The following is a 57,671-nucleotide window of genomic DNA, read 5'->3' as shown; positions in this document are numbered from 1 at the left end:
CTCCGCGAGGACATCACCGGGCACGACCCGCGCGGCGCGGTCGGCGCGGTCTCGACCGGCAGCTGGTCGACGGGCGAGCAGCTCCCGGTCGCCGGCCTCCACGCCCCCGACGCCGCCCTCCTCTGGCAGATCGAGCACAACGGCGCCTGGCGCTGGGAGGTCGGCGAGGACATCGACGGCGGCTCGATCGCCCTCTCCGGCCCCACCGATCTCGACCACGGCTGGCTCTGCGTGCTCGAGCCGGGCGAGGAGTTCCGCTCCGTCCCCGTCACGGTCGCCGTCGGCGCCGACACCACGGCCGCCGCGGACGCGCTCACCCTCAGCCGCCGGGCCCGGCGCCGCGCGCACCCGGACAACACGGCGATGCCCGTGGTCTTCAACGACTACATGAACACCCTCGACGGCGATCCGACCACAGAGAAGCTGCTGCCGCTCATCGACGCGGCGGCCGCGGCGGGCGCCGAGATCTTCTGCATCGACGCCGGCTGGTACGACGACAGCGGGGTCGCCGGCGGCTGGTGGAGCAGCGTCGGCGCCTGGCAGCCGTCCACGGTCCGCTTCCCGGACGGCCTCTGCGAGGTGATCGAGCGGATCCGCGCCCGCGGCCTGGTCCCGGGGCTGTGGCTCGAGCCCGAGGTCATCGGCGTGGACAGCCCCCTCGCCGGCGAGCTGCCGGACGACGCGTTCCTGCAGCGGGCCGGCGCGCGGATCGAGGAGCACGAGCGGTTCCACCTCGACCTGCGCCACCCCGCGGCGCGCGCGCACCTCGACGCGACGGTCGACCGCCTGATCGCCGACTTCGGCATCGGCTTCTTCAAGCTCGACTACAACATCGACGCCGGCCCCGGCACCGACCGCGACGCCGACTCGATCGGCGCGGGCCTGCTCGGCCACAACCGCGCCTACCTCGCCTGGCTCGACGGCGTGCTCGACCGGCACCCGACCCTGGTGATCGAGAGCTGCTCCTCGGGCGCGATGCGGCAGGACTGGGCCGTGATGTCCCGCCTGCAGATGCAGTCGACCTCCGACCAGCAGGACTTCCGCCGCTACCCGCCGATCGCGGCCGCCGCGCCGATGATGCTCCTCCCGGAGCAGGCCGCCAGCTGGGCGTACCCGCAGGCCGACATGGACGACGAGGAGATCGCGTTCTGCCTGGTCACCGGGCTCCTCGGCCGGTTCTACCTCTCGGGCTACCTCAACCGGATGTCCGACCCGCAGCTCGCCCTGGTGCACGAGGCCGTCGCCGCGGCGAAGCGGCTCCGCGGGCCGATCGCCTCCTCCTCGCCGCGCTGGCCGCTCGGGCTGCCGGGCTGGACGGACGACGCGGTCGCCCTGGCGCTGCGGACCGAGGACGAGCACCTGGTCTCGGTCTGGCGCCGCAGCGGCAGCGACGACGTCGTGCTGCACGTCCCGGAGCTGCGCGGGCAGGACGTCGACGTCTCGGTCGTGTTCCCGGTCGCACTGACGGCGTGGCCCGTCGAGTGGGAGCCCAGCACTGCCCGCCTCACCGTCCGGCCCACCGGCTCCGGTCCCTCCGCCCGCACCTTCCGCCTGTCCCTCCGCACCACCTGACCCCTGCCGGATCCACCCGTCCCGGCACACCCTCTCCCCTCACAGAAAGCTCGAGTATTTCGATGAAGAAGTCACTCCTCAGCGCGGCCGTCCTCACGGCGGCCTCCGCCCTGCTCCTCGCCGGTTGCAGCGACCCCGGGGCCGGCGGCGGCACCGCGGGCGGCGACGCCGCACCCGCCTCCTGGCCCGCTCAGGACGCCGACCTGTCCGGCACCGACCTCACCATCTGGGCCGCGCAGAACTCCAACACCGTCCCGGAGTCGGTGATCGAGGGCTTCGAGGAGCTCACCGGCGCCAGCGTCGACGTCGAAACGATCCCGGACCCCTACGAGCAGGGCGTGCAGACCAAGGTCGCGACCGGCGACAAGCCCGATCTCGCCTTCTGGCAGCCCACCGCCTCGCAGCTCACCGCGCTCAACGCCTCGACGAACCTGCAGAGCCTCGACGGAGCGCCCTGGCTCGAGGACGTCGATCCCTCGCTGAAGGACATCACCGGCCTGCTCGACGACACCCGCTACGCCGCGCTGGTCACCACCCCCGCGGTCGAGGGCGTCTACTACAACAAGAAGGTCTTCGAGGCGAACGGGATCACCGAGACGCCGACCGACTGGGACTCGTTCGTCGAGCTCGGCCGGCAGCTGAAGGACAAGGGCGTCACCCCGTTCTTCGAGATGGGCGCCGACCGCTGGGCCACCCAGTGGTGGGTGCAGGTGCAGCTCGCCGACGCCGCGAAGGACGGCCTCTGGGACCGCGTGAACTCGGGCGAGGAGAAGTTCACCGACCCGACGATCCAGGGCACGATCGACACCTACAAGGGACTGATCGACGAGGGCCTGTTCAACGAGGACATCAAGACCGCCACCTTCGAGGACCAGGGCGCGGCCCTCCTCGCCGGCGACGCGGCGATGGTCGTCCAGGTCAACTCGTTCTTCGGCCAGCTGCAGTCGCTGTCCGACACCGCGACGCTGAACGACACCATCGGCTTCTTCCCGATCTCGCCCTCGGGCAACGTCGGCACCTTCATCCCCGACCAGTCGAACGCGCTCGTCGCCTTCAAGACGGGCGACGCCGAGAAGGAGGCGGCCTCGCGCCAGTTCCTCTCCTACTGGCTCGGCGACGGCTACTCGGACTTCGTCACCGCGCAGGACACCATCTCGCTCCAGCCCTCGGTCACCACGCCCGACACCGTGCCCACCGCGCTCGTCTCGGTCAGCGACTCCGTCGGCGACTCGGTCGGCTCGATGCAGGCCCAGGCGATCGCGAACCCCGACCTCTACATCTACCTCGCCGACATGATCCAGGGCACCAAGACCCCGGAGCAGGTCGCGCAAGCCACGCAGGACCAGTTCGCGCAGCTCGCGAAGGCGCAGGGCGCCACCGGCTTCTAGCCGCTCGACACCGGGGCCCGGCCACGACGGCGGGCCCCGGACCCTCCCGCGCACGACCCCCTCTCTCGAAAGGCAGTGCCCCGCGTGTCCACCACCCGAGCAGCCGCGCCACCCCGGGTCCTCGCCCGCGCCGTGAAGACCGGCGGCATGCCGAGCGGACGCCGCTCCGACCACCCGCTGGTCTTCCTCGTGCCGGCCCTCCTGGTCCTGATCGTCTTCTTCTTCGTGCCGACGGTGTTCAACTTCGTCTACGCGTTCACCGACTGGTCCAGCTTCAAGGCCGCCATCGGGTTCGTCGGATTCTCGAACTTCGTCGACCTCTTCCAGAGCGGCACGCTGATTCAGGCGCTGCGGGTGACGCTGGTCTACGCGGTGCTCGTCGCGGTGTTCCAGAACGTCTTCGGCCTGATCCTCGCGCTGCTGCTGGAGAAGGACACCCGGGTCAACCGCTTCGCCCGGGTGATGTTCTTCATCCCGGTGATCATGTCCGCCCTCGCGGTCGGCTACGTCTTCCAGGCGCTGCTCAAGCCCGACGGCGCGCTGAACGGGATCCTCTCCTTCGTCTCCGGGCAGCCGGTCTCGATCGCCTGGCTCGGGGACACCACCTGGACGATCGTCGTCGTCGCGCTGATCCACTCCTGGAAGTGGATGGGCCTGTCGATGCTGATCTACCTGGCGGGGCTCAAGACGATCTCGGGCGACGTGCTCGAGGCCGCGCGCCTGGACGGCTCGTCCTGGTGGCAGACCTTCCGTGACATCCGCTTCCCGCTGATCGCGCCGGCGCTGACCTTCAACGTCGCCACCGCGCTGCTCGGCTCGATGAACGGCTTCGACATCGTCCAGGCCACCACCGAGGGCGGACCCGGCGGCACGACCGAGCTGCTCAACATCTTCATCTTCCGCACCTTCGGCCAGGGCCTGTTCGCCCAGGCGACGACGATGAGCCTGATCCTCTTCGTCACCGTCGCCGTCCTCGCCTTCCCCGTCATCCGCACCCTGCGCCGTCGAGAGGACGTCCTGTGAGCACCATGATCGAGAAACTGGCTCCAGCGCGCACGTCCGCACCGCGCTCGAATACCGGCCCCACACCGAAGAAGCGGGCTGAAGTAGCCCGAATGCTCGCTCGCTTCGCCCAGCCCGCCGCTGCCCTCGCCGCCGTCGCCCTGCTGCTCGGCGTGCCGTTCTGGCTGATCATCAGCACCGCGGGCAAGACCCAGGCGGAGGCGCTGAACCCCAACCTCGCCGCCCCCTCGCAGTGGCAGCTCCTCGAGAACTTCGCGACCGTCTTCACCGACGGGCGGATGGTCCCCGCGTTCCTCGGCAGCGTCCTCGTGATGGTGCCGTCCGTGCTCGGCGTGCTCGTGCTCGGCTCGATGGCCGCCTGGATCCTCGGCCGCCGCACCGGCCGCGGGATGGCCGTCGTCTACGCGCTCGCCATCAGCGGCATCGTCCTGCCGCCCGCGGTCGTCACCGTGGTGCTGCTGCTGCGCCAGCTCGGCCTCGCCGGCACCGCCGTCGGCATGGTCGGCGTGTACATGGGGATGTACCTCTCGACCGTGATCTTCTTCGTCACCGGCTTCGTCCGCACCATCCCCGCGGAGCTGGAGGAGGCGGCCCGCGTCGACGGCGCGCGGCCGATCCGGGTGTTCTTCACGATCATCCTGCCGCTGCTGATGCCAGTGCTCGCGACCGCGACGATCCTGATCTGCCTCTACATCTGGAACGACGTCTTCTACGCGCTGTTCGTGGTCGGCGGCCGGCTCGACACCCTGCCGCTGAACCTCTACCAGGTGGCCAGCGCCGGGCTCTACCTGCAGAACTGGCACCTGATCTTCTCCTATATCATCCTGATGAGCCTGCCCCTGCTCCTGGTGTTCGTCTTCGCGCAGCGCAAGATCATCTCCGGCATCACGAGCGGCGCGGTGAAGTGACCACCGCCGGAGCCCGCGGCACCGAGCCGGTCGCCCTCGCTCCGTCGTGGCTCGCCGGGCACTTGCAGGACGGTCGAGGACGGAAGCGGGACGGCGTGACGCGCGACAAGGCGACGAGGGCCCCGGTCATCGCCGACGTCGCCCGCCTCGCCGGCGTCTCGGTGCCGACCGTGTCGCGGGTGCTGACCGGCGCCGCGCGAGTCGCCCCCGACAAGCGCGAGCGGGTGCTCGCGGCCATCGCGGAGCTCAACTACCGGCCCAGCGCCGTCGCCCGGAACCTCGTGACCCGGCGCTCGCGCACCATCGCCGTCGTCGCCGGCAACACCTCGCAGTACGGCTACGCCGAGGCGATCCGCGGCATCGAGGAGGAGGCGCGCGCCGGCGGCTGGACCGTCACCATCACCGTCGTCGAGTCAGCCGACCCGGAGCACGTCCAGCGGGCGCTCTCCTCGGTGCTCGACCAGAGCCCCGACGGGATCGTGGTCCTCAAGTTCGACCCGCCGGGCGTGGCCGTGCTCGCGGCGATCCCGGAGACCGTGCCGGTCGTCGCGCTCTCGGGGGTCCGCGGGCGGCGGCCGCAGGCGGTGCTCGACGAGCTCCGCGCGGCGCAGTCGCTGACCGAGCACCTGCTCGAGCTGGGGCACTCGACGGTGCACCACATCCGCATCCCGCCGTCGCGGCGCGAGGACGGCCGGACGACCGGCTGGCGCCGCGCGCTGAAGGCCGCGGGAGTGGCGACCGCGCCGACCCCGCTCGAGGCGACCTGGGAGCCGGAGTCCGGGCGACTGCTCGCCGCGCGGCTGGTCGAGGACCCGAGCGTCACCGCCGTCTTCTGCGGCAACGACGAGATCGCGATGGGCGTGATCAAGGGCATCACCGAGGCCGGGCTGCGCGTCCCCGAGGACATCAGCGTCGTCGGCTTCGACGACCACCCGCTCGCCCGGATGTGGACGCCCGCCCTGACGACCGTCCGCCAGGACTTCGCCGGCCTCGGCCGCCGCGGCTTCGGCCTGCTCCTCCCCGCGATGGAGGGCCGCACGGGCGCCGCCTTCTCCTCCGAGCTCCCGGAGCTCGTCCTCCGCGAGAGCGCCGCGGCCCCGCGCCCGCGCGCCTGACCCCAGCCTGCTCGAGGAGAGGCACGCCTCCCGGAGGGGTGGGTCTCGATACGCCGCCTGCGGCGGCTACTCGACCAGCATGCATGGCGGCGCAGACCGTCCCCTCCCCCGTGGATCGGGCAGCCCGAGTCCATGCTGATCGAGCAGCCCGCTCTGCGGGCCCCTGCATGCTGATCGAGTAGCCCGCCCTGCGGGCGTATCGAGATCCACCACCGCCGGAGACGTCGAGCGGCTTGCTCCTGCCGCAGCGTCATGTGGTCTGCTCGAAGCACGTCCCGACCCGACCCGGAAGGCCAACCATGCACCCGTTCCCGACTCCGCCCCGCGAGGTCCTGATCGGCGACGCCGCGGCGTTCGTCGGCGTCACGCCCCGGGCGATCCGCCACTACCACCAGGTCGGCCTGCTCCCCGAGCGCGAGCGGGGCGGCGACGGGCGCCGCCGATACGGCTACGAGGAGATCATCCGGCTGCTCTGGATCCGCCGGACGGCCGAGGTGGGCATCGCCCTCGACGACGTGCGCGACGCCTTCGCCGGCGCCGCGCCGGACAGTGCGGACGGCGCGGACGAGGTCGCCGCCGTCCTCGCCCGGCTGGAGGAGACCCTCGCCGCGCAGGAGGCCGAGCTGCAGCGGCAGCGGGCCTCGGTGGAGCGCATGCGCACGCTCGGCAGCCGGCTGGGCCTGCTCGACGACCTCGTGTCCGGCCGCCTCGAGAGCGCGCCCGAGGGCTCGCTGCGCCAGGACGACCTGGACACCCTGCTGGTGACCGAGCGCGTGTTCGGCCCGCTCGGCGCCGCAATACAGGCCGGCCGCTTCGCCGCTCTCGCCGCGCACCCCGACCTGCGCGCCGCGTCCGACCGCGTCGACGCCGCCGAGGAGGCCCTGGACGATTCCGTCGCCGTCGACGATCCCCGGGTGGCGCAGGTGGCGGCCGAGCGGCACGCCTTCGAGACGGAGCTGCTGCGCGTCTGCATGGAGTCCGGTCAGCTGGAGGAGGACGACGCTCTCTTCGACGCCTGGGACGAGCGGCACGCGCCCGAGGACGCCGAGACGCCCGCCCCCGCGGCCGATCCGCGCGCCAGGAGCGCGGCGGACGTCATCCGGAGCCTGCCCTACGACTTCTCGCCGGCCCGGGTGCGCTGCATGGAGCTGGCCGTGCAGCTCGGCGTGGAGGAGCCGCCGGCGTCCTGACCGCTCGGGTCAGCCCGATGCGGTCGGCGAGGTCCTGCGCGTCCTCGTCGCCCGGGAGGATCTGCACCGAGTCGCCCTCGATCGCCTGCATCACCGCCACGGCCGAGACGACCACGTCGCCGGCCCGCAGCAGCAGCCGCGCGTCCGGGCCGGCGCCGGCCGCCTCCGCCGTCGCGTCCTGGAAGAGCTCGGCGCCGTCCTCGTCGAAGCGCACGTCGACGGTCTGGGCGTCGCCGGTGCCGGACACCTCGACGGACGCGACGCCCGCCCGGGTGAAGGCCGCCGGATCGACGAGCACGTCCTGGCCGCCGACCGCGGTGCACTGCGGATCGGCTCCCACCTCGCAGACCGAGGAGACGGCGATGTCGAGCCCGCCGCCGGCCGCCTCCGGCTCCGGATCCGCGGGCGAGGCGCAGCCGGCGAGCGCGAGCACAAGAATCCCCACGGCTCCTGCGATGGTGTGCTGACGGCCCACGATGCCCCCCTCGGGTCTCGGAGCGCGCCACGATACCGAACACCCGCGGACCCCGCACCCGCCGGCCTCATCGACCCCCTGCCGATCGAGCAGCCCCTTTCCTGCTGATCGAGCAGGCCGCGCAGCGGGCGTATCGAGCGGAGGGGGCGCCTCCGGCACCACCGCAGGCGGGGAAGAAACCGACGTTCATGCGGTGGTGGGTCTCGATACGCCCCTTCGGGGCTACTCGACCAGCATGTCTGCGGGCGTCTCTTCCCAGTAGATCCACCGTCCCCCCTCACGCCGGGTCTCGATACGCCGCCTGCGTCGGCTACTCGACCAGCATGAGGCGGGCAGGCGAGTCGACCCGGAACGGGCTCCGTCCCAGGTGCAGGGCCCGACGCGGGTCTACTCGCGCGAGCCGGCCCCGCCGAGTGGACGCGCGCGGGGGCCCGCTCGGGACTCGAGGCCCGTCGCGGGTCCACTCGAGGATTCCTGCTGATCGAGGAGGCCGCGCAGCGCGGCGCATCGAGATCCGCCCGTCCCCAGCCCGCGGGTCTCGATACGCCGCCGGAGGCGGCTACTCGACCAGCATGTGCCGGGCGCGGGACCTCCCGCGCGGCGGGTCCGGAGCATGCTGATCGGCCAGCCCACGCGGCGGGTCCGCTCCATGCTGATCGAGTAGGCCGCGCAGCGGGCGTATCGAGCGGAGGGGGCGCCTTCGGCGCCAGCGCAGGGCGGGGAAGAGACCGACGTCCTTGGGGTGGTGGGTCTCGATACGCCCCTGCGGGGCTACTCGACCAACATGTCTGCGGGCGTCTCTTGCAAGTAGATCCACCGGAAGACGAGTCTGCAGACCCGCCTTCTGGTGACGGCGGGTCTCGATACGCCCCTGCGGGGCTACTCGACCAGCATGGAGGGTGCACGCCGCCCGAGGCGGCTACTCGACCGACATATTCACTCGAAGAGGGAGAGGGTGAGGGTCGAGGTGTAGTCGCCGGCGTCGACGGTGGTGGGGGTCTTGAGGGTCAGGGCCGCGTTCGCGGTCCAGGAGCCCTCCTCGGCCACTCCGGCGCTGTCGTTGGTGAGGGCGAGCAGCTCCTGGTCGACGAGGCCGACGCCGTCGGGGCCGCCGTCGATGATCGGGTCGACGACGTCGCCCTCGGCGACGAGGCCGGAGTCGCCGCCGTCGATGAGGTTCGGCGCCCAGCCGAGGTTCTCGGCGCCGATGGTGTCGCCCGCCGACGAGACGAAGTCGCTCGCGGTGCCGAGCACGTACCAGCCGGCCTCGGCGGGGATGTCGGCGGCGTCGCGGGTGTCGGTCACGGTGACGGTGGGCAGCGTGCCGGTGAACTGGCGGATCACGCCGGTCGAGCCCGCCTCGGTCAGCGCGGTGGAGTCGCTCGCGACGGTCATCGAGAGGAAGCCCGGCGTCGTGAGCGGCGCGATCTGCACGTTCACGTCGACGTCGTCGTTGCCGAGCTCGACCTCGTCGGCGAACGCGGTGCCGGCGACGCCGAGCAGCAGCAGGCCACCGGCGAGACCGGCGGCGCCGCGGGTGAGAAGGGGGTGGATCCGTGTGGAGCGGGTGGTCATGGCGGGGGTTCTCCATTCTCCGGTCGGCCTCGTCGCCGACTCGTCGTCGCGCGTCCCGTCCCTCCCATTCGATCATTATCGATCATCAAGGAAGAGCGTTCCGCGCTGGCGAGCAGACTATCCCGTGGTCGCTCCAAGAGGAAAGACCCTGCTCGCGAGCCGCTTCGAGCCGTTGCGCCCGGGAAACCGCTCGGATACGGTGACCACAGCGATCGCTCTCCTCATGTTCTGAAATGATCGGAGTTGGCGGATCGCTCATCCCATTCGACTCGACGACGAGGCGCACTCATGCTCAACCGCTCTCCCCGGCACGCTCGAGGCTCGCAGCCCGAGCCCCCCTCGCACAGCAGGCCGCACCGCAGGAAGGAGGGGAGGGGACGGACCCTCGTCGCGGCGACCGCGCTCGGCGCCCTGCTCGCCGCGGGGCTCACCCAGGTGCCGGCCGCCCAGGCCGCGCCCTCCGACGTCCAGGCCGTGACCATCACTGCGGCCGACGTCGCCGCCGCGGCGGAGAGCGTCAACGCGCTGACCTTCAAGGGCTTCGGCATCCTCTCCGCCAACTCCACCAGCGCGCTGCTGCTCGACTACAAGTCCCAGCACCCCGAGAAGTACTGGGAGCTGATCGAGACGCTCTTCGGCGGCGAGCACCCGATCATGACCACCATCAAGATCGAGATGGGCAACGACCGCAACACCTCGACCGGGCCGAACGTCGCGACGATGCGCTCGCGCGACGAGTACCCGAACGTGCAGCGCGAGCCCGGCTTCCAGCTGGCCGCGGACGCGCAGTCGGTCGCCGAGGGCGACGTGCACGTCAGCATCCTGCGCTGGAGCCGCCCGACCTGGGTCACCAGCGACGAGGACCAGTACATCTGGTTCAAGAACACCGTCCTGGCGGCGGAGCGCGAGTACGGGATCATGGTCGACTCGATCAACCCGGACACCAACGAGACCACGAGCCCGAACGCCGCGCTCTACAAGAAGTTCTCGACCTGGCTCCGCACCGACACCAAGGGCTACGAGGGCGCGAGCGCGCAGGACCCGAACAACGGCTTCGCCTCGGCGGACGAGGGGGAGCGCTACCGCGCGATCCGCACGGTCGCGGCGGACACGGTCGGCACTCCCCCGACCTCCTTCGGCGACCAGTTGAACTCGGCCACCGACTCCTCGCTCCGCGACGCCGTCGACGTCGTCGGCTTCCACTACTCCACGGCGGACGACGCGAACGGCAACCTCAAGAAGTTCGCGCAGACCTACGACAAGGAGATCTGGAACTCCGAGGGCCAGGCGACCTTCTCCAACTCCGCCGACCGCCCGAACAACACGAACCCCGACGGCCAGGGCGGCACCGGGACCGAGTTCGGCGGCACCAACAGTGCCCTCGAGATGAGCAACTGGGTCACCTCCGGCTTCGCGAAGTCGCTGCGCACCCTGAACATCTTCCAGCCCGCGATCGGCTCCTTCTACGACGGCTTCCAGTACTCCTCGAAGGAGCTGGTCAGCGCCCGCGACCCGTGGTCGGGCTGGCTGTACTACGACGGCGGCCTGGCCGCGGTCGAGCAGTACACGCAGTTCGCGCAGCTCGGCTGGGAGAACGAGGACAACACCGCGGGCGTCTGGCGCGGCATCCCACAGGCCTCCGGCAGCGCGCTCGGCGGCGGCAACCCGCCCAGCGGCGCGTCGACCGGCGCGGTGTCGTACACGACGCTCGCCGCGCCCGACGGCTCGGACTTCTCCACCGTGATCGTCAACGACAGCCCGTTCGAGAAGACCTACGCGCTCTCGGCGAAGGACCTCGACCTGGGCGCCGACCGCACGATGGAGGTCTGGGAGACCCGCGCGGCCGACGCCGGCGAGGCCTACGACGCGAACTACGTCGCGCCCGTGTCGGAGCTGTCCGCTGTGGACGGCGTCTACACGGTGACGGTGAAGCCCTGGTCGACGGCGACCGCGACCACGCTCGACCACGCGGCGAGCGCCGGCGGTGTCCTCACTCCGCGCGAGGGCTACGGCTCGACCCTGCCGACCTCGCCCGAGTACACCGACGCCGACGGCGGCCGCGACGTGCTCGACACCGACGCGAGCGGCGACGTCAACGGCGTCACCACCGACTCCTTCCTGTACGCGGACGACTTCGACTACGCCGAGGCCGCGGACATCCGCTCCTACGACCCGGCGACCGGCGCGCTGAGCGACTCGGGCGAGTCGTTCCTCGACAGCCGCGGCGCGAAGGCGAAGCCCGCCGGCACCCCCGCGGTGCAGCCGGAGGACGACGGCGCGATCCCGCGCTACACGAACGACACCAACGGCGCCTTCGAGTCGGTGGCCACCGGCGACGCCGCGCGCGACCGCGTGCTGCGCCAGCAGGTCGGCCCGGGCATGAACGGCTCGGCCTGGAACAGCGGCGACCCGAAGACGACGATCGGCGACTACCGCTGGGCGAATTACCGCGCCTCGGTCGACGTGCTCTTCGAGAACGGCGGCACCCCGTACGCGACGATCGGCGCCCGGGAGCAGGGCGGGACGGCCAACGGCCAGAACGTCTCCGCGGCCGAGCTGCGGGTCGACGCGACGGGCGCCTGGAGTCTGCTGCGCTACGGCACCTCCGTCGCGTCCGGCACCGCCTCGGCCACCCCCGGCACGGCGTTCCGCACCGGCACCGGAGTGTGGAACCGGATCGCCGTGCAGGTGGCGGGCGACCGCTACACCGCGTACCTCAACGGCGTGCAGGTCGCCGCGTACACCGACCCGGCGCCGCAGGCCGCGGGGCGCGTGCAGCTCGGCTCGGCGTTCACCTTCACGCAGTTCGACGACCTCGTCGTCGAGCAGGTGCCCGGCTTCACTCCCTACTACTCCACCGTCGTCGACGGCATGCACCAGACCAGCTGGAGCGACAGCTCGACGCCGATCCTCGAGTTCGACGAGCAGTGGACGCACGTCAACGGCCAGGGCATGTTCGAGTGGCAGCGCACGGCGTCGAAGAGCACCGGCAAGGGCGCGGCACTGACCTACTCCTTCACCGGGACCGGACTCGACGTCCTCGGCAGCAACACCGGGGCGGCGACCCTGAACGTCACCGTGGACGGCGTCCGGGTGGCGACGAACGCGCCGACCTGGGCGGCGGGCAGCGAGCGCACGGCGTTCCAGCTCCGCGGACTCGCGGACGGCGCGCACACCGTGGTGCTGGAGACGGCGAACGACGGCGTGCTCAACGTCGACGCGGTCGGCCTGGTCGTCGCGAACGCGGACTCGTCGGCGGTCGACACGACCGCCCTCGCGGCGGCGCTGGCGACGGCCGAGTCCTTCGTCGAGGCGGAGTGGAGCGCCTCCTCCTGGGCCCCGTTCGCGAGCGTCGTGGCTTCCGCGCGATCGGCGCTGGCCGACCCGGCCGGCTACGGCCTCGACGCGGAGGGGACCGCCGCTCTGGTGGCACGCCTCAGCCGGACCGCCGCGGAGCTCGTGCCCGAGGGCGTGAGCACCGACGTCCGCGACCTCGGCCTGATCGCCGGGACCGCCTCCGCCGGACTGCCGAAGACCGTGACCCTCGAGGGCGCCGAGCGCGCCGTGACCTGGGACGCGGGAGCCGCGCAGGCCCTCGCCGGGACGGCCGAGCTCGGCACGGTGCGGCTGACCGGCCGGACTTCCGAGAAGGTCGCCGGCGTCTTCCAGCGCTTCTCGGTGCCGCTGCTCGTGACTCCCGCCGACCTGCGCTACTTCGTCGACTCGGGGTCGAGCGGAGCCGCCGCCGGATCCGCCTACGCGGCCGTGAAGGCGAGCCAGCCGGGCGTCCTCAACGACGCCGCCGACCGGAAGTGGGACGGGGTCACCGCGGGGAGCACCTGGGGCTACTCGACCACGTCGACCGGCGCCGTCGTCCCGGGCAACCCCGCGGACTGGAGCTCCTCGTACGTGCCGGCCGACTTCGGCAAGCCCGTCGTGACGCACCTCACCCTGCCCGCCGGCACCTACGACGTCGTCGCCGTGCAGGCGCCGCGAGCCGGACTGACCACCAACGTCGTCTCGACCGTCACCGCGGCCGGCACGACGAAGCGCGCCACCGCGGTCTCGACCGGGGCGGCCACGCCGGTGCGCCAGCAGGTGACCCTCGCGGCGCCGGGCGTCGTGGACGTGTCCTTCGGGACCGACGGGACGAGCGGCTACAACGCGCGGCTCGCGCTGGTCTACGTCCAGAGCGTCACCCGCGACCTCGGCTACCAGGGCGCGCTCACCGCGAGCGCCGCGCTGCCGACCGCGCTCACGGTCGACGGCGCCTCCGTCGGCGTCACCTGGGACGCGGACTCCGCAGCCCAGACCCGCACCGACTACGCGCCGGTGACCCTGCGCGGGACGCTCGCGAACGGCGCGAAGGTGACCGCGCGCTACGAGATCGTGCCGGAGGGACTTGCCTACTACATCGACTCCGGCACCGCGGCGACCTCCTCGCCGCAGTACGGCGCGGTGCAAGCGGCCGTCCCGTCGCTGCTCAACGCCGTGTCGGACCGGGCCTCGACCGCCGCCGACCAGTGGGGCTTCGCGCCCGAGGGGATGAAGGTGAAGACCGGGACGGACGTCAACGACAAGTTCTCGACCGGTCTCTACCAGGACACGACGCAGCTGATCTACCGACTGCCGCTGGCCGCCGGGACGTACACGCTGACGGGCGGGTTCACCGAGTGGTGGGGCCTCAGCCGGACGATGAACCACACGGTCTCGGCCGGGGGTGCGGAGCTGGCCAAGGGCAACATCCCGCTGTCGGGCACGAACACGCCGCTGACCGGGGCGCTGACCTTCACGCTCGATGCGGCGACCACGGTGGAGTACCGGGTGACGAACGAGGGCGCGGGCGGCGAGAAGCCGGTGATCTCGTGGCTCGGAGTGGCCGCGGTCGCCCCCGCCGCCCCGGCGCTGCCGGACCTGGACGTGACGGTGCAGAGCCGGTGCGTCGCGGGCAAGGTGCAGCTGGGCGTCACCGCGGTCAACACGGCCGACGTGCCGGTGGGGATCACGATGACGACGCCCTACGGCGAGAAGGCGTTCACCGCCGTGGCTCCCGGCAAGAGCGCGTTCCACTCCTTCACCACCCGGGCGAAGGCGGTGCCGGCCGATGCGGTCGACCTGACCGTGACGGGGACCGTCGACGGCGAGGACGTGACGCGGGAGCAGAGCGAGGAGTACCCGGCCGCGAGCTGCTGAGGATCGGTGCGGGAGCCGGCGTCGCCTTCGTGAGGAGGGCGGCGCCGGCTCCGGCGTGTGCGGGGCCTTGCCGCCTGGGGTGCGCCTGTGTGAGTTCTCAGTGTCCACTCCACGGCGCTCGTGCGGGCGACGGTCGCGCCTACGGTCGAGCACGAGCACGACGGCGTGCGGCACTCCCCCTCGAGATCCGCTCCGACCGGAAGGCACGCCATGACCACCACGCTCGACCGCCCGACCACCTCGTCCACGGCCCGCCGCGGCGCGCTGCCGGGGGCCTCCGCCGGACTGCTCGTCCTCCGCCTCGCGCTGGGCGCCGTGTTCCTCGCGCACGGCTGGCAGAAGATCGCCGTCGACGGCCTCGCCGCGACGATCGAGGGCTTCGGAGCGATGGGGATCCCGTTCGCCGCCGTCCTCGCCCCGGTCGCCGCCTTCACCGAGCTGCTCGGAGGCGCCGCGATCATCGTCGGCCTGCTGACCCGGATCGCCGCCGCCGGCCTCGCAGTCACGGCGCTGGTCGCGCTCGTCGTCGTCCACCTGCCGGGCGGCTTCTTCGCGGCCACCGGCGGCATCGAGTTCGTCCTCGTCCTGGCCGCCGGCGCGGTGGCGCTCGCGCTGACCGGCCCCAGCCGCCTCTCGGTCGACGCGCTGCTGCGCCGCCGCCGCTGACCCCGGACCCTGCTGGTCGAGTAGCCCGAAGAGCAGCCCATGCTGGTCGAGTAGCCCGAAGGGCGTATCGAGACCCACCACCGCCGGCACAGTGGTCTGCAGGCTTTCGTCCCGACACTGGTGGATCTCGATACGCCCGCTGCGCGGGCTACTCGATCAGCATGGAGGGGCACAGTCCGCGACCACTGTGCATGACCAACCGCCTCATGCTGGTCGCGCATCCCGCAGGGCGACCCCTGCTGGCCGCACAAGCCGCAGGCGATTCATGCTGGTCGCACAAGCCGCAGGCGATTCATGCTGGTCGAGTAGCCGCCTCCGGCGGCGTATCGAGACCCACCACCGCAGAGACATCCGGGAGCGAGCCTCCTCCACAGCCGTCCACCTGACGGCGCTCTCCCCGACCGACCTGCATCCCCGCTCCGGTGTCGGTGGTCCCTGCTTGAATACGCGTATGACAGAGGACGAGACGGCAGCGGCACTCGCGGAGGTGCGCGACTGCTTCGACGGCGCCGCAGCCGACGAGCGCGCCACCTCCCCGACACGCCTCCGAGCAGCGGAACGCCTGCACCGCGGCTATCGCGTCGCGCTCACCGTTCCGGAGGCCTTCGCCCGCGGCGCGACCCGCAGCGAGACCCGCGACCTCGTCGAGCGCTCCCTCCGCGCCGAACTCGCAGTGGCGTTCGGCCTGTCCGAGCGGGACGTCTCCCGCCGCCTCGAGACCGCGCAGATGCTGATGGAGCACCTCCCCCTCACCCGCGCACTGCTGAGGGACGCGCGGATCCTCTGGGAGGTCGGCGAGGCGATCTGCAAGACCGCGAGCAGCCTCCCCGAGACCTCCCGCTCCGCACTCGACGAGCGCGCCGCCGACGCCGCCCTCACGATGACGACGACGCAGCTGCGCCGAGCCCTCAGCCGCTGGCGGGAGGAGCTGCACGAGCAGCCCCTCGCCCAGCGGCACGCCCGTGCCCGCGAGGACCGGGCCGTCTGGGTCACGCCCGACATCGACGGGATGGCCACGCTCTGCGTCTACGGCCCGGCGCCTGCCGTGATGGGCGCGCACGACCGGCTGCGCCGCATCGCCCGCACCCTTCGCGACGAGGGCGACCCGCGCACCCTGCAGCAGCTCAGCGCCGATGCGGCGGTCGATCTGCTCTGCGACGGCGACATCGTCGGCACGTCGCCGAACGCCGAGCACCGGCCCGACCCGACGTTCGTCCCCGGCATCCGCGCCGAGGTGCGGCTCGCGCTCGCGGCGTCCACGGCCGTCGGCCTCGACGACGCGCCGGCCGACCTCGACGGCTATGGGCCGGTGCCCGCGGAGATCGCGCGCGAGCTGATCCGCACAGCTGCGTCCTTCACACGGGTGCTCACCGACTCCGACACCGGGGCAGTCGTCTCGGTCGGCCGCACCTGGCGCGTCCCACCGCCACAGATGCGCCTGCACCTGCAGCTGCGGGACAGACCTGCCGGTTCCCCGGCTGCACACGCAGTGCATCGAGGGCCGAGGCGGACCACACCCTCGAGTGGCGCAACGGCGGAGAGACCTCCCTCGACAATCTCGTCTCGCTCTGCACGTCCCACCACCACGTGCGGCACGGAGAGCAGTGGAGCTACGACCGGGTCGACGACCACGGGACCCTCGTCTGGACGAGCCCGACCGGCCGGCGGATCAGCAACCGCCCGCCACCCCTGCCCGGGCGGCCGCCCGACCCGCCGCCGGGGCCTCGGTTCGACGATGCTCCCGCACCGTTCTGACGGTGGGTGGATCTCGATACGCCCGCTCCGCGGGCTACTCGATCAACATGGAGTGGGTGCACGGCGCGTCAGCGTGCCCCGACGCATGCTGGTCGAGTAGCGCGCAGCGCGTATCGAGACCCACCGTGACCAGGCATGCCCCCCGAGGCTCTGACGCGGGTGGATCTACAGGGAAGAGACGCCCGCAGAACATGCTGGTCGAGTACCCCCGCAGGGGCGTATCGAGACCCCACCACCGCATGAACGTCGGTCTCTTCCCCGCCCTGCAGCAGTGCGCGCAGACACATCGGCGTGCGCCACGGGCGTGCTGGTCGAGTAGCGCGCAGCGCGTATCGAGCGGCGAAGCCGCTTCGCGTCTCGGTGGTGAGGGAAAGGACGCGGCTGCGCCGCGTCATGGTGGTCGAGTAGCCCCGCAGGGGCGTATCGAGACCCGCCGTCGCCAGCAGGACGGGTCTGCAGACTCAGCGTCCTGACGGTGGTGGATCTCGATACGCCCGCTGCGCGGGCTACTCGATCAGCATGACGGGGCCGCTCTGCGGGCTACTCGATCAGCACGGAGGGCCCGCTCCGCCGCCTGGCCGAACAGCAGGGAGCCGACCGTGGGCAGCGCCCGTGCTGGTCGAGGAGCACGCAGCGCGTATCGAGACCCGGGGGGTCAGGCGCGGGCGGCGGCGAGGAGGGCGCCGAGGCGGGTGAGCTGGGCCGGGTCCTCGAGGGCGGAGCCGACGGCGGCGACGCGGACGCCGGCGTCGAGGAAGTCGGAGACGTTGGCGGCGTCGAGGCCGCCGGTGGCGACGAAGCGGATGCCGGGGAAGGGGCCGCGGATGTGCTTGAACCAGCCCGCACCGAGCCAGGTCGCGGGGAAGGCCTTCAGCCAGGTGAGGCCGAGCGAGGCGGCGAGCTGCACCTCCGAGGGGGTCGCGACTCCGGGCAGCAGCGGGAGGTCGACGGCGCCGGCCGCGGCGAGGATGCGCTGGTCGAGTCCCGGAGAGACGAGGTAGCCGGCGCCGGCCTCGCGGGCGAGGGCGACCTGCTCGGGGCGGACGATCGTGCCCGCTCCGACGGTCTTGCCGCGCTCGGCGCCGAGGCGCGCGACCTCGCGGAGGGCGACCTCGTCCTCCGCGGTCTGCAGCGGCACCTCGACCGAGTCGATGCCGAGGTCCCAGGCGGTGGTCGCTAGGGCGATCGAGCGCTCCACGCCCATTCCGCGCAGGATCGCCATCAGCGGGGCGCCCGCGAAGACCTCGTCGAACGGGCTCGCGGTCGGGGTGGTGGTGGTGGTCGTCGCGGTGGTGAACACAGTCATCGTCGTGCCGTTCTCTCGTCGAGGGAGTCGCCCGCCACGGCGAGGGTGAGGGCGGCGCGGTCGTGGCCGCGGCGCAGGCGCGCTCCGGGGTCCGCGCCCTGGAGCAGGGCGGCCAGGTAGCCACCGGCGAAGGCGTCGCCCGCGCCGACGGCGTCGAGCACCTCGACCTCGTGCGAGGGCTCGAAGACCGGAGCACCGACGTCCGCCGAGAACACCGTCGCGCCGATGTGGCCGTCCTTGACGACGAGCTCGGCGACGTCCGGGAACAGCGCGCGGACGTCCTCGGCGGTGCGGGTGCCCCACAGGGTCTCCGCCTCGTCGCGGCCGACGAAGACCACGTCGGCCAGCCGCACCAGCTCGGCGAGCACCGGCGCGGCATCGGCAATGCTCCAGAGCGCGGCGCGGTAGTTGACGTCGAGACTCACCGGGACGCCGAGCTCGCGGGCGCGCAGGGCGGCGCGACGGAGGAAGCGATCGGCACTCGAGGAGAGCGCCGCGGTGATCCCGGACAAATGCAGCAGCGCCACGTCGTCGAACGGCGCGGTGTCGGCGTCGGCGGTGTCGAGGTACGCGGCGGCCGAGCCCGCCCGGTAGTACGAGACTCCGCGGCCGGGGTCCTTCACGTAGACGCCGGTGGGATGCCCGGGGTCGCGGACGACGCGCGCGACGTCGATCCGCCGCGCCGCGAGCTGCCGGAGCACCCGCTCGCCCAGCGCGTCGGCACCGAGCCGGCTGTGCCAGCGCACCGGGACGCCGAGCGCCGCCGCGTGCGCGAGCACGTTCGACTCCGCACCGCCCGCATCGACGAGGAAGTCGTCCGCGTCGGCGACCGAGCCGCCGCAGGGCACCAGCACGGCCATGGTCTCCCCCATGGCCAGCAGCACCCCCGGACCGCCGGACGTCGGAGGCACCGATCCGGACGTCACGCCAGGTCCTTCACCGGCGCCGCATCCATGTCGTCGAACGCCTGGTTCTCGCCCGCCATCGCCCAGACGAAGGAGTACGCGGCGGTGCCGACGCCGGAGTGCAGCGACCAGCTCGGCGAGAGGATCGCCTGGCGGTCGGCCACGACGAGGTGCCGGGTCTCCTGGCGCTCCCCGAGCAGGTGGATGACTCGCGCGTCCTCGGGCAGGTCGAAGTAGAGGTAGCACTCGGTGCGGCGGTCGTGGGTGTGCGCGGGCATGGTGTTCCACATCGAGCCCTCGTGCAGGGTCGTCACGCCCATCACGATCTGGCAGCTGCGCACGCCGTTCTCGTGGATGTACTGGTTGAGCGTGCGGCGGTTGCTCGTCGCCTGCTCGCCGAGCTCGCGGACGGTGCCCTCGCCGGGCGCGACGAGAACGGAGGGGTAGCTCGTGTGCGCGGGGGCCGAGAAGAGGTAGAACTGCGCGCCGGTCCCGTCCGATCCGTCCTCGAACGCCACCGCCTCGATCCCGCGGCCCAGGTAGAGGCAGGCGCCCGACACCAGCGTGTACGTCTCGCCGTCCGCGGTCACCGTTCCGGTGCCGCCGACGTTGACGATCCCGAGCTCGCGGTGCTCGAGGAAGGTGTCGCTGCGGATCTCCTCGTAGCCGGTCAGCTCGAGGCGCTGCCCCGCGGGGACGGCGCCGCCGAGCACGATGCGGTCGTGGTGCGTGTAGACGAGCGTGATCTCGCCGGCGACGAACACCTCGGGGACGAGGTACTCCCGGCGCAGGTCCTCGGTGCTCATGCCGGGGATCTGCGAGGGGTTGGTGGCGTAGCGCTGCTCCATGTCGGATGCTCCTGTGTCGTCGTGCCGTGTCGTCGGGCGGTGTGAGAAGGGATGGGGGGCGCGGGTCAGCGCACGAGCCAGCCGCCGTCGACGGGGAGGATCGTCCCCGTGACGTAGGCGGCGGCGTCCGAGGCGAGGAACACGAAGGCCCCCTGCAGGTCCGCAGGGGTGCCCCAGCGGCCGGCGGGGATGCGCCCGCGGATGGCGGCCTCGCGGGCCGCGTCGGCGCGGATCGCGGTGGTGTTGTCGGTGGCGAGGTAGCCCGGGGCGATCGCGTTGACCGTCACTCCCGAGGCGGCCCACTCGCTGGCGAGCGCCTTGGTGAGCCCCGCGACAGCGTGCTTCGACGCGGTGTAGCCGGGGACGAGCACGCCGCCCTGGAAGGACAGCATCGACGCGACGGTGATGATGCGGCCCGAGCCCTGCTCGAGCATCCGCCGGCCGGCCGCCTGGCTGAGGTGGAAGACCGAGTCGAGGTTCACCTTCAGCACCTCGTCCCAGTCCGCGGTGCTGTGCTCGGCCGCGGCGGTGCGCTTGATCGTGCCGGCGTTGTTGACCAGCACGTCGATCCGGCCGAACTCGCCGACGACCTCGTCGATCGCGGAGTGCAGCTCGGCGGCGGTCGCGGTGGCGAAGTCGCGGCGGATCAGGAAGGCGCGGCGACCCAGCCCGCGGATCAGCTCGGCCGTCTCGCTCGCATCGCCGCGGTCGATCAGCGCGATGTCGGCGCCGACCTCGGCGAGCGCCAGCGCGGCGCCCCGGCCGATGCCCCGGCTGGTGCCGGTGACGGCGGCGACCCGTCCGTCGAGGCGGAAGGCGTCGAGGGTGAAGGCGTCGGCGGTCATGGTCGTCCCTTTCGGAAGGTCGTGGTGAGGGAGCCGATCCCGTCGACGCGGATCGTCACCGCGTCGCCGTCGGCCAGCGGGCGGTGCGCCGCGAGCGCCTCCGGCAGCTTCTGCGGGCTGCCCGTGGCGATCACGTCGCCCGGCTCGAGGGTCATCCCCTCGCTGAGGTGGTGGACGAGCGCCGCCATGCTGAAGACCAGGTCGGCGGTGCTCTGCGAGACGGTGACGACGCCGTCGCGGACGACCTCGACGCGGAGGTCGCCGGTGTCCGCGATCTCGTCGGGCGTCACGAGCCACGGCCCGAGCGGGGCGAAGCCGTCGGAGCACTTGCCGAGCGTCCACTGGCTGGAGCGGCCCTGCCAGGTGCGCTCGGAGACGTCGTTGATCACGGTGTAGCCGGCGATGTGGCCGGCCGCCTCCTCGAGCGGGATGTCCCGCCCCCCGCGGCCGATGACGAGCGCGATCTCGCCCTCGTAGTCGACGTCGGTCGCCGTCAGCGGCAGCGTCACCGGGTCGCCGGGGGCGCCGAGGGTGTTCGGCGTCTTGACGAACACGTCGGGCGTCGTCGGCACCGGCCGGTCCTCGCCGCCGGCGGGCACGTGCCCGCGGTAGTTGTAGCCGATGCAGAGGATCTTGCCCGGCACGACCGGCGGCAGGAGGCGGAGGGAGTCGAGCGGCACCGTCGCAGTGCCGACCGCCCGGGCCGCGGTCAGCAGCGCGCGGTCGGCGAGCAGCTCCGTGACGGTCGCGGTGCCCAGGTCCAGGACGCGGTCACCGTCGCCGTCGCCGTCGAGCACGACCCCGGTCCGAGCGCCCTCAGCACTCTCGAATCTGACGAGTCTCACCAGTAGGGCCGCCATTCCGGTCGCGAGACGCGCATGAGCGCCTCCAGGTAGAAGTAGTCGCCCCAGAGCGTGCCCTCGTCGACGCCGACGTTCTTCGGCAGGTCGTAGACGCTGTGCAGCAGGACGGTGTCGGCGGCCTCGGGGCTCTCGGGAGCGCACTCCCGGATCAGCGCCGCGAGGATCCGGTGCGCGGCGTCGCGCCAGCGCGCGGCGCACTCGGCGTCGGTCTCGACCAGAGCCAGCTCGAGCAGTCCGCAGACCGCGATCGCCGCCGCCGAGCTGTCGCGCGGAGCGTCGCTGCCCTCGGTGTAGACGAGGTCCCAGTAGGGGACGAGGTCGCGCGGCAGGTGCGCGAGGAAGTACTCGGCGCAGGCCCGCGACGCCTCCAGCAGCGCCTCGTCGCCGAGCACGCGGAAGCCCATCGCGAAGCCGTAGACGCCCCAGGCCTGCCCGCGCGCCCAGCAGGAGTCGTCGAACGCGCCCTGCTCGGTGCCGCCGCGCAGCGGCTCGCCGGTCTCGGCGTCCCAGTAGAAGGTGTGGAAGGTCGACGAGTCGGGGCGGAGGATGTTCACCCGCAGCGCCTCGACGTGCCGCGCGACGGCCTCGGCGTAGCGCGGGTCGCCGGTCTGCTCGCCGGCCCAGGTCAGCAGCGGCATGTTCATCAGCGAGTCGATGATCGTGCGGCCGCGCTGCTTCGGATCGCGCAGATCACCCCAGGCCTGCACGATGCCGGCCGTCGGCAGGAACCGCGTCATCAGGTGCTCGGCGGCCTCGAGCGCCGCGGTGCGGCCGAGCTCGTCGCCGAGCAGCCGGAAGGGCGCGACGCAGGAGAGCGTGTAGAGGAAGCCGAGGTCGTGGGTCTCCAGGTCCTCGCCCTCCCGCACGCGGCGGGCGAAGTCCTGCAGGTGGCCGCGCGCGGCGTCGAGGAAGACGTCCTCGCCGGTCGCCTCCCAGGCGATCCACTGCATCCCCGGCCAGAAGCTCGTCGTCCAGCCGCGGTTGGCGCCGGCGGCGAAGCCCTGCGCCGCGGGGCGGATCGGGTAGCGGCCGTCCGTGGTCGTGTCGTCGGGATACGCGGAGCCGAAGGCCCCGATCATCCGGCGGACGACCTCGAGGGCGTCCGCCACGGCCTGCTCGGTGGTCGTCCTCCCCGTGGTGGGTGGAGTGGTCGTCATGGGGAGAGTCCTTCGTGGGAGGTCAGGCCGCGACCGGCTGGTCGGCGGCGAGCGCGGGGCGGAGGGTGAACCGGGCGTTCGCCCAGACCAGGTAGAGGGCGGGAGCGGCCGAGACGCCGAGGGCGAGCGCGGGCGAGGCGGTGAAGAGGTACGCCTGGAACGCGAGGACCAGCAGCGAGACCACCGACAGGTGCCAGCGGCGGGCGGCGAGGAACACCGCCGCCTTCACGGCCTGGCGCAACGTCGATCCGCCCGCCTCCGCGAGGGCGACGAGCGCCACCGGGACGCAGCCGACCACGAGGAGGGCGATGACCGCGAGGAACGGGATGACGACCACGCCGATCTGCGTCGGCGCGAGGAAGCGCACGTCGACGAGCACCAGCACGACGACCGCGGTGGCGGCGGCCAGCAGCCAGACGGGGCGGCGCCAGCTCGCGCGCCACGCCCGCCAGAACGTCCGCACGACCGCGGTCTCGCCGCGCGAGTGCGCCGCGAAGACCGCGGCGGCGCCCATCAGGGCCGGCGCGCAGAGCGGCAGCGCCACCGCGAGCAGCGGCCAGGAGAGCACCGGATCCGTCGTCACCAGCAGCAGCACGAGCGGCAGGCAGGCGACCAGGAGCAGCACGTTCGTCACCAGGATCAGGTAGGCGACGCCGAAGAGCGAGGCGTAGAGGCCGTTCGGGATGCGGCGCACGATCAGCCCTTCAGTCCGCTGGTCGCGATGCCCTCGACGAAGTACTTCTGGCCGAGGAGGAAGATCACGGCGATCGGGACCACCGAGATGACCAGGCCCGCGAACAGCAGCGCGTAGTTGGCGTCGTAGAGCGTGCTGACGAAGCTCTGCAGCCCCAGCTGGATCGTCCAGAGGTCCGGGTTCCGCAGGTAGATGAGCGGTCCGAGGTAGTCGTTCCAGGTGGCGACGAAGGTGAGCAGGGTGAGGCTCGCGATCGCGGGGATCGACAGCGGCACCATGATCCGCGCCCAGATGCCGTACTCGCTCAGCCCGTCGATCCGCGCGGCCTCGGAGAGCTCCTCGGGGATCGTCTCGTAGAACTGCTTCATCAGGAACACGCCGAAGGCGCCGAAGGCCTGGATCAGGATGATCGCCCAGAGGGTGTTCGAGACCTTGAGGTTCGACAGCAGGATGAACTGCGGGATCATGTACGACTGCCACGGCACCGCGATCGTGCCGATGTAGACCAGGAACAGCACGTCGCGGCCCGGGAAGCGCATCCGCGAGAAGCCGTAGGCCGCGAACGAGCCGGTGACCACCTGCAGGATCGTGACGACGACCGCGAGCAGCAGCGTGTTCCGGATCCAGGTGAGCATGCCCGACTGGGTCCAGATCTGGACGTAGTTGCTCCAGACCCAGGTCTCCGGGAACCACTTCACCGGCACCGAGAAGACCTCGTTCGGCGTCTTCACCGAGCTCGTGATCATCCAGAAGAACGGCAGCAGCAGCGCGGCCGCGGCGATGATCATCACGGCGTAGCCGAGGAGGCGGCCGGCCTTGCGCGCCGGGGAGCGGCCGGCCTCCGTGCGGCGCGGCGGCAGCGGCTCGTTCACGCCGACGACGGTGGGAGCGCCGTCGGGGATGAGAAGTCCGGTCATCGGGACTCGCTCCTTCGGTTGAGGAAGAACTGGGCCAGCGTCACGAGGATGCAGAGCAGGAAGAGCACGACCGAGACCGCCGACGCGTAGCCGAACTGGTTCTCCTGGAAGCCCTTCTGGTAGATGAACTGCGAGAGCACGAGGGTCGCCTGACCCGGGCCGCCCTGCGTCATCACGAGGATCAGGTCGAAGATCTTGAACGAGTTGATGGTGAGCATCACCGTCACGAAGAAGGTGGTCGGCCGCAGGCACGGGATCGTCACGTTGACGAAGCGCTGCCAGACCGAGGCGCCGTCGACGCGGGCGGCCTCGTGCAGCTCCCGCGGCACGGTCTGCAGCCCGGCGAGGAACAGGATCATGTAGTAGCCCATGTCCCGCCAGGTGCTGATGATCACGACGGCGGGCATCGCCCACTCGGACGAGGTCAGCCAGCCGGGCGGGTCGGAGACGCCGATCAGGCCGAGCAGCTGGTTGATCGGGCCGTACTCCGGGCTGAAGAGCAGGTTCCAGACCACGGCGATCGCGACGATCGAGGTGATGTAGGGGAAGAACGCGGCGGTGCGGAAGAACGCGACGCCGCGGAGCTTGTTGTTGAGCAGCAGCGCGAGCCCGAGCGAGACGACGAGCGTCAACGGGATGTGCAGCGCCGCGTAGTAGAGCGTGTTCAGCAGCGCGATGCGGAAGCTCGCGTCGCCGATCAGGCGCTGGAAGTTCGCGATGCCGACCCAGTTCGCCTGACCGAAGACGTTCCAGTCGGTCATCGACATGTAGAAGAGGGTGATCACCGGCACGAGCGTGAGCGCGGCGAAGCCCAGGAAGTTCGGGAGGATGAAGGTCCAGCCGATCAGCATGTTCCGGACGGCGTACGCGGAGCGTCGTCGTCGGGGCGGCAGGGGCGACGGCGTCGGCGGAGTCGACGGGCCGGCGTCCGCGGCGGCGAGGGTCGTCATGAGACCTCCAGGGTCCGAGGGGGGAAGAAGAGGGGGCGGTGGCCGGCCCGCTCGGGGCCGGCCACCGCGGGGAGTCAGTTCGTGCCGACTTCGTTCTTCACGCGGTCCTCGGCGGTCTTCACGGCGTCATCGAGGCTCGTCGAGCCCGACATGACGGCGGTGTGCAGGTCGAGGAGCACGTTCTGGACGGCGGCCGTCTTGGCCGAGGTCGGGTTCTCCGGCTTGGTGTCGTGCGTGGACCAGGCGAACTTCGAGACCTCGTCGGTCGGCGCGCTGTCGACCGCGAAGTAGGTCTCGGCGACCGCGTCGCTGGTCAGCGCGGGCGTGATGCCGAGGGAGGCGACGACCTCCGCGCCCTCCTCGCTCGACGCGAACTCGAGGAACTCCTTGGCCGCGGCCTGCTTGCCCGAGTCGATGCCGGCGTTGATGCCGAAGCCGGTCGGGTCGCCGAAGGTCACGGGGGTCTGGTCCAGGCCGGTGGTCGACTCGTCGAACTGCGGGATCGGCGCGAAGCCCCAGTCGAAGGTGTCGGAGTCGCCGGACGCCTGCTGGGCGATCAGCGACGCGACGAACCAGGTGCCCATCGGCATCATCGCGGCGTTCTGCTTGCCGAACTCGGCCTGGTAGGTGAGCTTGTTCGCGACGATCGTGTTGTACTCCGCCTGCGCACCCGCGTCCTGGAGCGCGAGAACGCGCTCGTAGTAGGGCTCGAGGTAGCCGTAGTCGGCGTCGAGGATGTCGATGTCCGGGGTCTGCGCGCTCGCGAAGCCCTGCACCGTCGACTGCCAGCTGTGCTCGTAGGTACCGGCGGCGCTGCTGCCGGCCGCGGCGAGCGCCGTGGTCAGCTCCTCGGCGGTGGCCTCGTAGTCGTCCCAGGTCCAGGTGCCGTCGGGGTAGGCGACGCCGGCCTGGTCGAAGAGGGCCTTGTTGTAGAAGAGGACCCAGGAGTCCTGGCGGTAGGGCGCGGCCCACTGCTTGTCGTCGACCTGGTAGGCCTCCACGCCGCCGAGGTCGTCGGGCAGCTCGATGTCCGAGACGTCGAGGAGCTGGCCGCCGGCCTGGTAGGTGACGACGTTCTTGACGTTCTTCTGCGTGACGATGTCCGGACCGCTGCCGGCCGCGAGGTCCGCGGTCATCAGGGTGTCGTAGTTGGTCGCGTCGTACTCCTTGACCTCGATCGTGACGTCGGGGTCCTTCTCGTGGAACGCGTCGGCGAGCGCCTGGAACTCCGGCGTCGTGCTCAGGCTCCAGCCGGAGAGGCTGAGCGTGATCGGGCCGTCGGCCGCGGGGGCGTCAGCGCCACCGCCGCCCGAGCAGGCGGTGAGGGACAGGGCGGCGACCAGGGCCACTCCGGCTGCGGTCAGTCTTCTCTTCATGCGTGCTGCTCCTTTGCATCTGCGTCCGGGACTCCACCTCGGGTCCTCGGGTACCGGAGCTGCCGAGCGGCGCGTCCGGAATCTGGGAGTCGGTGCTCGGTGACGAGGCCGTCGGGCCAGGTCGCCGTCACGGACAGGGCGTCGCCGTCAGTGGCGACGTCGACCGACGCGGGGCCCGCGGAGAGGGGCTCCGCTCCGGCCGTCTCTTCGGCGGTGAGGCCGACCAGCGCGACGACGAGGGCGTCGACCTCCGCCGGGAGGGTGAGCGTCGGCACGCCGACCGCGGGGCCGAGCGGGCTCGCGCCGTCGCGGGCGACGACCTCGGGGAGGGCGCGGGGGGTGAGGGCGCTGGGGGTGAGGAGGGTCAGGGTGCTGGTGAGGACCCCCGCGGTTGCTCGGGCCGTCGTGCCGTCCGCGGTCGCGTCGATCCGCTCGCCGGCCGTCGCCCAGCCCCCGATGCGCAGCCGCAGCTGCTCCGGGCGCACTCCCTCAGCGAGCTCATCGACCCGCACGAGGCGCAGCTCCCACGGGCCGCGGACCAGCGAGTGCACGCTGATCCGGCCGGCGACGCGGACGGCGCCGCGCAGGCCCTCGCCGTGGCGGTGGCTGCTGCGCTCCGGAGAGATCCAGTGCGCGTCCCAGCTCGAGCCGGCCACACCGACCCGGCCGTCCGCGTCGAGGCGGACCTCGGTCAGCGTCATGCCGGTGCGGTGGGTCGCGTCGTCCGCGGCGTCGATCAGCGCGACGCTCTGCTCGAGCGCCTCCGCCCAGCCGCGCTCGTCGAGCAGCGGCGCGGTGGCAGTGGAGTAGCCCAGGCGGGCGTAGAGCGGGGAGTCGCCGGTCGTCGCGCCGGGCAGGGCCTTGTCGGTGCCGTGGTTGACGACGCGGACGATGCCGTCGGCGTGCGTGCCGGAGACGATCCAGCCGGGCGAGACGATCGCGCGGAGGTCGTCGCCCTGCTCGATCGGGAGCAGGGCGGCCGGGAGCGGCTCCGTCGGCGCGGACCAGACCGGGTGCTCGGCCGGGAGCAGGATGCCGAGCATGCCCTTGACCGCCCAGTACGGCGAGCCGGGGCCGGAGTAGGACTGCGCGAGCTCGCGCCACGGGTCGTGCCAGCCCATCGAGAGCAGGCCGTCCTCGCCGGGCGCGCCGTTCTCGGCGAAGTGCCCGACGATCGCGCTCGCAGCGCGGCGCAGCCGACCCGGGGAGTGCGAGGGCACCTCGGCGATCACGCCGGCCCAGAACGGCGCGGCGGCGGCGAAGCGGTAGATCAGGCTGCGGCCCTGCAGCAGCGGCGAGCCGTCGCCGCCGACGAGCGCGAGGGCGTCGGAGAGGTAGCGGTCGAGCCGGGCGACGTCGGCGGCCGCGCGTGGGGCGGCCAGCTCGGCCGCGCCGGACATCCGCGCCCAGAGCACCGGGTACACGTGCAGGGCCCAGCCGACGTAGTGGTCGAAGGCGCGCTCGGCGCCGTCGGCGAGCCAGCCGTCCTCGCGGACGAAGGAGTCGTGCCGGGCGAGATCGGCGGTCATGTCCTGCATCGACCACGGGCCGCCGACCGAGCGGAGGAAGGTCTCGACGACCAGGCGGAACCAGACCCAGTTGGTCTGCGGGTACGTGTCGTCGCCGACGACGGGGGCGAGGTAGTCGACGACGCGCTGCTGAGTGCGGGCGTCGAGGCGGTCCCAGATCCAGGGCCGCGTGAGGTCGAGCACCAGCGCGATCGACGCCGCCTCGACCTTGGCCTGGGCGTGCTCGTCGATCCGCACCCAGCGGTCCTCCGCGTCGGGGTCGACGCCGGTCTCGACGCCGCGGCGGTAGAAGTCGATCAGCTCGTCGACGCCCTCGCCGCGCGCTCCGGCGATGCGGAAGCCGGCGAGCAGGAAGGTGCGGGCGAAGCCCTCGAGGCCGTCGACCGCGCGGCCGTAGCCGCCCTCGGCGCCGGGAAGCGTGATCCGGCCGTGGCCGGCGCTGGCGTAGGGAGCCACGGCGGCGAGGAGCGCGTCCGCGACGGCGAGCCAGTGCTCGCGCGTCCAGTCGGCGCGGAGGTTCCCCTCGTCCACGGTGGTTCTCCTTTGAATCGTGACGTCCGCCCCGCCTGAGCGGTGCTGAACAGAACAGGACTATACATACGTAAATCGATCACCTCAAGGATTTGGTTGAAGCAAAATGATTGATTATGATCAGTTGCATGCCCCTGCACCCCGCCCCGGCATCGTCGCCGGGCGTGATCGAGTCCTTCCGCGGCCCGCTCGCGGCCGCGTTCTCGCCCGACCGTCCGCTCTCGGCGCGCGGGCTCCTCCTCTCTCCCGAGCAGTCGCTGCCGGTGCCGACCGCCGCCGACCGGGACGCCTGGGCCGCGGCCGACGCGCCGACCCTGGCCGCGCTCGCCGAGCGCGCCACCGCCGACCTGCTCGTGCCGTGGCCGCAGCCGCTCGCGAGCCAGGCCGTGCGCGTGCACCGCGACGGGAACCGGGACGGCTGGGAGCAGCGCGCGTTCGAGCGGCAGCGTCGCCTGAGCCGCGCAGTGCTGCTGGCTGCGAGCACCGGCGGCGGCACTGCAGACGCCGACTTCTGGCTCGACGAGGTCGCCGACGGCGTGCAGCTGCTCTGCGAGCAGAGCTCCTGGTGCTGGCCGGCCCACGACGACGCGCTCCGCCGGCACGGCTCGGTGCTCGCCGACGTCGCCGACCCCTTCCTCGATCTCGGCGCGGGCGAGGTCGCCGGCCAGCTCGCCTGGCTCGACCACGTCCTCGGCGAGCGCCTCGACGACCGCTACCCGGGGCTGCGCCGCAGGATCCGCCGCGAGACCCGCGAGCGCGTGCTCGCCCCGTTCCTCGCCCGCGACGACTGGCACTGGCTGGGCCTGGACGGCGACGTGCACAACTGGAACCCCTGGATCACCGGCAACGTGCTGGTCGCCGCGCTGCGCCTGCTCGACGCGCCGGGCGAGGAGGAGGAGCGCGCCGCCGTCGTCACCCGCGCCGTCGCCGCACTGGACCGCTACGTCGCGGTGCTCCCGGAGGACGGCGCGATCGACGAGGGCTACGCCTACTGGTGGAACGGCGCCTGCCGCGCCCTCGAGGCGCTCGACGTCCTCGCGCACGCGACCGGCGGCGCCTGGGACGCCTCGGCCGTGCCGGCGCTGCGCGCGACCGTCGCCTTCCCGCACCGCTCGCACCTCGGCGGCGACTGGTACGTCGCGCACGCCGACGGCCAGGCCCTGCAGTCGCGCGACCAGCCCTGGCACGCGGTGCACCGGGCCGGCCGCCGGGTCGGCGACACCGCGGCGATGGCGCACGCCGCCGCGCAGCGCTCCCCCGGCGCACCCGCCGCCTTCGAGAAGGAGGGACTCGGCCGCCTGCTGCGCGGAGCGACCGACCCGCTCTGGACCGCGGCGCCCACGGCGCACCCGCCGCTCCCGCGCGAGGTCTGGCTCGAGTCCGTCCAGGTGCTCCTCGCCCGCACGACCGCAGGGTCGGCGGAAGGTCTGACCCTCGTCGCCAAGGGCGGCCACAACGCCGAGCACCACAACCACAACGACGTCGGCGCGTTCCAGGTGGCGAGCGACGGCGTGCCCGTCGTCGTCGACGCCGGCCGCCCCACCTACACCGCCGCCACCTTCGGCCCGGAGAGGTACGGCATCTGGACGATGCGCAGCGAGTGGCACAACCTGCCCGTCGTCCGCGGCCTCGGTCAGCCGCCCGGGCGGGAGGCGGCCGCGGTGGACGTCTCCGTCGCGCTGAGCGAGTCGTCCGCCGCCTTCTCCGCCGAGCTCGCCGCCGCCTACCCCGGGACGGGCCTGCGCTCCTGGCGCCGCACCGTCTCTCTCGACCGCCCCTCCGCAAGGGTCGTGCTCGAGGACCGCTGGGACCTCGCCCCGTGGGACGATCAGGACGATGAGCCCGGCACCGCGATCCGCCTGCTCCTCGCGGGAGACGTCGTGACCGAGCGCGGAGCCGCCCGGGTCCGCCCGCTCGGTGGCGCGCGGCCGCTCCGGATCGCCTGGGACGCGGCCTGCGAGCACCAGACCGTCGTCCGCGAGCTGGACGATCCGATGCTCTCGAGCGTCTGGGGCGAGCGGCTGACGCTGCTGGAGATCGACGCCACCGCGCGCAGGGAGCTGCGGATCGCGATAGACCTGGACCCACCGATCGGAGACCCACGATGAGCGACCAGACCCAGTCCCCTCCCCTCGCCGCCGAGCGACGGGCGCACATCCTCGCGGCGCTGGGCGTCGACGGCGCCGTCCGCATCTCCCAGCTGACCGAGGCGCTCGGCGTGGCGACGGTCACGCTCCGCCGCGACCTCGTGCAGATGGAGCGCGAGGGCCTGCTCAGCCGCGTGCACGGCGGCGCGGTCGTCGTGTCCGGGTCGGCCGGCCATACGGCACCCGCTCCGGAGGCGGAGGAGGTCAAGCTCGGCTCGATCGCCGTCCTGGTCCCCTCGCTCAACTACTACTGGCCCGGCGTGCTGCACGCGATGGAGGCGACCGGCCGCAGCCTCGGCTACGACGTCGTCCTGCGCGGCGCATCCTACGAGCTGCAGGACGAGCGCCCGGTGCTCGAGCGCCTGCTGCGCTCCGGCGACGTGCGCGGGCTGATCGTCGCTCCCAACACCGACACCGAGCACTCGGGCGACGTCCTCCGCTGGCTCGCCGACTGCGGCGTCCCGTCCGTCCTCGTCGAGCGCGACGCCGTGCTCGAGCCCGAGGGCACGCCCGCCGAGTCGGTCACCACCGACCACGCGCTCGGCGCCGTGCTGGCCGCCCGCCACCTCGCCGAGCTCGGTCACCGCAAGGTCGGCCTGATCCTGTCGCGGAACTCGCCGACCTCGCGCAAGATCGCCGCGGGCTGGCTCTCGGCCTGCGAGGCGCTCGGCCTCACCCCCGCCGACCACTTCGAGGAGACCCTGCCCGACCGCGGCAGCGCCGACTTCTCCGAGGTGGTCAATGCGGCCCTCGAGACGGCGCTCGAGACCGGCGTCACCGCGCTGCTCGTGCACTCCGACCCCGAGGCGATGGCGTTCGTCGATCTGGCGCTCAACCGCGGCATCTCGGTGCCCGGCGACCTCTCGGTGATCGCCTACGACGACGAGGTCGCCCAGCTGTTCACGCCCGCGCTGACCGCGGTGAGCCCGCCGCGCGCCGGCGTCGGCGAGGCCGCGGTCCGGCTGCTCGTGCAGCGGATCGAGGACCCGGAGCGGCCGGTGCACCGCGTGCAGCTCAACCCGAGCCTGATCGTGCGCGCCTCGACGGCGGCGCCCGGCCGACCGGCGGACGGGCAGCCGGACGGCGCGCGGTGATCGATCGCCACGAGCACTCGCCGTGGGCGTTCTGGGCCGAGGCCTCGCCGGAGCAGCGGGCGCGCCAGCTCGCCCTGCAGCGCGAGCTGCTTTCCGCGCACGACGGCTGGACGATCGGCGCGGACTGCTTCGTCGCGGAGTCGGCCGCGGTCGACCCCGAGCGCCTCGTGCTGGGCGACCGCTCGTACCTCGCCGCCGGCGCGTACCTCACGGGTGACGTCGAGATCGGCTCCGACTGCTCGCTGAACGCCTACACGGTGGTGCGTGGGAGCGTCGTGCTCGGCTCGGCCGTGCGGATCGGCGCGCACACCTCGATCCTCGGCTTCAACCACTCGATGGAGCCCGGCACCGAGGTGTTCCGCCAGCCGCTGAGCTCGCGCGGCATCCGCATCGGCGACGACGTCTGGATCGGCTCGCACGTGGTCGTGCTCGACGGCGTGACGGTGGGCGATCACGCGGTGCTCGCCGCAGGCGCGGTCGTGACGAAGGACGTGGCGGCCGGTGCGGTCGTCGGCGGCAACCCGGCGCGGCGGCTGCGCTGGCGGGTGCCGCCCGTCGCCGCGGAGGTCTCGGACGCCGCGCGGCTGGCGGATCGGGCGCGCGAGGAGATCGAGGGGATCCTCCGCGGGGCGCTCGTCGACGACGGGCCGGCACTCGGCGACGGACCCGCGTTCCGCGACGGATCCGCCTTCCTCGACGGACCTGCACTCCACGACGGACCTGTACTCAGCGACGGGCCCGCACTTTACGACGGGCCCGCCTTCCGCGACCGGCCGGGCGCCGCCCCGACCGACCGCGCGCTCGGTGACGCGGTCGAGCTCGCCGACCTCCTGCTCGGCACGCCGCCTCCCGGAATCGATCCCGCCGCGGTCGTCGCGCGGCTCCGCAGGCTGCCGGTCCCGGGGAGGGACCTCTGGACCGATCCGGAGGCCGCGTACCGTGTGCTCAGCGCGGGCTACGCGCTCGACCTGCTGGGGTCGGGGTTCGCGGAGCCGCTCCGTGCCGTGACCGAGGAGACCCCCGAGGGCCTGATCGCGCGGCTCGACGGGCTGCGCTGGCGCGACGACCCGTGGAACGCCGGCCACCACGTCGACGCCCTCGGCACCGCCCTGCACTGGACGCGCCGCCGCGGCGACCCGATCCCGGTCGGCCTCGAGGAGGCGCTCTACGGCTGGCTGCTCACCCGCGCCGATCCCCGCAGCGGCATGTGGGGCGAGGCCTCGGCCGACCGCGGGCTGCTCCTGCTCGTGAACGGCTCGTACCGTGCGACCCGCGGCACCTTCGTGCAGGACGGCCGCCCGCTCCCCTACCCCGAGGCGGTCCGCGACACCGTCCTCCGGCACGCCCGCGACGACCGCTGGTTCCGGCCCGAGCGCGTCGACGCCTGCGCCGCCCTCGACCTCGTCCACCCGCTCTGGCTCACCCGCGGCACCGGCTACCGCGCCGCCGAGGTCGAGCCCCTGGCGCGGACCCTGCTCGCGCAGATCCTCGGCCAGTGGCGCCCCGGCCGCGGCTTCGCCTTCCGCCTGCACGCCGCCGACGCCGGCCTCCAGGGCACCGAGATGTGGCTCGCCGTCCTCTGGTACCTCACCGACCTCCTCGGCGCCTCCGACGCCCTCGGCTACCGCCCCCGCGGCGTCCACCGCCCTGAGCCGGCCCCGCCCCGCTGACCCGCGGCCCGCGCAGCGGCCTGCTGATCGAGCGGCCCGCGCAGCTTCATGCTGATCGAGTAGCCCGCGCAGCGGGCATATCGAGATCCACGCGTCCGGCAGGGTAGGTCTCGATACGCCGCCGCCGGCGCCTACTCGACCAGCAGGTGTCGGCCCACGAGTGGACTCGAATCGGGGCCCGACAGAGGGCCAGACCCCGATACGCGTCCCCTCGCGCACATCACCGCCTCCGACTGGACGCGCACCGGGGCCTGCTCGGGCCGCGAGGCCCCTCACGGGTCCGTTCGAGGATTCATGCTGATCGCGCAGCCCGCAAAGCGGGCCCCACCCCTGCTGATCGCGTAGCCCGCGCAGCGGGCCCCACCCCTGCTGATCGAGTAGCCCGCAGAGCGGGCGTATCGAGATCCACCACCGTCAGGACGCTGAGTCTGCAGACCCGCCCTGCTGACGACGGCGGGTCTCGATACGCCCCTGCGGGGCTACTCGACCAGCATGACGCGGCGCAGCCGCGTCCTCTCCCTCACCACCGAGACGCGAAGCGGGTTCCCCGCTCGACGCGTGGCCGGAGGCGCCTACTCGACCACCATGCGGGGGCCGCTACCCAGCAGGCGTCGCTGGCAGCAGCTCCGCCACCAGCGCCTGCACGCGGGCGCGGATGTCGTCGCGGATCGGGCGGACCTCCTCGAGGGGGCGGCCCTTCGGGTCGGCGAGGTCCCAGTCCTCGTAGCGCTTGCCGGGGAAGACCGGGCAGACGTCGCCGCAGCCCATCGTGATCACGACGTCGGAGGCCTGCACCTGCTCGGTCGTCATCAGCTGCGGGACCGCCTGCGAGATGTCGATGCCCTCCTCCGCCATCGCCGCGACCGCGACCGGGTTGATGCTCTCGCCCGGCTCGGAGCCGCCGGAGCGCACCTGCACCGCACCGCCCGAGAGCTCACGCAGGTAGCCGGCGGCCATCTGCGACCGGCCGGCGTTGTGGATGCAGACGAAGAGGACGGTGGGGGCGGTCATCCCGGGCTCCTGAGGGTGAGGGGCTACCCATGTCGATCGACACGGGCGCGACCGAATCTACCGACAGCGCCCGCCGCCTCCGCGTTCACCAGACCCCCGGCGGTGCGGCGCCGGCGGGTGACGGCGGACTCCGCCTCCCCGCCCCCGCGGAGCCGCGGGATTCCGAAACCATATTCATATTATTCATTTGCTCTCGATCAGCAGGCGGCATGAGGGGCACGGGATGACGCTCGGGCGCCGCCGTGGACCAGCGCCCGCTCGCGCTTCTGGAGTCGCGGGCACCCGCCCGCTCGACGCACACTGGCCGGGCCCCCTCCCGCGACGACCCCTCGGACGGATCACCGTGCTCACCGGACTCAGCGCCTTCCCGCTCACCCCGCTCCGCGACGACACCGTGGACGAAGCGGCGTTCGCCGCCCTCGTCGAGCGCCTCGCCGCGGCCGGCGTCGACTCGATCGGGGCGCTCGGCTCGACCGGCTCCGCCGCCTACCTCGACCGAGGCGAGCGCCGCCGGGTCGCCTCCCTCGCGGTGCGGCACGCGGGCGCGGTGCCCGTCGTCGTCGGGATCAGCGCGCTGCGCACCTCGCAGGTGCTCGCCCTCGCGGAGGACGCACAGGAGGCCGGCGCGGCGGCGGTCCTGCTCGCCCCCGTGAGCTACCAGCCGCTGACCGACGACGACGTCCTCGGGCTGTACGAGGACGTCACCGCGCAGCTGTCCGTGCCGCTCGTCGTCTACGACAACCCCGGCACCACGCACGTCACGATGACCGACGAGCTGTACGGCGCGATCGCGCGGCTGCCCCGCGTCGCCTCGATCAAGATCCCCGGGGTCCCCGCCGATCCGGCCGCCGCGGCCGAGCGAGTGGCCGCGATCCGAGCGCAGGTCCCGGCGGGCGTCACGATCGGCGTCTCCGGCGACGCGTCGGCCGCCCGCGGCCTGGTCGCCGGCTGCGACGCCTGGTACTCGGTGATCGGCGGCACGCTCCCCGGCCCCGCGCTGACGATCGCGCGCGCCGCGCAGTCCGGCGACAGCTCCACCGCCGAGGCCGAGTCCGCCCGGCTGCAGCCGCTCTGGGACCTCTTCGCCGAGCACGGCGGCAGCTACCGGGTGATCGCCGCGATCGCCGAGCAGCTCGACCTCGCCGCCCCCGTCTGCCTGCCCCGCCCGATTCGCGGCCTCGACGCGCCGGCCCGCGCCCGGGTCGCCGAGGTCGTCGCGGCGCTCGACCTCGGCACCCCGGCCGGCTGAGCTCACGGCGCGTCCAGCACCACCCGCCCGTCCAGCTCCAGCCGGTCGAGGAACGCGTCGTCGTGGCTCACGACGAGGAGCCCGCCGCGCCAGGCCCGCAGCACCTCGACCAGGTGATCGACCGTCGCGACATCGAGGTCGTTCGTCGGCTCGTCGAGCACGAGCAGCTGCGGCACCGGGCGCGCGAGGATCACGCCGGCGAGCGCCACCCGGAAGCGCTCCCCGCCCGAGAGCGTCGACGCGGGCCGGTCGACGATCGCGCCGCGCAGCAGCAGCCGCGCGAGCGCGTCGCGCAGGGCCGGGATCGGCAGGTCCGGCGCGGCCCGGGCGACGTGCTCGAGCACGGTGCGGTCGTCGTCGAGCATGTCCTCGCGGTGCTGAGCGAGGTAGCCGATGCGGTCGGTGAGCGCCCGCGCCTCCGTGCCGGGCACGGGATGCGGGCGGTCCGGCTCCGCGCCGACGAGCCGCTCGAGCAGCAGGGTCTTCCCGGTGCCGTTGGCGCCGATCAGGCCGAGGCGCTCCGGGCCCTGGAGCACCGTGGTCCGGCCGCGGACGGTCAGCTCGGCGAGCCGCCGGGTCGCGGGCACGCCCGGGTCGGGCAGGTCGAGCCGCACCGCGTCGTCGTCGCGGCGCCGCCCGGACGCCTCGTCGACCCGGTCCTTCGCGCGCGCCTCGGCCTCGGCATGACCGGAGCGGAGTCGGCCCGCGGTCCCCTCGGCGCGGCCGCGGCGGAAGTCGGCGGCGCCCTTCGGCATCGACCTCCCCGACTTCTCCCCCGCCTTCGCACGGCGGGCGATCGTGGTCTGCGCCTCGATCCGCTGGCGCTTCTCGGCCCGCAGCACCTGCTCGGCCGCCCGGACGTCGCGCTCGACGGCCGCGCGCTCGACGGCGAGCCGCTCCTCGAAGTCGGAGAAAGTCCCCGCCGAGGTGCGCAGGTCGCCGTCGCGCAGCTCCGCGATCTCGTCGACGTGCTCGAGCAGCTCCCGGTCGTGGCTGACGACGACGAGGGTGCCGCGCCAGCCGTCGACCAGCGCGAGCAGCAGCTGCCGGGAGCGGCGGTCGAGGTCGTTCGTCGGCTCGTCGAGCACCGCGATCGGCCGGCCGCGCAGCGCCACTCCCGTCACGGCCGCGAGGACCGCCTGCCCGCCGGAGAGCATCGAGACGGGCCGGAGCAGGTCGGCGGCGTCGAGATCGAGGCCGGCCGTGCTCAACGCGGCGACGGCCCGGGCCTCGACGTCCCAGTCGTCGGCGAGCGCCTCGAAGCGGTCGGCCCCGGCGTCGCCGGCCAGGATCGCGTGCAGGGCGTCGAGCCTGCCGCGGACGCCGAGCAGATCGGCGACGGTGTCGTCGGCGCCGCGCGGGAGGCGCTGCGGCAGCAGGTCGACCGCGCCGGTCGCGGTGACGGTCCCACCCGTCGGCACGAGGTCGCCGGCGACGAGCCGCACGAGCGTGGACTTGCCGGCGCCGTTGGCTCCGACGAGCGCGGTGCGACCGCGGCCGAAGGCGGCGGTCACGTGGTCGAGGACGACCGAGCCGTCCGGCCAGGCGAACGAGCAGTCGGTGAGGACGAGGGACGGAGGGGTCGGTGAAGAGAAGGGCATGGTGCTCCCGGTGGTCGCGTCGGCGCACGACGACCACCGCTCTCCGCCGAGGCGGGAGCGCGCGTCCGCCCGGTTCAGCGGGCGGGAGCAGGGGTCGTCAGTGCGAGGGCAGCTGCTGCGTCGTGGACGCAGTACCGGTGCTGATGCGCACGAGACCGTCTTTCCTGCGGGGAGCCCCCGTGTCCGCGAGCCGATCGGCCGGCCGGTGAGGTGGCCGCCCCGACGTCGCGGCTCGCGACGAGGTACCCGTCGACGCTACGCGCGGAGCGGGGGCGGCCGCAAGAGAGGGGCGTCTCTTCGCTACTGCACCAGCGCCAGCAGCGCCCGGATGTCGGCGGCGAGCAGGTCCGGCTCCTCGTGCGGCGCGAAATGGCCGCCGCGGGGCATGCGGGTGTACCGGACCACGTCGTAGCTGCGCTCGGCCCAGCTGCGCGGCGGGTGCGTGAGGTCGAAGGGGAAGACGGCGAGCGCGGTGGGCACCGGGACCCGGCCGACCCGCGCCGTCCGCCCGGTCGCGTACTCCCAGTAGGGCCGGAGCGACGTGGAGATCGAGTCGGTGAACCAGTAGAGCGACGCGAGGGTGAGCAGGTAGTCGTCATCGAAGCGGGTCGAGAGATCACCGCCGCAGTCGCTCCAGGCCCGGTGCTTCTCCAGGATCCAGGCGAGCAGTCCGACCGGCGAGTCCGACAGCGCGGGCGCCAGGGTGAGCGGCCGGGTCTGCTGCTGGTGCTCGTAGGCGCCCTCGTCCGCGAACCAGGTGCGCTGCTCCTCGACGTGCTCGCGCTCCGCGGCGGTGAGGGAGTCCTCCTCGACGTGCTGCGGCGAGGCGACCGCGAGCAGGTGGATCCCCGCGACCGCCTCCGGGTGGCTCTCGGCCAGCCGCGAGGTGATGCCGGCCCCCAGGTCGCCGCCGTGAGCGGCGTAGCGGGCGAAGCCGAGCTCCTCGGTCATCAGCCGGTGCCAGAGCTCGTGGGTCTGCTCGTCCAGCCCCGGCCGCTGCGGCGAGAACGGGAAGCCCGGCAGGGCGGGCACGACGACGGTGGCCGCCTCGGCCGGGTCGCCGCCGAACCGAGACGGCGAGGCGAGCCGCTCGGCGAGCGCCACCAGCTCGAGCGCGGTGCTGGGCCAGCCGTTGGTCAGGACGATCGGAAGGCGGCCGGGCGTCTCGGCCTCGAAGCGGAGGTAGGCCACCGGCGTCCCGTCGAGATCGGCCTGCGCCCACGGCAGCTCGCGCATCCGCCGCTCCTGTGCCGGCCAGTCGAACTCCTCGGCCCAGCGCCGGGCCAGCCGCCGCAGCTCGGCCTGGTCGGTCCCCGCCGACCAGCCCTCGACCGGCCACTCGGGCGACCAGCGGGTCCGGCGGACGCGCTCGCGGAGCTCGGCCCACTCCTCGGCGGAGACAGCGGGGACAGGAGAGGCGGGGCGGTGCGGGGTCATCGCTCGACCGTAGCGGCGGGGGCGGCCGTCGCGCGGACGACCCCCAAAGACCCGTTTGACGGTCCGCGGGGCCGGGCGTGACGATGGCCGCATGTCCACTCTCGAGGAGCTGCGCGCCACCGCCCACCCGATCCGGCTCCGGCTGCTGTCCCTGGTGACCGGCGCCGCGGCGAGCGCCGCCGAGGCCGCGCGCGAACTGGGCCTCTCGCAGGCGACAGCGAGCTACCACTTCCGCGTGCTCGAGCGGGCCGGTCTGGTGCGGGTGGTCGAGACGGTGCGGCTGCGCGGCGGCGAGGCCAAGCGCTACCGGCACGAGTCGTCCGGGCGGCCGTTCGACGTGACCGCGACCGTCGAGGCCGGGCCGGCGGAGGAGCGTCAGCTGTACCTGGAGGCGCTGATCGAGGAGCTGCGGCGGCGGTCCACGGCGCGCGCCGACGGACCGCAGCTCTCGACGGACGCCGAGCTCTGGGTCGATCCGGAGACCTGGCGGCGGGTCGTCCGGCACGTCGGCGAGGCGTCCGCGCTGCTGCACGCCGCGGCCCGGCCGCGGCGGACCCCGGGCACGGCGCCGGTGTCGATGACGACCGCGCTGTTCCCGCTGCGGCGGCCGTGACTCCGCGCGTGACTCCCCGGCCCGGCCCCCTCGCGCACCGCCCGTTCCGGTGGCTCCTCGCTGCGCGGACGACCGCCGTGCTCGGCAACGCCGTCGCCCCGATCGCCCTGGCCTTCGCCGTCCTCGACCTGACCGGCTCGGCGACCGACCTCGGCCTGGTCGTCGCCGCGCGCTCGCTCGCCAACGTCGCCGTGCTGCTGCTCGGCGGGGTCCTCGCCGATCGGCTGCCGCGCTCCGTGATCCTCGTCGGCACCTCGCTCGCCGCCGCCGGCACCCAGGCGGTCGTCGCCGCGCTGGTGATCAGCGGGACCGCGAGCATCCCCGCCCTCGTCGTGCTCGGCGTGCTGAACGGCGCCGTCGCGGCCGTGAGCCTGCCCGCCGCGTCGGCCCTCGTCCCGGAGACGGTCCCCGTGGGCGAGCTGCGCCCCGCGAACGCGCTGCTCCGCCTCGGCCTCACCGCCGGGACGATCATGGGTGCGTCGGGCGGGGCGGGCGTCGTCGCGCTCGTCGGGCCGGGCTGGGGCTTGGCGATCGATGCGGCCGGGTTCGCGCTCGCCGCTCTCCTCTACTCCGGGCTGCGGCTGCCCGTCGCGGCACGGGTGAGCGCGCCCGGCTCGGTGCTCGCGGACCTCCGCGAGGGCTGGCGGGAGTTCTCCGGGCGGCGCTGGGTCTGGATCGTCGTGGCCCAGTTCACGGTGCTGAACGCGGCCTTCGTCGGGGCGACCACGGTGCTCGGTCTGGTGATCGCCGACGAGTCCTTCGGCCGAGCGGCCTGGGGGCTGGTCGTCGCCGCGCAGACCGTCGGCCTCGCGATCGGCGCCGTCATCGCCCTGCGCTGGCGGCCGCGGCGGGCGCTGGCCATCGGCGTCGGGCTGATGGCGGTCACCGCCGTGCCGGTCGCGGCCCTCGGAGTCGTGCCCGCGCTTCCCGCCCTGATCGTCGCGTTCGCACTCGGCGGCGTCGCGCTCGAGGTGTTCGCCATCGCCTGGGACCAGTCCCTGCAGACCCACGTCCCGCGCGAGGCGCTCGCCCGGGTCTACTCCTACGACATGGTCGGCTCGTTCCTCGCGGTTCCGCTCGGCGAGGCGCTCGTCGGGCCGCTCGCGGACCTCGTCGGCACGCGGGCCGTCCTGCTCGGCTGCGCGGCGGTGATCGTGGTGGCGTCGCTGTTCGCGTTCTCCAGCAGGAGCGTCCGCGGCGTGGGCAGCGCGTCGGCGGGCACAATGGCGGGCATGGAACCCGAGAACCGCCCGACCGACGCACCCGCCGCCGCGACCGGCCGCTACGCGCACGGCCACCACGAGAGCGTCCTCCGCTCGCACCGCTGGCGCACCGTCGAGAACTCCGCGGCCTACCTGCTGCCGCATCTCGCGCCCGGCGTCTCGATCCTCGACGTGGGCTGCGGCCCGGGGACGATCACCGTCGACCTCGCCGAGCGGGTCGCCCCCGGCCGGGTGCTCGGCGTGGACGCCTCGGCCGAGGTGATCGCGCAGGCCGCGGCCCTCGACTCCCCCGCGGAGTTCGCGGTTGCCGACGCCTACGCGCTGCCGTTCGCCGACGACTCCTTCGATGTCGTGCACGCGCACCAGGTCCTGCAGCACCTCACCCGCCCGGTCGACGCGCTGCGCGAGTGGGGCCGGGTCGGCCGCCTCGTCGCCGCGCGCGACGTCGACTACGCCGGCGTGCTGATCCACCCCTTCACGGAGGGCCTGCAGGCCTGGGCCGCGCTCTACCAGCGGGTGCACCGCGCCTCCGCGGGCGAGCCCGACGCGGGCCGGCGCCTCAAGGCCTGGGCGCGGGAGGCCGGCTTCGAGAGCGTCGAGGTCACCGCGTCGCTCTGGGTCTTCGAGAACGCGGAGGACCGCGCCTGGTGGGGCGGCATGTGGGCGGACCGGGCGGTCTCCTCCTCCTTCGCCACCGTCGCCCTCGAGCGCGGCCTCGCCACCCAGGCCGAGCTCGAGGCGATCAGCGACGCCTGGCGCGCCTGGGCCGCCGACGAGGACGGCTGGCTCTCGATGCCCCACGGCGAGCTGCTCGCGCGCTGAGCCCGGCGGTCGGCCGTTGCGCTCGCGGCGGACAGCGCTGCGGGGCGGAGCGGTGATCCGGTTCAGTGGAGGCATGCGCAGAGTCCTGATCCTGGGTGGCAGCGGATGGCTGGGGCGCCGTCTCGCGGAGCGGGCGGTCGCGGCGGGGGACGAGGTCACCTGCGTGGCCCGCGGCGAGGCGGGAGCGGTCCCCGACGGTGCAGATCACCTCCGCGTCGACCGGCGCGACCCGGGCGCCTACGACCGCCTGCGCGGCGAGTGGGACGAGGTCGTCGAGCTCGCTCACGCGCCCGAGCTCGTCGGGCCGGCCCTCGACCGCCTCGCGTCGGCCGCCGCGCACTGGACGCTCGTCTCCTCCGTCTCGGTCTACGCCGACGTGCAGCAGCCCGACGCCGACGAGTCCGCCGCGCTGGTCGAGCCGGCCGACCCCGGGCAGTACGCCGACGCGAAGGTCCTGGCCGAGCGCGCCGCCGCCGACGCCCTCGGCGGCCGGCTGCTGATCGCGCGGCCCGGGCTGATCGCCGGGCCCGGCGACCCGAGCGACCGGCTCGGCTACTGGCCGGCCCGCTTCGCCCGGGGCGGGACGGTCCTGGCTCCCGAGACGGACGGCCGGTTCGCGCAGGCGATCGACGTCGACGACCTCGCGGGCTGGCTGCACGCGGCGGGCTCGGCGGGAGTGACCGGAGCGGTCGACGCGGTCGGGCCGGCCGTGCCCCTGGGCGACCTCCTCGCGACCGCCGCCGAGCTCGCCGGCTTCCGCGGCGACGTCGTGCACGCCGACGACGCGGCCCTGCTCGCGCACGGGGTCCGCTACTGGGCCGGTCCGCGCTCGCTCCCGCTGTGGCTGCCCGCCGAGGCCGTCGGCTTCAGCCGGCGCAGCACCGCCTCGTACTTCCGCGCCGACGGCCGCCACCGGCCGCCCGTGGAGACGCTGCGCCGCGTCCTCGACGACGAGCGCGCCCGCGGACTGGACCGGCCCCGCCGGTCCGGCCTGGAGCCTCGGGACGAGCGGGCCGTCCTCGACGCACTGGGCTGAGCGGCGCCCTCGGCGAGCCGGGTCGCTCGCCGCCCGCGCACAACATCAGCTGAGACGGGTGGGCCTCGCCCCACAGGGGAGGCTTCCCCTTCTCAGCTGATGTTGTGCGCGAACCCGCCGCCATCGCGGCGGTGCGACCGCCCACCACCCGCTTCCAGCGGTCCCCGTGTGCGAGCGCGGCCGGCGATCGTATGGCCGAAGCATCGTGCACAACATCAGCTGAGAGACCCGCCCATCGCCGAGGGGCGATGAGACCCGCTCTCAGCTGATGTCGTGCGCGAACCCGCCCCCCTCCGCCCCCACGTTCGCCGACACTCGTCGGTGAAGTCCGGCGATTCAGCGCCGATCTGGCGCCGCGAGCACCTTCTGTTACGGCGAGCGTCGGTGGCCGTCGCGCCCGCCCACCGCACCGCGCATCATCATCAGCACACCGCCGCGGACGCCTCCCCCGAGCACCTCCGCGCCTCTCTCCCCCTCGCACCGGGCGCTGTCCGGCGCGCCCGCGCACCCTCCCGGAAGGACCGACGCCATGATCCGCCTCGAGCAGCTCACCAAGGCCTACGGGCAGGGCGCCGACGCCGTGACCGTGCTCGACCGCCTCGACTTCTCGGTCGGCACCGGCGAGATCTTCGCCGTCGTCGGGCCGAGCGGCGCCGGCAAGAGCACCCTCGCCGCCTGCGTCAACCTGCTCGAGCGGCCCACCTCCGGCTCCGTCGTCGTCAACGGCGACGCCCTCTCGCAGCTGTCCGAGCGGGAGCTGCGGGTCGCCCGCCGCCGCATCGGCACCGTCTTCCAGTCCGACGGCCTCTTCAGCCGCCGCACCGCGGAGCAGAACGTCGCCCTCCCGCTCGAGTACCTGGGCGCGACCGCGGCCGAGACGAAGCGCCGCGTCGCCGAGCTGCTCGAGCGCGTGGGCCTCGGCGACCGCGCCCGCTACTACCCGCACCAGCTCTCCGGCGGCCAGCGCCAGCGCGTCGGGATCGCCCGCGCGCTCGCGCTGCGCCCCTCCGTCCTGCTGTCGGACGAGGCGACATCCGGCCTCGACCCCGCCTCGACCACCGCGATCACCACCCTCCTCAAGGAGCTGCGCGACGACCTCGGCCTGTCGATCCTCTTCATCACGCACGAGATGGAGACGGTCCGCCAGGTCGCCGACTCCGTCGCGCGCCTCGATCACGGCCGCATCGTGGAGTCGGGGCGCCTCGTCGACCTGCTGCGCGACGCGTCCTCGCCGCTCGGCCTCGCGCTGAACCCCGTGCGCGCCTCGGTGCTGCCCGACGCCGGGCTCGACGAGTGGATCGTCGGCTACGCCCGCGACGGAGTGCCCGCCGACTGGGTGACCCGGCTGTCCGACGCGGTCGGTCCGGTCGCGCTGCTCGGCGCGGCCATCGAGACGGTCGACGGACGCGCCGTCGGGCACGCGACGATCGGCCTCGGCCCGGTCGAGGAGCGCAGGCTCGCGCAGGCCGCTGACGCTCTCGGGCTGTCGGTGCGGCGGGGCGCGGTCCGGTCGGACGCGCTCGTCGAGGAGGCGGCGGCATGAGCGCGGTGCTGGCGCTCGGCCCGCTGCACCTCGACACTGCGCTGCACCTCGGTGCGCTGCACCTCGACAACAAGGTCCCGCTCGCCGACATCCCCGCGCTCGTGCTCCCCGCGCTCGGCGAGACGCTGATCATGGTCGGCATCGTGATGCTGATCGTCGTGCTCGTCGGCGTCCCGCTCGGCGCCGCCGTGCACAACCTCGCTCCGGGCGGCCTGTTCGAGAACCGCGCCGCGCACCAGAGCCTCAGCTGGATCATCAGCATCGGCCGGTCGTTGCCGTTCCTCATCCTGATGGCCTCGATCATGCCGTTCACCCGGCTGATCACCGGCACCAACATCGGCATCGCGGCGGCCGTCGTGCCGATGTCGATCGCCGGCATCGCCTTCTTCACCCGCATCGTCGAGAACGCGCTGCGCAGCGTGCCCCTCGCGCTGACCCGGGTGGCCCGCGCCTCCGGAGCGTCGCGGCTGCAGGTGATCCGCTCGGCGCAGCTCAGTGAGGCGGTGCCGCAGATCCTCGGCGGCCTCACGATCAACACGATCGCGATGATCGAGTACTCCGCCATCGCCGGCACGATCGGCGCGGGCGGCATCGGCTACGTCGCCGTCACCTACGGCTACCAGCGCTTCGACACCACCGTGATGCTCGCGACGATCGTCATCCTCGTCGCGACCGTCGCCGTCGTGCAGGTCACCGGCGACGCCCTGGTCCGCGCGACCACGCCGAGCGCCTCCCGGTCCCGGCGCGCCCCGCGCGTCGCGGTCACCGTCTAGCCGCACCTCCCCCTGATCCCGCCCCGGGCCCTCCGCCCGGGCGTCCCTCCCGCGCGCCGCCGTCCGGCCGCGACCGCTCGAAAGGCACTGCCATGTCCACTGAGAACCACGGCCCCGAGAAGTCCGGCCCTGCGAAGTCCGGCCTCGCGAAGTCCGGCCCTGAGAAGTCCGGCACCGAGGACCTCGGCTTCGAGCTGAAGAAGAAGCGCCGCTGGCCCTGGATCGCCGGAGCCGCCGTCGTCGTGGTCGGCGTCGGCGCGGTCGTCGCCGTGCCGCTGCTCTCGCCCGCCGTCTCGGCGAACGAGCAGGAGGGCGCGACCCTCTACGTCGCGACGGCCGAGGGCAACGCGTCGGAGCAGGCGCTCGTGAACTTCGTGGCGGAGGAGGTGGCGCCGCGCTACGGCATCACCGTCGCCTTCAAGGGCCTGTCGGACAGCAACACGATCAACCGCGCCGTCAGCGAGGGCGAGGTCGCCGCGACGGTCTACCAGCACAAGCTCTGGCTCGGCCAGGTGCTCGAGGCCAACCCCGACTTCGAGGAGGAGGCGGCCACGCCCGTCTTCCGCTGGGGCTTCGGCCTCTGGAGCGACAAGTACGGCGACGTCTCCGAGATCCCCGACGGCGGCACGATCTCGCTCTACTCCGACCCGGCGAACGAGGCCCAGGGCCTCTGGCTGCTGCAGTCGGCCGGCCTGATCACGCTGAAGGAGGGCACGGAGCCCGGCACCGCGACCCAGGACGACATCGCCTCGAACCCGAAGAACCTGCAGTTCACGCTGCTCGACTTCGCCGCCCAGTCCCGAGCCCTGCCCGACCTCGACGCGGCGGTCGGCTACACCGAGTACTACCTCGCCGCCGACATCCCGATCGAGAAGCAGATCTTCGCGCCCCAGGCCCCCGACGACTTCGCCGGCCAGCTCACCATCGGCTCGAAGTACAGGGACACCGCCAACATCGAGAAGCTCGTCGCCGCCTTCCAGGACCCGGCCGTGCAGGAGTTCCTCGCCACCGACGAGACGGTGAAGGGCATCCTGCTGCCGATCGAGGGCTGATCGCGCGGGTGCGGCCAGGGTGCGGCCGCGTCCTCCGCACGACATCAGCTGAGAGCCGGTCTCATCGCTGAGGGGAGATGAGACCGTCGCCCAGCTGATGTTCTGCGCGAGCCCCGCGCCGCCGCCCCTGCCGCCTCCGCACCTCCGGCAGGCCCGCACACGCCCGATCCCGCCGCCGCGGGAACACGGAGGCCGCCGCCCGCGTTGGCTCTCTCATGACCGTTCCCCTCTCGATCCTCGACCTCGCCCCCATCGCCCCCGGAGAGACCGCGCGCGACAGCTTCGCCGCCTCCGTCGCTCTGGCGCAGCAGGCCGAGCGGAGCGGGTACCGGCGGGTCTGGTACGCCGAGCACCACAACATGGCCTCGATCGCGTCGAGCGCCACCTCGGTGCTGATCGCGCACGTCGCCTCGCAGACCTCGACCATCCGCCTCGGCTCCGGCGGCGTCATGCTCCCGAACCACTCCCCGCTGACCATCGCGGAGCAGTTCGGCACCCTCGAGACCCTGCACCCGGGCCGCATCGACCTCGGCCTCGGCCGCGCCCCCGGCAGCGACCAGGCCACCTTCCGCGCCCTGCGCCGCGAGCACGACTCGTCCGAGCGCTTCCCGCAGGACGTCCTCGAGCTGCAGGGCTTCCTCGCCGGCGAGTCCCGAATCCCCGGCGTCAGCGCGACGCCCGGCGCCGGCACCCGCGTCCCCCTCTACATCCTCGGCTCGTCGCTCTTCGGTGCCCAGCTGGCCGCCGCACTCGGCCTGCCGTACGCCTTCGCCTCGCACTTCGCACCGGATGCGCTGCACCAGGCCGTCGCCGAGTACCGCCGCGGCTTCCGCCCCTCGGAGCAGCTCGACGCCCCCTACGTGATCGCCGGAGTGAACGCCATCGCCGCCGACAGCGAGGAGGACGCCCAGGAGCAGTTCGCGCAGATGAAGCGCGCCCGCCTGATGATGCTGCTGCGCCAGAGCGGCCAGATCCCCGTCGACCAGCAGTTCTCCGAGGAGGAGCTCGACCACCTGCTGACCGCCCCCGTCGGCGCGCACGTCGCGAGCATGACCCACTACACCGGCGTCGGCACCGGCGAGCAGGTCGCGGACTACGTGGCCGAGTTCGCCCGCTCGGCGGAGGCCGACGAGGTCATCGTCGCCCACGCCTCGCTCGCGACGCCCGCCCGCCTGCGCTCGGTCGCGCTGCTGGCGGAGGCGCACTCGCTCGTCGCCGCGTAACCCGCGAACCGACACCGCGCGCCACGAACCCACCGTCCGGCGTCGCTGAGGAATGGCGGCGCCCCGGCCGCGGTTGCACGGGTGGGCTCCGAGACGCCCGATGGAGGCTTCCCGTGCAGATCGTGGACTGGCTGTTCGACGCGCAGATCGTGATCGGCGACCAGACGGTGCTCTGGCGCGAGGTCATCGGCAACGTCTTCGGGCTGCTCAGCGCCCTCGGCGGCATGCGGCGCAAGGTCTGGGCGTGGCCGGTCGGCATCTTCGGCAACGCGCTGCTCTTCACCGTCTTCATGGGCGCGCTGTTCGAGACTCCGAACCCGGTGAACCTGCTCGGCCAGGCCGGCCGCCAGATCATGTTCATCATCGTGAGCATCTACGGCTGGTACCGCTGGACGCACCGCCCCAGCGACGCGACCACGCTGATCTCGCCGCGCTGGGCCTCCTGGCGCACCCGCGGACTGCTGGTGCTCGGCATGGTCGGCGGCACCGCGATCCTCACCCCGGTGTTCCGCGCGCTCGGCTCCTACGAGCCCGTGTGGAGCGACGCCTGGATCTTCGTCGGCTCGCTGCTCGCCACCTACGGCATGGCCAAGGGCTGGGTGGAGTTCTGGCTGATCTGGGTCGCCGTCGACATCGTCGGCGTCCCGCTGCTCTTCTCGGCCGGCTACTACGCCTCGGGCCTGATGTACGTCTTCTACGGCGCGTTCACCCTGCTCGGCTTCTTCGTCTGGATGAAGGAGGGGCGCCGCCCGTCGGCCGCCCCGGTCACCGTCGGCTGACCCGCCGTCGCGCCGCGTCGATCCGTCACGAACGGTCGCCCGAGCCGCCGCCGCGCCCCGCGATCCGTCACGAACGGCCGCCCGAATCCTGCGGATACCGCCCTTCCCGACGGATCGATGGCGCCGGACGCCGCGGATCGGGGACGGAGGGAGTTGGATCGACGGATGAGGACGACGATGACTCCCCCGACCGCCTTCGTCCTCGCCGCGCTGTGGGCGGCCCTCGCCGCCTGGGGCGCGGCGAGCGGCAGCACCCCCTTCCTGATCGGCGGCCTCGTCATGGCCGCCGCCTTCGCCGCGCTCGGCGTCGTGCTGCGCCGCCGGGCGCGCCGCTGAGCGCGGAAGCACATGCTGGTCGAGTAGCCGCGGGACGCGGCGTATCGAGACCCACCGTTCTCAACAGGGCGAGTCTGCAGACTCACCTGCTGACGGCGTCGGATCTCGATACGCCCGCTCCGCGGGCTACTCGATCAGCATGAGAGGGCCACTCGATCAGCATGCGGGGGGCCCGCTCGGCCGGCTGCTCCATCGGCAGGAGAAAGCGCGACCGCGCGCAGCCATGCTGGTCGAGTAGCCGCGGAACGCGGCGTATCGAGACCCGCGCCGTTCGGACGGCGGATCTCGATACGCCCGCTCCGCGGGCTACTCGATCAGCATGCGGGGACCCGCTCCGCGGGCTCCTCGATCAGCGTGAAGGCGCCCGCTCCGCCGAAAGCCGCGAGCGCCGCGTCAGTGCCCGCGGGCGATCCAGGCCTCGCGGTCGGGCTTCTCCGTGCCGATCGTGGTCGTCGGGCCGTGGCCGGTGCGGACGACCGTGTCGTCCGGCAGGGTCAGCACGCGGTCCGTGATCGAGTCGATGATCGTCGGGAAGGAGCTGTAGGAGCGGCCGGTCGCGCCCGGCCCGCCCTGGAACAGCGTGTCCCCGGTGAAGACCGTCCCCAGCTCGGCCGCCACGAAGCAGACGGCGCCGGGCGTGTGGCCGGGCGTGTGCCGCACCTCCAGCTCGGTGCCGCCGACGCTGATCCGCTGGCCGTCCTCGAGCACGCCGCTCGGCGCGGAGTCGGGGTAGAACGCGTCCCAGAGCACGCGGTCGCCCTCGTGCAGCAGCACCGGCACGTCGACGGCGGACAGCAGCGCGGCGACGGCGTCGATGTGGTCGGTGTGCGCATGCGTGAGCAGCACCGCGCGCAGCGTGCGGTCGCCGACGGCCGCGAGGATCGCCTCCGCGTCGTGCGCCGCGTCGATGACGACGCACTCGGAGTCGTCGCCGACGATCCAGACGTTGTTGTCCACGTCCCAGGTCCCGCCGTCGAGGGCGAAGGTGCCGCTGGTGACGAGGTGGTCGATGCGGGCGGCCATCAGAGCACCACCACCGAGCGGAGCACGTCGCCGCCGGCCATCGTGGTGAAGGCCTGCTCGATGTCGCGGATGCCGATCCGCTCGGTCACGAACTCGTCGAGCGGCAGGCGGCCCTGCAGATACAGGTCGGTCAGCATCGGGAAGTCGCGCTCGGGCAGGCAGTCGCCGTACCAGCTCGACTTCAGCGAGCCGCCGCGGCCGAAGACGTCGAGCAGCGGGATCTCGAGGGTCATCTCGGGCGTCGGAACGCCGACGAGGACGACGGTGCCGGCCAGGTCGCGGGCGTAGAACGCCTGGCGCCACGTCTCGGGGCGGCCGACCGCGTCGATCACGACGTCCGCGCCGAAGCCGTCGGTCAGCGCCTGCACGGCGGCGACCACGCCGGCCTCGTCGAGTCCGCTGGAGTCGATCGCGTGGGTGGCGCCGAGCTCCTCGGCCTTGATGAGCTTCTTCGGGTCGCGGTCGATCGCGATGATCGTGCTCGCGCCGGCCAGCTTCGCGCCGACGACGGCCGCGGTGCCGACTCCGCCGCAGCCGATGACAGCCACGGAGTCGCCGCGGGTGACGTTGCCGGTGTTCATCGCGGCGCCGAGGCCCGCCATGATGCCGCAGCCGAGCAGGCCGACGGCGGCGGGGTCGGCGGCCGGGTCGACCTTCGTGCACTGCTTGGCGTGCACGAGCGTCTTCTCGGCGAAGGCGCCGATGCCCAGCGCGGGGCTGAGCTCGGTGCCGTCCGTGAGGGTCATCTTCTGCGTCGCGTTGAAGGTGTTGAAGCAGTACCAGGGCTCCGCGCGGACGCAGGCGCGGCACTCGCCGCAGACGGCGCGCCAGTTGAGCACGACGAAGTCGCCGACCGCGACGTGGGTGACGCCCTCGCCGATCGCACTGACCCGGCCCGCGGCCTCGTGGCCGAGCAGGAACGGGAAGTCGTCGCTGATCCCGCCCTCGCGGTAGTGGTAGTCGGTGTGGCAGACACCGCAGGTCTCGATGTCGACGACGGCCTCGCCGGGCCCCGGATCGGGGACGACGATGTCGACGAGCTCGACGGGAGCCCCCTTCGACCGGGCGATGACGCCGCTCACAGTGGTGGGCATGGGGGCTCCTTCGGGCGGGGGCGGGTGGTGCGGAGAACCGTTCCACAGTACCGAGCGGCGCCTGCGCGGGGGCCGTCGTCGGGGTGCGGGCGGACGCGCGGATCCGGTGCCGGCATCCCCTGTCCAGAAGTCGTCGTACTCGATCGCCGAGTACGACAACTCCTGCGCAGTGGATCGCGCGGATATCATTAGTAATCGATGTAAGGGTTGACGAGTCCGCGCGGAGGGCTCAGGGTGACCGTGCGGGCGCTCACCGACGAGGGCCCGCGGAGAGGACCACCATGACTCGACGAGGAGTCACCACCCGCGCATCCCGCGCCCGCCGCAGCCCGCTGCGCCGCACCCTCCTGGCCGCCGCCCTCGGGGCCGCGCTGCTCGCTCCGCTGGTCACGCCGTCGCCCGACGCGGCGCAGGCGTTCCCGGCGACGTCGAAGGCCGCCGTACTGCAGTACCTGCAGTCGATCACCGGGACGAGCATCGTCTCGGGCCAGCACAACAAGGAGCCGGCGAGCGCCCCCGCGCAGTACACGCAGCAGGTGAAGGACATCACCGGGCAGTACCCGGGCCTGTGGGGCGGCGACCTGTTCTTCACCGCCGCCGACGCCGCGAACCGCCAGCGCGTCGTCGACCAGGCGAAGACGGAGTGGGCCAACGGCTCGCTGGTCACCCTCGCCTGGCACGCGTGCCCGCCGACCGGGCCGAGCACCTGCGCGTTCGACGGCGGCGTGAAGAGCAGCATCACGGACGCGCAGTTCCAGCAGATCGTGACCGGCGGCACGGCGCTCAATGCGACGTGGAAGCAGCGCATGGCCGAGGTCGTGCCGTACCTCCGGCAGCTGAAGGACGCGGGTGTGCCCGTGCTGTTCCGGCCGTTCCACGAGATGAACGAGACCTGGAACTGGTGGGGCGGCCGCTCCGGCGCGAACGGCGGCGCGAAGATCTACCAGCAGATGCGCGACTACTTCGACTCCCAGGGCATGACCAACCTGATCTGGGTCTGGAACGTGCAGGACAACCCCGCGGGCGGCTGGGCGGGCTACTACCCGGGCGCGAACTACGTCGACGTCGTGTCGCTGGACGTCTGGTACAAGGGTTTCCCGAGCTCCGGCGACTACCAGCAGCTGCAGTCGATCGCCGGCTCGAAGCCGATCGCGATCGCCGAGATGGGGAAGGTGCCGGACGCGGCGCTGCTGCAGAGCCAGACCCGCTGGTCGTACTTCATGATCTGGTCGGAGCAGCTGCGCGGCAGCAACACGAACGCCGCCATCCAGAGCGCCTACTTCCACCCCCGCGTCCTCAACCAGGGCGAGCTCACTCTCCCCTGACCCTGCGGCTTCGGCGATCCGTCACGAACGGCTGCCTCCCGCGCGGAGAGGGAGCCGTCCGCGACGGATCGCCGGCGTCCGGCCCGGGAGTAGGGTCCTGCGCATGAGTGCTGCGGACGAGAGCGGGCCGTTCTTCCACGGGACGAAGGCGGATCTGCGGGTCGGCGATCTGCTGGTGGCGGGGCGGCGGTCCAACTACCGGCCCGAGGTCGTGATGAACCACGTGTACTTCACGGCGCTGCCGGACGGCGCGGGGCTCGCGGCCGAGCTCGCGCCCGGGGAGGCGGAGCCGCGGGTCTACGAGGTGGAGCCGACCGGGCCGTTCGAGGACGACCCGAACGTGACGGACAAGAAGTTCCCGGGGAATCCGACGCGCTCGTACCGCAGCGTCGAGCCGCTCCGCGTCGTCCGCGAGGTGCACGACTGGACCCGGCTGACCCCGGAGGCGCTGCGCACGTGGCGCACGCGCCTCGCCGAGCTCCGCGACGACCCGCGCGGCGAGATCCTGAACTGAGCGGCGCGTGCTCCGCGGTCGCCAGGGATCGCGGCGCGGGCCGACCGGTCGGGGCGTTCGTGCTGGTCGAGTAGCCGGCCGGAGGCCGGCGTATCGAGACCCACCCCCGTCAGCAGATGGGTCTGCAGACCGAGGTCCTGACGACGGTGGATCTCGATACGCCCGCTCCGCGGGCTACTCGATCAGCATGTGGGGCCCGCGGCGCGGGCTGCTCGATCAGCATGAGGGGCCTGCGACGCGGGCTCCGCAGTCAGGAAGCACCCCGGCGCGGGCCGACCGATCGGGCGGGCGTCCATGCTGGTCGAGTAGCCGGCCGGAGGCCGGCGTATCGAGACCCACCCCGTCAGCAGGTGGGTCTGCAGGCGCTGGTCCTGACGCCGTTGGATCTCGATACGCCCGCTCCGCGGGCTACTCGATCAGCATGAGAGGCCCGCGGCGCGGGCTCCGCAGTCAGCAAGCACCCCGGCGCGGGCCGACTGATCGGGCGGGCGTCCATGCTGGTCGAGTAGCTGGCCGGAGGCCGGCGTATCGAGACCCACCCCGTCAGCAGGTGGGTCTGCAGGCGCTGGTCCTGACGCCCGTGGATCTCGATACGCCCGCTCCGCGGGCTACTCGATCAGCATGGAGGGCCCCGCTCCGCGTGCTGCTCGATCAGCATGAGGGGCCCGCGGCGCGGGCTGCTCGGTCAGCAGGTCGGCGGCAGCTCCGCGGCTGCTCGATCAGCAGGGGCGCGGGCCGTCAGGACGCCGCCGTCATGCGGGCGTACCGGCCGCCGGCGGCCAGCAGCTCCTCGTGAGTGCCCTGCTCGAGGACGCGGCCGGCGTCGAGGACGACGATGCGGTCGGCCGAGCGGACGGTGCTCAGGCGGTGCGCGACGATCAGCGTCGTGCGGCCGGCGCGCAGCCGCTCGAGGGCGCCGCGCACCTCGGCCTCGGCGCGCGGGTCGAGGGCGGCGGTCGCCTCGTCGAGGATCAGCAGCCGCGGGTCGCGGATCAGCGCACGGGCGATGGCGAGCCGCTGGCGCTGGCCGCCGGAGAGCTGCGCGCCGCGCTCACCGACGGTCGTGTCCCAGCCGTCGGGGAGCTCCAGGACGAAGCCGGCGTTCGCCGCCCGCAGCGCCGCCTCGAGCCGGTCGTCGCCCGACTCCCCGGGGGCGGGCTCCGCGGCGCCGTAGAGGATGTTGTCGCGGATGCTCCCGCGGAACAGCACCGACTCCTGCGGCACCACCGAGACGAAGCGCCGCACCGTGCGCATGTCGAGGGTCGCGATGTCGCGGCCGTCGAGCAGGACCCGGCCCGCCGAGGGGCGCAGGAAGCCCAGCGCGAGCCGGGTCAGCGTCGACTTCCCCGAACCGGAGGCGCCGACGAGCGCCACCGTCTCGCCGGCGGCGACGCGCAGGCTCACGTCCGACAGCACCGGCCGCTCGCCGTAGGAGAAGGAGACGCCCTCGAAGGCGAGGCTCCCCTCCAGCGCGTCGACGACGGCGCGGCCCTCGTTCCACTCCACGTCGGGGTCGGTGAGGACGCCGGCGATCGAGCGCTGCGAGGCGAGGCCGCGGGTGATCAGGGGCGCGGTCTGGAAGGCGCCGGTGATCGCCCCGGTCAGCAGGGCGAAGTACGAGCTGAGCAGCACCACCTCGCCGACGGTGATCGGGAGGGCGCCGGTCGCGCTCGCCCACGCCGCAGCGAAGAGCGAGCCCAGGGTGATCACCTGGTAGCTGCTCCAGGACAGCGCGCCGAAGCGCCCGTTCAGCCGGTCGAGCCGGGTGCCCGCCCGCTCGACCCGGTGCGCGGCCTCGACGACCCGCCGCACGGAGACCTGCTCCAGTCCGTGCGCGCGGGTGACCTCCTGGAGCGAGGACATCTCGCCGACCGCCGAGGACATGGTCTCGACGTCGAGGCGGAAGGTCTCGTTGCTCGCGGCGGTGCGCGAGCGCAGCCAGAGGATCAGCCCGGCGGCGAGCGGCAGGGTCAGCGCCAGCACGGGCAGGAACTGGGGCACCCGCACCGCCGTCGCGACGCCGGCGCCGACGAGGATCACCAGCGCGTTGAGCAGCGGGCCGAACGCCTGCTGCAGCATCAGCTCCAGGTTCTCCACGTCGCGCACGATCTTGGTCTGGACCACCGACGCGCTGCCGCGGGAGTGGTAGCCGAACGACAGCAGCTGCAGCCGCACCGCCAGCGCCTCGCGCAGCCGGGCGCCCATCGAGCGCACGGAGGAGGAGAACTGCCGCACGAAGACGCCGTTCGCGGCGATGTTGATCGCGATGGTGGCGGCGCCCGCGGCGGCGGGGGCCAGGAGCGCCTCGGGCGGATCGCCGGCGACGAGGGCGTCGACGACGGCCGCGGTGACGAGCGGGAGGATCCAGAGCGGGCTGTCCTTGACCGCGAACGCGAGCGCGGCGACGACCAGGCGGCCGCGCGAGGGGCGGAGGGCCGAGCGGAGCGGGTGCTCGGGGTCGATGGCGGGTGCGGCGGTCACCGGGAGCCGGGCCGGGAGTGCGTGCGGGTGGATCTCGAGACGCCGGCTGCGCCGGCTACTCGATCAGCATGGGGTGGGCGCTCATCGGCGGCATGGAGCGGGCGCTCGGCGGCAGCCGTCTCTGCGGGGGTGGATCTCGATACGCCGGCTGCGCCGGCTACTCGATCAGCATGGAGCTCGCCGGCGGGCCCTGAATGCTGGTCGAGTAGCCCGCCGGAGGCGGGCGTATCGAGACCCTCGCGCCCGCCCGGCGCCGACCCGTCGTGACCCGCCCGCTCAGCGGGGCCGCCGAGCAGGCCCGGCAGGTGCACGAGGGCCGCCGCGCCGATCAGCGGGCCGCCGCCGCCGAGGCCGGAGGCGCGGATCGACAGCCCGCGGGCGTAGTCGAAGACCGCGCGCTCGCAGGCCGCCTCGCGCACCAGGTCGAGGTACGACGCCGTCACCGCCGAGAAGCCGCCGCCGACGGCGAAGTCGCGGACGTCGAGCAGCGTCGCCACGTCGGCGATCGCCGTGCCGACCGCCGCCGCCGAGCGCGCCACCGCGGCGAGCGCCACCGGGTCGCCGGCCGCGGCCGCCCGCGCCAGGTCCTCGCCGGTCGTCCCCGCGAAGCCGCGGCGCCGCGCCCAGGCCACGCTGCTGGGTCCGGAGGCGATGCTCTCCAGCGTGCCGTCGCTCCCCTCCTCCGGGTCCGCGTCGCCGACGTGGATCTGCCCGATGTGCCCGGCGTTGCCGGAGCGGCCCGCGACCGCGCGGCCGTCGAGCACGATCCCGCCGCCGACCCCCGTCGACACCACCAGGCTCACCGAGGACGCGGCGCCGCGGTTGGCGCCCACCCAGTGCTCGGCGAGCGCGATGCAGGTGCCGTCGAGCCGCAGGCCTACCGGCCGGCCGGGCAGCAGCCGCTCGACGACCGCGCGCAGGGCGAACCCGTGCAGCAGCGGCAGGTTCTTCGGCCGGATGCGCCCCTCGGCGAGGTCGAGCGGGCCGGCGGAGCCGATCCCCGCGCCGACGAGCGAGCCCGCACCCGCAGCGGCGAGCGCCTCCACGACGCACCCCTCCACGGCCGCGCCGAACTCCGCCGGGGTCAGCGCCGGCCCGGTCGGCCGCCGGCTGCGCGAGCCCGGCACGAGCACTCCGTCGGCGCGCACGAGCGCCGCCTCGATCTTGGTGCCGCCGACATCGACGGCGAGCGCGAGCTGCGGGGTCATCTCTTCCTCCGGAAGGGTGTGGGCGACGCGGGTCGTGGGCGACGCGGGTAATGGGCGATGCGGGTCGCGAGCAGCGCGGAGGAGCCGACCGGGAGGCGTGCGCCGGTCCCGGTCGGCTCCGTCGATCACCGCCGCGGGCGGCTCGTCAGCCCCAGTCGGCGACGAGCTGGTTGGCGGTGCGCAGCACGCTCGGCGAGACGAGCGCGGCGTGATCGGACGCGTCGAGCCCGGCCCCGCTCACCCGGAACGTCACCGACTCCCCCGGCAGCAGCGTGACCAGCTGGTCGTCGACGACGGCCGCCGGGTCGACCTTGTCGACGAGCAGCGTCAGGTCGCGCACGAGGTTCTCCGCGGTGACCGTCACCTCCGCCCCGCCGTCGACGGCGCGCACCGAGGTCGTCAGCCGCGCCGCCTCGAGCGCCGACTCCCGGTACTCCGCGAAGAACCAGAACGCGCGCTCCCCCGCGAGCTCGGCGACGAGCAGCTCGCCCGCGACATCGTCCGCGGCACCCACTCCGACGGGCACGGTGACGACGGACCGCGCGTCGAGCGACACCGCCTGCCGCTCCTCCGCGAGCACCGTGCCGTCGAAGCGCAGCCGGCGCACGACGAGTTCGCCCGCCCACGCGACGGCACTGTCGTTCACCGCGACGACCGCGAGCCCCTCGCCGCGCGGCTGCACGGTCAGCAGCCGGTCCGCGTAGACGTGCTTGAGCGCGTAGAGCAGCGGCTTCGCCGTCCCGTCGCCGTCGACCGCGGCCCAGGAGGTGACGGGCCAGCAGTCGTTCAGCTGCCAGACCACCGAGCCCATGCAGCGCGGGCTCTCGGAGCGCTGGTGCTCGATCGCCAGGGTGACGGCGAGCGCCTGGTTGAGCGACATCGCCCAGTGCCAGTCCTCGGTGTCGTCGGGCAGCGGGAGGTGCGCGACGAGTCCGTCGGTCAGCTTGTCGTTGCCGTCGGTCGCCTTCTGGTGGTGGATCATGCCGGGCGACTCGGGGGTCAGCGGCGAGTCCGAGATCGAGCGCTGGATCGTCGACCAGGAGGCCGGGCCCTGCCAGCCGAACTCGGCGACGAAGCGGGCGTGCACGTCGCGGTAGGCGGGGTAGTCGACCCGGTTCCACAGCTCCCAGAGGTGCACGGAGCCGTGGTCGACGTCGTTCGCGAAGATCGCGGTGTCGCCGGACCAGGGGCTGCCCGGCGTGTACGAGCGCTCGGGGTCGAGCTCGGCGACCAGGCGCGGCAGCAGGTCGAGGTAGTAGCCGAGGCCCCAGGTGCGGCCCTGCAGGCGCTTCTCCCAGCCCCACTCCTCGTAGCCCCAGATGTTCTCGTTGTTGCCGTTCCAGAGCGCGAGGCTCGGGTGCGGCATGATCCGCGTCACGTTGTCGCGCACCTCCGCCTCGACCTCGCTCCAGAGCGGCTCCTCCTCGGCGTAGGAGGCGCAGGCGAAGAGGAAGTCCTGCCAGACGAGGATGCCGCGCTCGTCGCAGAGCTCGTAGAAGTCGTCCGACTCGAAGTAGCCGCCGCCCCAGATCCGCAGCAGGTTCATGTTCGCGAACTCGGCCTGGTCCATCCGGCGGGCGAGGCGCGCGCGGTCCACCCGGGTGATGAAGGCGTCGTCGGGGATCCAGTTGGCGCC

At 73.2% G+C, this 57,671-nt stretch carries 45 protein-coding genes and 2 pseudogenes (2 of these 47 running past the window's edge); 26 read left to right on the top strand and 21 right to left on the bottom strand.

Going from position 1 to position 57,671, the window contains the following annotated elements:
• From HQQ86_RS15090 to HQQ86_RS15065, 6 genes are all read left to right on the top strand, one after another.
• Positions 1-1,572, top strand: the 3' portion of a protein-coding gene (locus tag HQQ86_RS15090; RefSeq protein WP_367948676.1) for a glycoside hydrolase family 36 protein. Its footprint begins 540 nt before the window's first position; the window shows 1,572 of its 2,112 coding nt (coding positions 541-2,112); its start codon lies off the left edge, out of view; it ends in the stop codon at positions 1,570-1,572.
• Between the two features lie 62 nt (positions 1,573-1,634).
• On the top strand, positions 1,635-2,960 hold the full coding sequence (locus tag HQQ86_RS15085) for an ABC transporter substrate-binding protein (RefSeq protein WP_173289074.1): 1,326 nt from the start codon (positions 1,635-1,637) through the stop codon (positions 2,958-2,960).
• Positions 2,961-3,044: 84 nt separating this feature from the next.
• Positions 3,045-3,983, top strand: coding sequence for a carbohydrate ABC transporter permease (locus HQQ86_RS15080; RefSeq protein ID WP_367948675.1), 939 nt, complete (start codon positions 3,045-3,047; stop codon positions 3,981-3,983).
• 92 nt (positions 3,984-4,075) lie between these two features.
• Positions 4,076-4,891: a carbohydrate ABC transporter permease gene (locus HQQ86_RS15075; RefSeq protein WP_173289073.1), complete on the top strand. Its 816-nt coding sequence runs from the start codon at positions 4,076-4,078 to the stop codon at positions 4,889-4,891.
• Positions 4,888-6,006, top strand: a complete 1,119-nt coding sequence (locus HQQ86_RS15070) for a LacI family DNA-binding transcriptional regulator (protein WP_367948674.1) — start codon at positions 4,888-4,890, stop codon at positions 6,004-6,006. The genes HQQ86_RS15075 and HQQ86_RS15070 overlap by 4 nt, the downstream gene beginning before the upstream one ends.
• Before the next feature lie 299 nt (positions 6,007-6,305).
• On the top strand, positions 6,306-7,196 hold the full coding sequence (locus HQQ86_RS15065; RefSeq protein WP_173289072.1) for a MerR family transcriptional regulator: 891 nt from the start codon (positions 6,306-6,308) through the stop codon (positions 7,194-7,196).
• On the opposite strand, the gene HQQ86_RS15060 is transcribed toward HQQ86_RS15065, so the two are convergent.
• Entirely contained in the window at positions 7,102-7,641 is a 540-nt protein-coding gene (locus tag HQQ86_RS15060) for a hypothetical protein (RefSeq protein WP_173289071.1), read from the bottom strand. The genes HQQ86_RS15065 and HQQ86_RS15060 overlap by 95 nt on opposite strands.
• Before the next feature lie 966 nt (positions 7,642-8,607).
• Positions 8,608-9,246, bottom strand: a complete 639-nt coding sequence (locus tag HQQ86_RS15055) for a hypothetical protein (protein ID WP_173289070.1) — start codon at positions 9,244-9,246, stop codon at positions 8,608-8,610.
• A gap of 288 nt (positions 9,247-9,534) precedes the next feature.
• Between HQQ86_RS15055 and HQQ86_RS15050 the strand changes: the two genes are divergently transcribed.
• The 4 genes and pseudogenes from HQQ86_RS15050 to HQQ86_RS22115 all read left to right on the top strand — a co-directional run bounded on the left by HQQ86_RS15050 (position 9,535) and on the right by HQQ86_RS22115 (position 16,860).
• Positions 9,535-14,439, top strand: a complete 4,905-nt coding sequence (locus HQQ86_RS15050) for a family 16 glycoside hydrolase (protein WP_173289069.1) — start codon at positions 9,535-9,537, stop codon at positions 14,437-14,439.
• 210 nt (positions 14,440-14,649) lie between these two features.
• Positions 14,650-15,105: a DoxX family protein gene (locus HQQ86_RS15045; protein ID WP_173289068.1), complete on the top strand. Its 456-nt coding sequence runs from the start codon at positions 14,650-14,652 to the stop codon at positions 15,103-15,105.
• A gap of 265 nt (positions 15,106-15,370) precedes the next feature.
• Positions 15,371-16,552, top strand: a pseudogene (locus tag HQQ86_RS15040) (DUF222 domain-containing protein); the annotation flags it as partial.
• Positions 16,516-16,860, top strand: a complete 345-nt coding sequence (locus HQQ86_RS22115) for an HNH endonuclease signature motif containing protein (protein WP_367948699.1) — start codon at positions 16,516-16,518, stop codon at positions 16,858-16,860. The pseudogene HQQ86_RS15040 and the gene HQQ86_RS22115, both read left to right, overlap by 37 nt.
• A gap of 655 nt (positions 16,861-17,515) precedes the next feature.
• On the opposite strand, the gene HQQ86_RS15035 is transcribed toward HQQ86_RS22115, so the two are convergent.
• The 11 genes from HQQ86_RS15035 to HQQ86_RS14985 form a co-directional block, all read right to left on the bottom strand.
• Positions 17,516-18,166, bottom strand: coding sequence for a bifunctional 4-hydroxy-2-oxoglutarate aldolase/2-dehydro-3-deoxy-phosphogluconate aldolase (locus HQQ86_RS15035; protein WP_173289066.1), 651 nt, complete (start codon positions 18,164-18,166; stop codon positions 17,516-17,518).
• Positions 18,163-19,092, bottom strand: coding sequence for a sugar kinase (locus HQQ86_RS15030; RefSeq protein ID WP_367948673.1), 930 nt, complete (start codon positions 19,090-19,092; stop codon positions 18,163-18,165). Before HQQ86_RS15030 ends, HQQ86_RS15035 begins: the two co-directional genes overlap by 4 nt.
• Entirely contained in the window at positions 19,089-19,919 is an 831-nt protein-coding gene (kduI, locus tag HQQ86_RS15025; RefSeq protein ID WP_173289065.1) for a 5-dehydro-4-deoxy-D-glucuronate isomerase, read from the bottom strand. The genes HQQ86_RS15030 and kduI overlap by 4 nt, the downstream gene beginning before the upstream one ends.
• A 65-nt stretch (positions 19,920-19,984) precedes the next feature.
• Positions 19,985-20,764, bottom strand: a complete 780-nt coding sequence (locus tag HQQ86_RS15020) for an SDR family oxidoreductase (protein WP_173289064.1) — start codon at positions 20,762-20,764, stop codon at positions 19,985-19,987.
• Complete coding sequence (locus HQQ86_RS15015; RefSeq protein ID WP_367948672.1) at positions 20,761-21,609, bottom strand: fumarylacetoacetate hydrolase family protein; 849 nt, start codon at positions 21,607-21,609, stop codon at positions 20,761-20,763. Before HQQ86_RS15015 ends, HQQ86_RS15020 begins: the two co-directional genes overlap by 4 nt.
• The gene (locus HQQ86_RS15010) at positions 21,606-22,784 is read right to left on the bottom strand and encodes a glycoside hydrolase family 88 protein (protein WP_173289062.1); all 1,179 of its coding nucleotides are present in this window, start codon (positions 22,782-22,784) and stop codon (positions 21,606-21,608) included. The genes HQQ86_RS15015 and HQQ86_RS15010 overlap by 4 nt, the downstream gene beginning before the upstream one ends.
• Positions 22,785-22,806: 22 nt before the next feature.
• Complete coding sequence (locus HQQ86_RS15005) at positions 22,807-23,478, bottom strand: ferredoxin-NADPH reductase (RefSeq protein WP_173289061.1); 672 nt, start codon at positions 23,476-23,478, stop codon at positions 22,807-22,809.
• 2 nt (positions 23,479-23,480) lie between these two features.
• Entirely contained in the window at positions 23,481-24,395 is a 915-nt protein-coding gene (locus HQQ86_RS15000; protein ID WP_173289060.1) for a carbohydrate ABC transporter permease, read from the bottom strand.
• On the bottom strand, positions 24,392-25,345 hold the full coding sequence (locus tag HQQ86_RS14995; protein ID WP_173289059.1) for a carbohydrate ABC transporter permease: 954 nt from the start codon (positions 25,343-25,345) through the stop codon (positions 24,392-24,394). The genes HQQ86_RS15000 and HQQ86_RS14995 overlap by 4 nt, the downstream gene beginning before the upstream one ends.
• A 74-nt stretch (positions 25,346-25,419) precedes the next feature.
• On the bottom strand, positions 25,420-26,721 hold the full coding sequence (locus HQQ86_RS14990; protein ID WP_173289058.1) for an extracellular solute-binding protein: 1,302 nt from the start codon (positions 26,719-26,721) through the stop codon (positions 25,420-25,422).
• Entirely contained in the window at positions 26,718-28,781 is a 2,064-nt protein-coding gene (locus tag HQQ86_RS14985) for a DUF2264 domain-containing protein (RefSeq protein WP_173289057.1), read from the bottom strand. Before HQQ86_RS14985 ends, HQQ86_RS14990 begins: the two co-directional genes overlap by 4 nt.
• A 128-nt stretch (positions 28,782-28,909) precedes the next feature.
• Between HQQ86_RS14985 and HQQ86_RS14980 the strand changes: the two genes are divergently transcribed.
• From HQQ86_RS14980 to HQQ86_RS21815, 3 genes are read left to right on the top strand one after another with little or no spacing between them, the layout of a single operon-like run.
• Positions 28,910-30,889 carry a heparinase II/III family protein gene (locus HQQ86_RS14980; protein WP_173289056.1) on the top strand — a complete coding sequence of 660 codons (1,980 nt, stop codon included), beginning with the start codon at positions 28,910-28,912 and terminating at the stop codon, positions 30,887-30,889.
• Positions 30,886-32,022 carry a substrate-binding domain-containing protein gene (locus HQQ86_RS14975; RefSeq protein ID WP_173289055.1) on the top strand — a complete coding sequence of 379 codons (1,137 nt, stop codon included), beginning with the start codon at positions 30,886-30,888 and terminating at the stop codon, positions 32,020-32,022. Before HQQ86_RS14980 ends, HQQ86_RS14975 begins: the two co-directional genes overlap by 4 nt.
• Positions 32,019-33,692, top strand: coding sequence for an acyltransferase (locus tag HQQ86_RS21815; protein WP_173289054.1), 1,674 nt, complete (start codon positions 32,019-32,021; stop codon positions 33,690-33,692). Before HQQ86_RS14975 ends, HQQ86_RS21815 begins: the two co-directional genes overlap by 4 nt.
• Positions 33,693-34,289: 597 nt before the next feature.
• Here the strand turns inward: HQQ86_RS21815 and HQQ86_RS14965 are convergent.
• Positions 34,290-34,703, bottom strand: coding sequence for an arsenate reductase ArsC (locus HQQ86_RS14965; RefSeq protein WP_173289053.1), 414 nt, complete (start codon positions 34,701-34,703; stop codon positions 34,290-34,292).
• Between the two features lie 343 nt (positions 34,704-35,046).
• On the opposite strand from HQQ86_RS14965, the gene HQQ86_RS14960 reads away from it, so the two are divergent.
• Complete coding sequence (locus HQQ86_RS14960; RefSeq protein WP_173289052.1) at positions 35,047-35,952, top strand: dihydrodipicolinate synthase family protein; 906 nt, start codon at positions 35,047-35,049, stop codon at positions 35,950-35,952.
• Between the two features lie 2 nt (positions 35,953-35,954).
• Here HQQ86_RS14960 and HQQ86_RS14955 read toward each other — a convergent pair whose 3' ends face one another.
• The gene (locus HQQ86_RS14955; RefSeq protein WP_173289051.1) at positions 35,955-37,553 is read right to left on the bottom strand and encodes an ATP-binding cassette domain-containing protein; all 1,599 of its coding nucleotides are present in this window, start codon (positions 37,551-37,553) and stop codon (positions 35,955-35,957) included.
• A gap of 300 nt (positions 37,554-37,853) precedes the next feature.
• Positions 37,854-38,990 (bottom strand): epoxide hydrolase family protein, encoded by a 1,137-nt coding sequence (locus HQQ86_RS14950; protein ID WP_173289050.1) that lies wholly within the window; start codon positions 38,988-38,990, stop codon positions 37,854-37,856.
• A 91-nt stretch (positions 38,991-39,081) separates the two neighbouring features.
• Between HQQ86_RS14950 and HQQ86_RS14945 the strand changes: the two genes are divergently transcribed.
• The 10 genes and pseudogenes from HQQ86_RS14945 to HQQ86_RS14900 all read left to right on the top strand — a co-directional run bounded on the left by HQQ86_RS14945 (position 39,082) and on the right by HQQ86_RS14900 (position 48,390).
• Complete coding sequence (locus HQQ86_RS14945) at positions 39,082-39,603, top strand: helix-turn-helix domain-containing protein (RefSeq protein WP_173289049.1); 522 nt, start codon at positions 39,082-39,084, stop codon at positions 39,601-39,603.
• A pseudogene (locus tag HQQ86_RS14940) lies at positions 39,600-40,775 on the top strand (MFS transporter); the annotation flags it as partial. The gene HQQ86_RS14945 and the pseudogene HQQ86_RS14940, both read left to right, overlap by 4 nt.
• Before the next feature lie 60 nt (positions 40,776-40,835).
• On the top strand, positions 40,836-41,648 hold the full coding sequence (locus tag HQQ86_RS14935) for a methyltransferase domain-containing protein (RefSeq protein ID WP_173289403.1): 813 nt from the start codon (positions 40,836-40,838) through the stop codon (positions 41,646-41,648).
• A gap of 73 nt (positions 41,649-41,721) precedes the next feature.
• The gene (locus HQQ86_RS14930) at positions 41,722-42,684 is read left to right on the top strand and encodes an NAD-dependent epimerase/dehydratase family protein (protein WP_173289048.1); all 963 of its coding nucleotides are present in this window, start codon (positions 41,722-41,724) and stop codon (positions 42,682-42,684) included.
• Between the two features lie 529 nt (positions 42,685-43,213).
• Positions 43,214-44,227 carry a methionine ABC transporter ATP-binding protein gene (locus tag HQQ86_RS14925; RefSeq protein WP_173289047.1) on the top strand — a complete coding sequence of 338 codons (1,014 nt, stop codon included), beginning with the start codon at positions 43,214-43,216 and terminating at the stop codon, positions 44,225-44,227.
• Complete coding sequence (locus HQQ86_RS14920; protein WP_173289046.1) at positions 44,224-45,000, top strand: methionine ABC transporter permease; 777 nt, start codon at positions 44,224-44,226, stop codon at positions 44,998-45,000. Before HQQ86_RS14925 ends, HQQ86_RS14920 begins: the two co-directional genes overlap by 4 nt.
• A gap of 92 nt (positions 45,001-45,092) precedes the next feature.
• Positions 45,093-46,052 (top strand): MetQ/NlpA family ABC transporter substrate-binding protein, encoded by a 960-nt coding sequence (locus HQQ86_RS14915; RefSeq protein ID WP_173289045.1) that lies wholly within the window; start codon positions 45,093-45,095, stop codon positions 46,050-46,052.
• A gap of 215 nt (positions 46,053-46,267) precedes the next feature.
• Positions 46,268-47,275 (top strand): LLM class flavin-dependent oxidoreductase, encoded by a 1,008-nt coding sequence (locus tag HQQ86_RS14910; protein WP_173289044.1) that lies wholly within the window; start codon positions 46,268-46,270, stop codon positions 47,273-47,275.
• A gap of 113 nt (positions 47,276-47,388) precedes the next feature.
• Positions 47,389-48,054, top strand: a complete 666-nt coding sequence (gene pnuC / locus HQQ86_RS14905) for a nicotinamide riboside transporter PnuC (RefSeq protein ID WP_173289043.1) — start codon at positions 47,389-47,391, stop codon at positions 48,052-48,054.
• Positions 48,055-48,231: 177 nt separating this feature from the next.
• A complete protein-coding gene (locus tag HQQ86_RS14900) occupies positions 48,232-48,390 on the top strand; it encodes a hypothetical protein (protein ID WP_173289042.1) in 159 nt (52 codons plus the stop codon).
• A 393-nt stretch (positions 48,391-48,783) separates the two neighbouring features.
• Here the strand turns inward: HQQ86_RS14900 and HQQ86_RS14895 are convergent, their stop codons facing one another.
• Complete coding sequence (locus HQQ86_RS14895; protein WP_173289041.1) at positions 48,784-49,413, bottom strand: MBL fold metallo-hydrolase; 630 nt, start codon at positions 49,411-49,413, stop codon at positions 48,784-48,786.
• On the bottom strand, positions 49,413-50,507 hold the full coding sequence (locus HQQ86_RS14890) for an S-(hydroxymethyl)mycothiol dehydrogenase (protein ID WP_173289040.1): 1,095 nt from the start codon (positions 50,505-50,507) through the stop codon (positions 49,413-49,415). Before HQQ86_RS14890 ends, HQQ86_RS14895 begins: the two co-directional genes overlap by 1 nt.
• Before the next feature lie 281 nt (positions 50,508-50,788).
• On the opposite strand from HQQ86_RS14890, the gene HQQ86_RS14885 reads away from it, so the two are divergent.
• Positions 50,789-51,832, top strand: coding sequence for a glycoside hydrolase family 26 protein (locus HQQ86_RS14885; RefSeq protein WP_173289039.1), 1,044 nt, complete (start codon positions 50,789-50,791; stop codon positions 51,830-51,832).
• Positions 51,833-51,935: 103 nt separating this feature from the next.
• The gene (gene arr, locus HQQ86_RS14880; protein ID WP_173289038.1) at positions 51,936-52,346 is read left to right on the top strand and encodes an NAD(+)--rifampin ADP-ribosyltransferase; all 411 of its coding nucleotides are present in this window, start codon (positions 51,936-51,938) and stop codon (positions 52,344-52,346) included.
• A gap of 738 nt (positions 52,347-53,084) precedes the next feature.
• On the opposite strand, the gene HQQ86_RS14875 is transcribed toward arr, so the two are convergent.
• From HQQ86_RS14875 to HQQ86_RS14865, 3 genes are all read right to left on the bottom strand, one after another.
• Positions 53,085-54,827: an ABC transporter ATP-binding protein gene (locus HQQ86_RS14875; protein WP_173289037.1), complete on the bottom strand. Its 1,743-nt coding sequence runs from the start codon at positions 54,825-54,827 to the stop codon at positions 53,085-53,087.
• Entirely contained in the window at positions 54,824-56,035 is a 1,212-nt protein-coding gene (locus tag HQQ86_RS14870) for an ROK family protein (RefSeq protein ID WP_173289036.1), read from the bottom strand. Before HQQ86_RS14870 ends, HQQ86_RS14875 begins: the two co-directional genes overlap by 4 nt.
• A 145-nt stretch (positions 56,036-56,180) precedes the next feature.
• Positions 56,181-57,671 carry the 3' portion of a glycoside hydrolase family 2 protein gene (locus HQQ86_RS14865; protein WP_173289035.1) on the bottom strand. The gene runs 984 nt beyond the window's last position, so 1,491 of the gene's 2,475 nt are visible here — the last part of the coding sequence; its start codon lies off the right edge, out of view; the stop codon is at positions 56,181-56,183.

The organism is Rathayibacter sp. VKM Ac-2857 (genome assembly GCF_013205025.1).
GTDB lineage: Bacteria > Actinomycetota > Actinomycetes > Actinomycetales > Microbacteriaceae > Rathayibacter.
Note: the sequence above shows the minus strand (reverse complement) of the source record. Positions and strands in the feature narration are given on the sequence as shown.

What these genes read in the sequence shown, in the direction of transcription:
- HQQ86_RS15085 (WP_173289074.1), top strand. Translation starts at nt 1,635, where the DNA reads ATGAAGAAGTCACTCCTCAGCGCGGCCGTCCTCACGGCGGCCTCCGCC.
- HQQ86_RS15075 (WP_173289073.1), top strand. Translation starts at nt 4,076, where the DNA reads ATGCTCGCTCGCTTCGCCCAGCCCGCCGCTGCCCTCGCCGCCGTCGCC.
- HQQ86_RS15065 (WP_173289072.1), top strand. Translation starts at nt 6,306, where the DNA reads ATGCACCCGTTCCCGACTCCGCCCCGCGAGGTCCTGATCGGCGACGCC.
- HQQ86_RS15055 (WP_173289070.1), bottom strand. Translation starts at nt 9,246, where the DNA reads ATGACCACCCGCTCCACACGGATCCACCCCCTTCTCACCCGCGGCGCC.
- HQQ86_RS15050 (WP_173289069.1), top strand. Translation starts at nt 9,535, where the DNA reads ATGCTCAACCGCTCTCCCCGGCACGCTCGAGGCTCGCAGCCCGAGCCC.
- HQQ86_RS15045 (WP_173289068.1), top strand. Translation starts at nt 14,650, where the DNA reads ATGACCACCACGCTCGACCGCCCGACCACCTCGTCCACGGCCCGCCGC.
- HQQ86_RS15035 (WP_173289066.1), bottom strand. Translation starts at nt 18,166, where the DNA reads ATGACTGTGTTCACCACCGCGACGACCACCACCACCACCCCGACCGCG.
- kduI (WP_173289065.1), bottom strand. Translation starts at nt 19,919, where the DNA reads ATGGAGCAGCGCTACGCCACCAACCCCTCGCAGATCCCCGGCATGAGC.
- HQQ86_RS15020 (WP_173289064.1), bottom strand. Translation starts at nt 20,764, where the DNA reads ATGACCGCCGACGCCTTCACCCTCGACGCCTTCCGCCTCGACGGACGG.
- HQQ86_RS15010 (WP_173289062.1), bottom strand. Translation starts at nt 22,784, where the DNA reads ATGACGACCACTCCACCCACCACGGGGAGGACGACCACCGAGCAGGCC.
- HQQ86_RS15000 (WP_173289060.1), bottom strand. Translation starts at nt 24,395, where the DNA reads ATGACCGGACTTCTCATCCCCGACGGCGCTCCCACCGTCGTCGGCGTG.
- HQQ86_RS14995 (WP_173289059.1), bottom strand. Translation starts at nt 25,345, where the DNA reads ATGACGACCCTCGCCGCCGCGGACGCCGGCCCGTCGACTCCGCCGACG.
- HQQ86_RS14990 (WP_173289058.1), bottom strand. Translation starts at nt 26,721, where the DNA reads ATGAAGAGAAGACTGACCGCAGCCGGAGTGGCCCTGGTCGCCGCCCTG.
- HQQ86_RS14980 (WP_173289056.1), top strand. Translation starts at nt 28,910, where the DNA reads ATGCCCCTGCACCCCGCCCCGGCATCGTCGCCGGGCGTGATCGAGTCC.
- HQQ86_RS14975 (WP_173289055.1), top strand. Translation starts at nt 30,886, where the DNA reads ATGAGCGACCAGACCCAGTCCCCTCCCCTCGCCGCCGAGCGACGGGCG.
- HQQ86_RS14965 (WP_173289053.1), bottom strand. Translation starts at nt 34,703, where the DNA reads ATGACCGCCCCCACCGTCCTCTTCGTCTGCATCCACAACGCCGGCCGG.
- HQQ86_RS14955 (WP_173289051.1), bottom strand. Translation starts at nt 37,553, where the DNA reads ATGCCCTTCTCTTCACCGACCCCTCCGTCCCTCGTCCTCACCGACTGC.
- HQQ86_RS14950 (WP_173289050.1), bottom strand. Translation starts at nt 38,990, where the DNA reads ATGACCCCGCACCGCCCCGCCTCTCCTGTCCCCGCTGTCTCCGCCGAG.
- HQQ86_RS14945 (WP_173289049.1), top strand. Translation starts at nt 39,082, where the DNA reads ATGTCCACTCTCGAGGAGCTGCGCGCCACCGCCCACCCGATCCGGCTC.
- HQQ86_RS14935 (WP_173289403.1), top strand. Translation starts at nt 40,836, where the DNA reads ATGGAACCCGAGAACCGCCCGACCGACGCACCCGCCGCCGCGACCGGC.
- HQQ86_RS14930 (WP_173289048.1), top strand. Translation starts at nt 41,722, where the DNA reads ATGCGCAGAGTCCTGATCCTGGGTGGCAGCGGATGGCTGGGGCGCCGT.
- HQQ86_RS14925 (WP_173289047.1), top strand. Translation starts at nt 43,214, where the DNA reads ATGATCCGCCTCGAGCAGCTCACCAAGGCCTACGGGCAGGGCGCCGAC.
- HQQ86_RS14920 (WP_173289046.1), top strand. Translation starts at nt 44,224, where the DNA reads ATGAGCGCGGTGCTGGCGCTCGGCCCGCTGCACCTCGACACTGCGCTG.
- HQQ86_RS14915 (WP_173289045.1), top strand. Translation starts at nt 45,093, where the DNA reads ATGTCCACTGAGAACCACGGCCCCGAGAAGTCCGGCCCTGCGAAGTCC.
- HQQ86_RS14910 (WP_173289044.1), top strand. Translation starts at nt 46,268, where the DNA reads ATGACCGTTCCCCTCTCGATCCTCGACCTCGCCCCCATCGCCCCCGGA.
- HQQ86_RS14900 (WP_173289042.1), top strand. Translation starts at nt 48,232, where the DNA reads ATGACTCCCCCGACCGCCTTCGTCCTCGCCGCGCTGTGGGCGGCCCTC.
- HQQ86_RS14895 (WP_173289041.1), bottom strand. Translation starts at nt 49,413, where the DNA reads ATGGCCGCCCGCATCGACCACCTCGTCACCAGCGGCACCTTCGCCCTC.
- HQQ86_RS14890 (WP_173289040.1), bottom strand. Translation starts at nt 50,507, where the DNA reads ATGCCCACCACTGTGAGCGGCGTCATCGCCCGGTCGAAGGGGGCTCCC.
- HQQ86_RS14885 (WP_173289039.1), top strand. Translation starts at nt 50,789, where the DNA reads ATGACTCGACGAGGAGTCACCACCCGCGCATCCCGCGCCCGCCGCAGC.
- arr (WP_173289038.1), top strand. Translation starts at nt 51,936, where the DNA reads ATGAGTGCTGCGGACGAGAGCGGGCCGTTCTTCCACGGGACGAAGGCG.
- HQQ86_RS14870 (WP_173289036.1), bottom strand. Translation starts at nt 56,035, where the DNA reads ATGACCCCGCAGCTCGCGCTCGCCGTCGATGTCGGCGGCACCAAGATC.